At 72.3% G+C, this 56,145-nt stretch carries 53 protein-coding genes and 1 pseudogene (2 of these 54 only partly in view); 33 read left to right on the top strand and 21 right to left on the bottom strand.

Going from position 1 to position 56,145, the window contains the following annotated elements:
* The 3 genes from ACFYMM_RS04950 to ACFYMM_RS04940 all read left to right on the top strand — a co-directional run.
* Positions 1 to 44 carry the 3' end of an RluA family pseudouridine synthase gene (locus tag ACFYMM_RS04950; RefSeq protein ID WP_388383905.1) on the top strand. Its footprint begins 901 nt before the window's first position, so only the last 44 of its 945 coding nucleotides appear in the window; its start codon lies off the left edge, out of view; its stop codon occupies positions 42 to 44.
* Positions 41 to 508: a GNAT family N-acetyltransferase gene (locus tag ACFYMM_RS04945; RefSeq protein ID WP_388383903.1), complete on the top strand. Its 468-nt coding sequence runs from the start codon at positions 41 to 43 to the stop codon at positions 506 to 508. The genes ACFYMM_RS04950 and ACFYMM_RS04945 overlap by 4 nt, the downstream gene beginning before the upstream one ends.
* A 91-nt stretch (positions 509 to 599) precedes the next feature.
* Entirely contained in the window at positions 600 to 2,186 is a 1,587-nt protein-coding gene (locus tag ACFYMM_RS04940) for a Na+/H+ antiporter (RefSeq protein WP_388383902.1), read from the top strand.
* A gap of 9 nt (positions 2,187 to 2,195) precedes the next feature.
* Here ACFYMM_RS04940 and ACFYMM_RS04935 read toward each other — a convergent pair whose 3' ends face one another.
* Entirely contained in the window at positions 2,196 to 3,302 is a 1,107-nt protein-coding gene (locus tag ACFYMM_RS04935; protein ID WP_388383899.1) for a mechanosensitive ion channel family protein, read from the bottom strand.
* A 106-nt stretch (positions 3,303 to 3,408) separates the two neighbouring features.
* Between ACFYMM_RS04935 and ACFYMM_RS04930 the strand changes: the two genes are divergently transcribed.
* Positions 3,409 to 3,978, top strand: coding sequence for a dienelactone hydrolase family protein (locus ACFYMM_RS04930; protein WP_388383897.1), 570 nt, complete (start codon positions 3,409 to 3,411; stop codon positions 3,976 to 3,978).
* Between the two features lie 7 nt (positions 3,979 to 3,985).
* Here the strand turns inward: ACFYMM_RS04930 and ACFYMM_RS04925 are convergent, their stop codons facing one another.
* The 4 genes from ACFYMM_RS04925 to ACFYMM_RS04910 all read right to left on the bottom strand — a co-directional run bounded on the left by ACFYMM_RS04925 (position 3,986) and on the right by ACFYMM_RS04910 (position 8,766).
* The gene (locus ACFYMM_RS04925; RefSeq protein WP_388383895.1) at positions 3,986 to 5,656 is read right to left on the bottom strand and encodes an alkaline phosphatase D family protein; all 1,671 of its coding nucleotides are present in this window, start codon (positions 5,654 to 5,656) and stop codon (positions 3,986 to 3,988) included.
* A 106-nt stretch (positions 5,657 to 5,762) separates the two neighbouring features.
* The gene (locus tag ACFYMM_RS04920) at positions 5,763 to 6,587 is read right to left on the bottom strand and encodes a thioredoxin domain-containing protein (protein WP_388383893.1); all 825 of its coding nucleotides are present in this window, start codon (positions 6,585 to 6,587) and stop codon (positions 5,763 to 5,765) included.
* A gap of 78 nt (positions 6,588 to 6,665) precedes the next feature.
* On the bottom strand, positions 6,666 to 7,358 hold the full coding sequence (locus ACFYMM_RS04915; protein WP_388383891.1) for a hypothetical protein: 693 nt from the start codon (positions 7,356 to 7,358) through the stop codon (positions 6,666 to 6,668).
* A gap of 67 nt (positions 7,359 to 7,425) precedes the next feature.
* Positions 7,426 to 8,766 carry a DUF2252 domain-containing protein gene (locus ACFYMM_RS04910; protein WP_388383888.1) on the bottom strand — a complete coding sequence of 447 codons (1,341 nt, stop codon included), beginning with the start codon at positions 8,764 to 8,766 and terminating at the stop codon, positions 7,426 to 7,428.
* 223 nt (positions 8,767 to 8,989) lie between these two features.
* On the opposite strand from ACFYMM_RS04910, the gene dnaE reads away from it, so the two are divergent.
* Positions 8,990 to 12,529, top strand: a complete 3,540-nt coding sequence (dnaE, locus tag ACFYMM_RS04905; RefSeq protein WP_388383887.1) for a DNA polymerase III subunit alpha — start codon at positions 8,990 to 8,992, stop codon at positions 12,527 to 12,529.
* A gap of 89 nt (positions 12,530 to 12,618) precedes the next feature.
* Here the strand turns inward: dnaE and ACFYMM_RS04900 are convergent, their stop codons facing one another.
* The gene (locus ACFYMM_RS04900; protein WP_388383884.1) at positions 12,619 to 12,798 is read right to left on the bottom strand and encodes a hypothetical protein; all 180 of its coding nucleotides are present in this window, start codon (positions 12,796 to 12,798) and stop codon (positions 12,619 to 12,621) included.
* Between the two features lie 225 nt (positions 12,799 to 13,023).
* Here ACFYMM_RS04900 and ACFYMM_RS04895 point away from each other — a divergent pair, with 225 nt between their 5' ends.
* The 4 genes from ACFYMM_RS04895 (at position 13,024) to ACFYMM_RS04880 (ending at position 16,948) form a co-directional block, all read left to right on the top strand.
* Positions 13,024 to 14,256 (top strand): NYN domain-containing protein, encoded by a 1,233-nt coding sequence (locus ACFYMM_RS04895; protein ID WP_388383882.1) that lies wholly within the window; start codon positions 13,024 to 13,026, stop codon positions 14,254 to 14,256.
* A 116-nt stretch (positions 14,257 to 14,372) separates the two neighbouring features.
* Complete coding sequence (locus tag ACFYMM_RS04890; RefSeq protein WP_388383880.1) at positions 14,373 to 15,347, top strand: ABC transporter ATP-binding protein; 975 nt, start codon at positions 14,373 to 14,375, stop codon at positions 15,345 to 15,347.
* 76 nt (positions 15,348 to 15,423) lie between these two features.
* A complete protein-coding gene (locus ACFYMM_RS04885; protein WP_388383878.1) occupies positions 15,424 to 16,245 on the top strand; it encodes an ABC transporter permease in 822 nt (273 codons plus the stop codon).
* 34 nt (positions 16,246 to 16,279) lie between these two features.
* Entirely contained in the window at positions 16,280 to 16,948 is a 669-nt protein-coding gene (locus ACFYMM_RS04880) for an AAA family ATPase (protein WP_388383877.1), read from the top strand.
* A 51-nt stretch (positions 16,949 to 16,999) separates the two neighbouring features.
* Here ACFYMM_RS04880 and ybaK read toward each other — a convergent pair whose 3' ends face one another.
* From ybaK to ACFYMM_RS04860, 4 genes are all read right to left on the bottom strand, one after another.
* Positions 17,000 to 17,515, bottom strand: coding sequence for a Cys-tRNA(Pro) deacylase (gene ybaK, locus ACFYMM_RS04875; protein WP_388383875.1), 516 nt, complete (start codon positions 17,513 to 17,515; stop codon positions 17,000 to 17,002).
* A 15-nt stretch (positions 17,516 to 17,530) separates the two neighbouring features.
* Positions 17,531 to 18,271, bottom strand: coding sequence for an LON peptidase substrate-binding domain-containing protein (locus tag ACFYMM_RS04870; protein WP_388383873.1), 741 nt, complete (start codon positions 18,269 to 18,271; stop codon positions 17,531 to 17,533).
* A gap of 11 nt (positions 18,272 to 18,282) precedes the next feature.
* Positions 18,283 to 19,353 carry a hypothetical protein gene (locus tag ACFYMM_RS04865; protein WP_388383871.1) on the bottom strand — a complete coding sequence of 357 codons (1,071 nt, stop codon included), beginning with the start codon at positions 19,351 to 19,353 and terminating at the stop codon, positions 18,283 to 18,285.
* A 155-nt stretch (positions 19,354 to 19,508) separates the two neighbouring features.
* Positions 19,509 to 21,086, bottom strand: a complete 1,578-nt coding sequence (locus ACFYMM_RS04860; protein WP_388383869.1) for an oxidoreductase — start codon at positions 21,084 to 21,086, stop codon at positions 19,509 to 19,511.
* A 213-nt stretch (positions 21,087 to 21,299) separates the two neighbouring features.
* On the opposite strand from ACFYMM_RS04860, the gene hisD reads away from it, so the two are divergent.
* From hisD to hisF, 8 genes are read left to right on the top strand one after another with little or no spacing between them, the layout of a single operon-like run.
* Positions 21,300 to 22,640: a histidinol dehydrogenase gene (gene hisD / locus ACFYMM_RS04855; RefSeq protein WP_388383867.1), complete on the top strand. Its 1,341-nt coding sequence runs from the start codon at positions 21,300 to 21,302 to the stop codon at positions 22,638 to 22,640.
* Positions 22,637 to 23,746 carry a histidinol-phosphate transaminase gene (locus tag ACFYMM_RS04850; protein WP_388383864.1) on the top strand — a complete coding sequence of 370 codons (1,110 nt, stop codon included), beginning with the start codon at positions 22,637 to 22,639 and terminating at the stop codon, positions 23,744 to 23,746. Before hisD ends, ACFYMM_RS04850 begins: the two co-directional genes overlap by 4 nt.
* Positions 23,743 to 24,345: an imidazoleglycerol-phosphate dehydratase HisB gene (hisB, locus tag ACFYMM_RS04845; protein ID WP_388383862.1), complete on the top strand. Its 603-nt coding sequence runs from the start codon at positions 23,743 to 23,745 to the stop codon at positions 24,343 to 24,345. The genes ACFYMM_RS04850 and hisB overlap by 4 nt, the downstream gene beginning before the upstream one ends.
* Positions 24,346 to 24,349: 4 nt before the next feature.
* Complete coding sequence (locus tag ACFYMM_RS04840) at positions 24,350 to 24,514, top strand: hypothetical protein (protein ID WP_388383860.1); 165 nt, start codon at positions 24,350 to 24,352, stop codon at positions 24,512 to 24,514.
* Positions 24,511 to 25,152, top strand: coding sequence for an imidazole glycerol phosphate synthase subunit HisH (hisH, locus tag ACFYMM_RS04835; RefSeq protein ID WP_388383857.1), 642 nt, complete (start codon positions 24,511 to 24,513; stop codon positions 25,150 to 25,152). Before ACFYMM_RS04840 ends, hisH begins: the two co-directional genes overlap by 4 nt.
* Positions 25,153 to 25,155: 3 nt before the next feature.
* Positions 25,156 to 25,881, top strand: a complete 726-nt coding sequence (gene priA, locus ACFYMM_RS04830) for a bifunctional 1-(5-phosphoribosyl)-5-((5-phosphoribosylamino)methylideneamino)imidazole-4-carboxamide isomerase/phosphoribosylanthranilate isomerase PriA (protein ID WP_388383855.1) — start codon at positions 25,156 to 25,158, stop codon at positions 25,879 to 25,881.
* The gene (locus ACFYMM_RS04825; RefSeq protein ID WP_388383853.1) at positions 25,878 to 26,273 is read left to right on the top strand and encodes a RidA family protein; all 396 of its coding nucleotides are present in this window, start codon (positions 25,878 to 25,880) and stop codon (positions 26,271 to 26,273) included. Before priA ends, ACFYMM_RS04825 begins: the two co-directional genes overlap by 4 nt.
* Positions 26,270 to 27,025: an imidazole glycerol phosphate synthase subunit HisF gene (gene hisF / locus ACFYMM_RS04820; RefSeq protein ID WP_388383852.1), complete on the top strand. Its 756-nt coding sequence runs from the start codon at positions 26,270 to 26,272 to the stop codon at positions 27,023 to 27,025. The genes ACFYMM_RS04825 and hisF overlap by 4 nt, the downstream gene beginning before the upstream one ends.
* A 24-nt stretch (positions 27,026 to 27,049) precedes the next feature.
* Here hisF and ACFYMM_RS04815 read toward each other — a convergent pair whose 3' ends face one another.
* Positions 27,050 to 27,448, bottom strand: coding sequence for a VOC family protein (locus ACFYMM_RS04815; RefSeq protein ID WP_388383850.1), 399 nt, complete (start codon positions 27,446 to 27,448; stop codon positions 27,050 to 27,052).
* 32 nt (positions 27,449 to 27,480) lie between these two features.
* On the bottom strand, positions 27,481 to 28,116 hold the full coding sequence (locus tag ACFYMM_RS04810) for a TIGR03085 family metal-binding protein (protein WP_388383848.1): 636 nt from the start codon (positions 28,114 to 28,116) through the stop codon (positions 27,481 to 27,483).
* Between the two features lie 83 nt (positions 28,117 to 28,199).
* Here ACFYMM_RS04810 and hisI point away from each other — a divergent pair, with 83 nt between their 5' ends.
* The 11 genes from hisI (at position 28,200) to lgt (ending at position 37,085) form a co-directional block, all read left to right on the top strand.
* Positions 28,200 to 28,604 (top strand): phosphoribosyl-AMP cyclohydrolase, encoded by a 405-nt coding sequence (hisI, locus tag ACFYMM_RS04805; protein WP_388383846.1) that lies wholly within the window; start codon positions 28,200 to 28,202, stop codon positions 28,602 to 28,604.
* Positions 28,605 to 28,615: 11 nt separating this feature from the next.
* Positions 28,616 to 30,094: an anthranilate synthase component I gene (locus ACFYMM_RS04800; RefSeq protein WP_388383844.1), complete on the top strand. Its 1,479-nt coding sequence runs from the start codon at positions 28,616 to 28,618 to the stop codon at positions 30,092 to 30,094.
* Between the two features lie 71 nt (positions 30,095 to 30,165).
* Positions 30,166 to 30,804 (top strand): TIGR02234 family membrane protein, encoded by a 639-nt coding sequence (locus tag ACFYMM_RS04795; RefSeq protein WP_388383842.1) that lies wholly within the window; start codon positions 30,166 to 30,168, stop codon positions 30,802 to 30,804.
* A 130-nt stretch (positions 30,805 to 30,934) separates the two neighbouring features.
* A complete protein-coding gene (locus ACFYMM_RS04790; protein WP_388383841.1) occupies positions 30,935 to 31,192 on the top strand; it encodes an HGxxPAAW family protein in 258 nt (85 codons plus the stop codon).
* A 78-nt stretch (positions 31,193 to 31,270) separates the two neighbouring features.
* Positions 31,271 to 31,717 carry a DUF2752 domain-containing protein gene (locus ACFYMM_RS04785; protein WP_388383839.1) on the top strand — a complete coding sequence of 149 codons (447 nt, stop codon included), beginning with the start codon at positions 31,271 to 31,273 and terminating at the stop codon, positions 31,715 to 31,717.
* 136 nt (positions 31,718 to 31,853) lie between these two features.
* Entirely contained in the window at positions 31,854 to 32,663 is an 810-nt protein-coding gene (gene trpC, locus ACFYMM_RS04780) for an indole-3-glycerol phosphate synthase TrpC (RefSeq protein WP_388383837.1), read from the top strand.
* Between the two features lie 21 nt (positions 32,664 to 32,684).
* Positions 32,685 to 32,918, top strand: a complete 234-nt coding sequence (gene trpM, locus ACFYMM_RS04775; protein WP_388383835.1) for a tryptophan biosynthesis modulator TrpM — start codon at positions 32,685 to 32,687, stop codon at positions 32,916 to 32,918.
* Positions 32,919 to 32,988: 70 nt separating this feature from the next.
* Positions 32,989 to 34,272, top strand: coding sequence for a tryptophan synthase subunit beta (gene trpB / locus ACFYMM_RS04770; RefSeq protein ID WP_388383834.1), 1,284 nt, complete (start codon positions 32,989 to 32,991; stop codon positions 34,270 to 34,272).
* Entirely contained in the window at positions 34,269 to 35,105 is an 837-nt protein-coding gene (gene trpA / locus ACFYMM_RS04765) for a tryptophan synthase subunit alpha (RefSeq protein ID WP_388383833.1), read from the top strand. The genes trpB and trpA overlap by 4 nt, the downstream gene beginning before the upstream one ends.
* An 87-nt stretch (positions 35,106 to 35,192) precedes the next feature.
* On the top strand, positions 35,193 to 35,960 hold the full coding sequence (locus ACFYMM_RS04760) for a DsbA family protein (protein WP_388383831.1): 768 nt from the start codon (positions 35,193 to 35,195) through the stop codon (positions 35,958 to 35,960).
* Between the two features lie 96 nt (positions 35,961 to 36,056).
* Positions 36,057 to 37,085, top strand: coding sequence for a prolipoprotein diacylglyceryl transferase (gene lgt, locus ACFYMM_RS04755; protein ID WP_388383829.1), 1,029 nt, complete (start codon positions 36,057 to 36,059; stop codon positions 37,083 to 37,085).
* Positions 37,086 to 37,142: 57 nt separating this feature from the next.
* On the opposite strand, the gene ACFYMM_RS04750 is transcribed toward lgt, so the two are convergent.
* The 7 genes and pseudogenes from ACFYMM_RS04750 to ACFYMM_RS04720 all read right to left on the bottom strand — a co-directional run.
* On the bottom strand, positions 37,143 to 37,955 hold the full coding sequence (locus ACFYMM_RS04750; RefSeq protein WP_388383827.1) for an HpcH/HpaI aldolase/citrate lyase family protein: 813 nt from the start codon (positions 37,953 to 37,955) through the stop codon (positions 37,143 to 37,145).
* A complete protein-coding gene (locus ACFYMM_RS04745; RefSeq protein WP_388383825.1) occupies positions 37,952 to 39,166 on the bottom strand; it encodes a CaiB/BaiF CoA transferase family protein in 1,215 nt (404 codons plus the stop codon). Before ACFYMM_RS04745 ends, ACFYMM_RS04750 begins: the two co-directional genes overlap by 4 nt.
* Positions 39,163 to 40,056, bottom strand: coding sequence for a ribokinase (gene rbsK / locus ACFYMM_RS04740; protein WP_388383824.1), 894 nt, complete (start codon positions 40,054 to 40,056; stop codon positions 39,163 to 39,165). Before rbsK ends, ACFYMM_RS04745 begins: the two co-directional genes overlap by 4 nt.
* Positions 40,053 to 41,435: an ADP-ribosylglycohydrolase family protein gene (locus ACFYMM_RS04735; RefSeq protein ID WP_388383822.1), complete on the bottom strand. Its 1,383-nt coding sequence runs from the start codon at positions 41,433 to 41,435 to the stop codon at positions 40,053 to 40,055. The genes rbsK and ACFYMM_RS04735 overlap by 4 nt, the downstream gene beginning before the upstream one ends.
* Positions 41,423 to 42,622 carry an ADP-ribosylglycohydrolase family protein gene (locus tag ACFYMM_RS04730; RefSeq protein ID WP_388383820.1) on the bottom strand — a complete coding sequence of 400 codons (1,200 nt, stop codon included), beginning with the start codon at positions 42,620 to 42,622 and terminating at the stop codon, positions 41,423 to 41,425. Before ACFYMM_RS04730 ends, ACFYMM_RS04735 begins: the two co-directional genes overlap by 13 nt.
* Before the next feature lie 7 nt (positions 42,623 to 42,629).
* Positions 42,630 to 43,754, bottom strand: a complete 1,125-nt coding sequence (locus ACFYMM_RS04725) for an ADP-ribosylglycohydrolase family protein (protein ID WP_388383818.1) — start codon at positions 43,752 to 43,754, stop codon at positions 42,630 to 42,632.
* A 416-nt stretch (positions 43,755 to 44,170) separates the two neighbouring features.
* Positions 44,171 to 45,121, bottom strand: a pseudogene (locus ACFYMM_RS04720) (ADP-ribosylglycohydrolase family protein); the annotation flags it as partial.
* A gap of 239 nt (positions 45,122 to 45,360) precedes the next feature.
* On the opposite strand from ACFYMM_RS04720, the gene ACFYMM_RS04715 reads away from it, so the two are divergent.
* The 3 genes from ACFYMM_RS04715 to ACFYMM_RS04705 all read left to right on the top strand — a co-directional run bounded on the left by ACFYMM_RS04715 (position 45,361) and on the right by ACFYMM_RS04705 (position 52,555).
* On the top strand, positions 45,361 to 46,092 hold the full coding sequence (locus ACFYMM_RS04715) for a VIT1/CCC1 transporter family protein (protein ID WP_388383816.1): 732 nt from the start codon (positions 45,361 to 45,363) through the stop codon (positions 46,090 to 46,092).
* A 411-nt stretch (positions 46,093 to 46,503) separates the two neighbouring features.
* The gene (gene gltB / locus ACFYMM_RS04710) at positions 46,504 to 51,099 is read left to right on the top strand and encodes a glutamate synthase large subunit (RefSeq protein WP_388383814.1); all 4,596 of its coding nucleotides are present in this window, start codon (positions 46,504 to 46,506) and stop codon (positions 51,097 to 51,099) included.
* On the top strand, positions 51,092 to 52,555 hold the full coding sequence (locus ACFYMM_RS04705; protein WP_388383812.1) for a glutamate synthase subunit beta: 1,464 nt from the start codon (positions 51,092 to 51,094) through the stop codon (positions 52,553 to 52,555). Before gltB ends, ACFYMM_RS04705 begins: the two co-directional genes overlap by 8 nt.
* A gap of 148 nt (positions 52,556 to 52,703) precedes the next feature.
* Here ACFYMM_RS04705 and ACFYMM_RS04700 read toward each other — a convergent pair whose 3' ends face one another.
* Both ACFYMM_RS04700 and ACFYMM_RS04695 read right to left on the bottom strand, forming a co-directional pair.
* Positions 52,704 to 53,696: an acyl-CoA dehydrogenase family protein gene (locus ACFYMM_RS04700; protein ID WP_388383810.1), complete on the bottom strand. Its 993-nt coding sequence runs from the start codon at positions 53,694 to 53,696 to the stop codon at positions 52,704 to 52,706.
* The gene (locus ACFYMM_RS04695; RefSeq protein WP_388383808.1) at positions 53,696 to 54,835 is read right to left on the bottom strand and encodes an acyl-CoA dehydrogenase family protein; all 1,140 of its coding nucleotides are present in this window, start codon (positions 54,833 to 54,835) and stop codon (positions 53,696 to 53,698) included. Before ACFYMM_RS04695 ends, ACFYMM_RS04700 begins: the two co-directional genes overlap by 1 nt.
* Positions 54,836 to 54,884: 49 nt before the next feature.
* On the opposite strand from ACFYMM_RS04695, the gene ACFYMM_RS04690 reads away from it, so the two are divergent.
* Both ACFYMM_RS04690 and ACFYMM_RS04685 read left to right on the top strand, forming a co-directional pair.
* On the top strand, positions 54,885 to 55,673 hold the full coding sequence (locus ACFYMM_RS04690; RefSeq protein WP_388383806.1) for an SDR family oxidoreductase: 789 nt from the start codon (positions 54,885 to 54,887) through the stop codon (positions 55,671 to 55,673).
* Between the two features lie 15 nt (positions 55,674 to 55,688).
* A protein-coding gene (locus tag ACFYMM_RS04685; RefSeq protein ID WP_388383805.1) for a TetR/AcrR family transcriptional regulator crosses the window boundary here: on the top strand, positions 55,689 to 56,145 show its 5' portion. The gene runs 155 nt beyond the window's last position; the window shows 457 of its 612 coding nt (coding positions 1–457); it begins with the start codon at positions 55,689 to 55,691; its stop codon lies off the right edge, out of view.

The raw sequence follows: 56,145 nt of genomic DNA, 5'->3' as shown, positions 1-56,145 counted from the left end.
TCCAGCTGGCGCTCGACCAGGTCCGCGAGGAGACCTACGGGTGAGCGCGGCCTACCGCGTGCGCGTCGCCGAGGACCCCGCCGACCGCGAGGCCTGCTTCGCCGTGCGCAAGCGGGTGTTCGTCGTCGAGCAGGGCGTCCCGCAGGACATCGAGTACGACGCGTACGACGCCGTGGCCGTGCACCTGCTGGCCGTCCGGGAGGACGGGGTGGCACTCGGCACCGGCCGTCTGCTGTACGGCGAGGCGGCCGCCGACAAGACCGGCGGTGACGCGTCCGTCGGCTCCCTGGGGCGGCTCGCGGTGACCCAGGAGGCGCGCGGTCTCGGTGTCGGCGTGGCCCTCGTGCGGGCCGTCGAGGAGGCCGCACGCGCGCGTGGACTCACGGCCGTGGACCTGCACGCGCAGACCCACGCCCTGGGCTTCTACGAGCGGCTCGGGTACGCGGCCTACGGCCCGGAGTTCGCGGACGCCGGGATCTCGCACCGGGCGATGCGCCGCGCCCTATGAGGTAGCCGCGCCCCCGCCCGGGCCGGTGGCCGGCACGGCATGGCAGGCTTGAGGCCTGCGGTGTGATCGTCGACTCCCGGGAGCGTGGGCCGTGGACCAGTTGGCCCTGTTGTTCGTGCTGCTCCTCGGGGCCTTGGTGAGCGTCCCGGTCGGAGACCGGCTCGGGCTTCCCGCGCCGGTGCTGATGACCCTCCTCGGGATAGCGCTCGCGGTGGCCGATTTCGTACCGAACGTGGACATCCCACCCGAGCTGATCCTGCCCGCGCTGCTGCCACCGCTGCTGTACGCCGCCGTACGCCGCACCTCCTGGCGGCAGTTCACGGCCAACAAACGGCCGATCTTCCTGCTCGCCGTCGCCCTGGTGTTCATCACCACGGTGTGCGTGGCCGCCGTCGCCTCGGCGATCGTGCCCGGACTGCCGATCGCCGGCGCCGTCGCGCTGGGCGCGCTGGTGGCCCCGCCCGACCCGGTCGCCGCGACCGCCGTCGCCGGACAGCTCGGGCTGCCGCGCCGGCTGGTGTCGATCCTGGAGGGCGAGGGGCTGTTCAACGACGTGACGGCCATCGTGCTCTACCACGTGGCGATCGCCGCCGTCGTCAGCGGCGCCTTCTCGCCCTGGCGCGCCGGGCTCGACCTCGTCCTGTCGGCCGTGGTCGCGGTCGCGGTGGGGCTGGCGCTGGGCTGGGGCGCCAACAAGCTGCTGGACCTGCTGGGCGACGCGACCCTGCAGATCGGCCTGACCCTCCTGGTGCCGTACGCCTCCTACGTGCTCGCCGAGGAGCTGCACGGCTCGGGGGTGCTGGCCGTGCTGACCACCGCGCTGTTCCTCGCCGAGTACGCCATCGGCGCCGACGACGTGCTGACCCGGCTGGCCGGGCACACCTTCTGGGACATCATCGACACCCTCGTCACCGGGGTCGCCTTCGGGCTGATCGGTCTGGAGCTGCACAACGCGATCCGCACGGCGTCCGGGCGATGGGGCGAACTGCTCGGCTGGGCGGCGGCGATCGTGGGCGTGGTGGTGCTGGTACGGCTGCTGTACCTGCTGCCGGCGACCTGGCTGACCAAACGGCTGCACGCCAACCGGGACTACGACGAGGAGATCCCGACCGGCTGGCGGGAGACCATCGTGATGTGGTGGTCCGGGATGCGCGGGGTGGCCTCGGTGGCGCTGGCGCTCGCCATCCCGCTCAGGACCGACGACGGCTCCCCCTTCCCCGACCGGGACGAGATCGTCTTCATCGCCTTCGGGGTGATCATCGTGACGCTGGTGCTCCAGGGGCTGACGCTGCCCTGGCTGGTGAAGCGGCTCGGGGTGCGGGCCGACTCCGAGCGGGAGAAGGAATTCGAGAAACAGCTGGCCGTGCGGGCGGCGAAGGCGGCCAAGCGCCGGCTCCGGGAGATCGAGGACGTCGAGGATCTGCCCGAGGACCTGTCCGAGCTGATGCTGCGCCGCGCCTTCGAGATCGGCGTGCGGATCAGTCCGGACATCGGGGAGGAGGAGCGGCGCGAGGCCCATGAGCAGCGGGTGCGGCGGCTGAGGCGGGTACGGCGGATCCAGGGGGAGATGCTGAGCGCCGCCCGGCACGAGGTGCTGGCGGCGCGCAGCGAGCCCGGCGCCGACCCGGAGATCGTGGACCGGGTGCTGCGCCACCTCGATGTGCGCAGCCTGCGCTGACCGCCGGCGTCAGCCCCGGCCGGTGCGGGGGAACTCGTAGGCGTTGCGGAGCGCGGCCCCGTCGGGGGACGGGACGCGGGTCGGCGGGAGCACCGCGTCCGAGGTGTTGACCCGGGGGAGCGCGTAGGGGTGCTCCGCCGACAGCCAGGTGATCATCTTCTCCCGGACCGTGACCCGTACCGTCCATATGTCGTCCGAGTCCTTGGCGGTCACCAGGGCCCGCACCTGGATGGTGTTCGGGCTGGTGTCCGTCACCTGCAGCCCGTAGGCGCGGCCGTCCCAGGCCGGACACTGGCGCAGGATGTCGCGCAGCTTCTCGCGCATGGCCTCGATCGGCGCCCCGTGGTCGAGGTGCCAGTAGACGATGCCCGTCATCTGCGGAGTGCCTCGCGACCAGTTCTCGAACGGGTTGGAGGTGAAGTACGACACCGGCATGGTGATCCGGCGCTCGTCCCAGGTCCGCACGGTCAGGAAGGTCAGGGTGATCTCCTCGACCGTTCCCCACTCGCCGTCCACGACCACCGTGTCGCCTATGCGCACCATGTCGCCGAAGGCGATCTGCAGCCCCGCGAACATGTTCGCCAGGGTGGACTGGGCGGCGACACCGGCGACGATGCCCAGGATGCCGGCCGAGGCCAGCAGCGAGGCACCGGCCGCGCGCATCTCCGGGAACGTCAGCAGCATCGAGGCGATCGCCACCACGATGACGACCGCGGAGACCACCCGCATGATCAGCTCGACCTGGGTCCGCACCCGGCGCACCCGCGCCGCGTCGCGGTGCACGCGCGCGTACCGGCTGTAGGTCGTCTCGACGACCGCCGCCGCGATCCGGATGACCAGCCAGGCGGCCGACCCGATCAGCACCAGCGTCAGCGTCCGGCCGATCCCCGCCTGGTGCCCCTGCAGCAGCCCGGCCTGGTCGTAGGAGCCTCTGAGCAGGGCGGCGCACAGCACGAGCTGGTAGGGGATGCGCGCGCGGCGCAGCTGCCCCCACAGCGGTGTGTCGCGCTGTCGGTCGTCGGCCTTGCGCAGCAGTCGGTCCGTGGCCCAGCCGATGGCCAGGGTGAGCAGGACGGAGCTGCCGAGCACCAGTAGGGGTCGGAGCACGTTCTCCATGCCTGCGCTCCTAACCGGAGGGCGGGGCGGATGAACATGTGACTTCCGCCGCTTCCTGGGTACGGGCGCCGCGCGGCCCCTCTTCCCCGGCTGGCACCATGGCCTCATGAACATCATGCTCTTTCACTCGGCCTACGGCCTCAGGCCCGCGGTGCGCCAGGCCGCGGACCGGCTGCGCGCCGCCGGGCACGAGGTGGGGACGCCGGACCTCTTCGAGGGACGCACGTTCGACACGGTCGAGGAGGGCATGGCCTTCCACGAGGGCATCGGCAAGGACGAACTGCTCAAGCGGGCCGTGCTGGCCGCGGCGCCCTACTCGGGGCGGGGGCTGGTGTACGCCGGGTTCTCGCTGGGCGCCTCCGTCGCGCAGACCCTGGCGCTCGGCGACGAGAAGGCCCGCGGACTGCTGCTCCTGCACGGTACGTCGGACATCGCCGCGACCGCGCGGGTGGACGAGCTGCCGGTGCAGCTGCACGTGGCCGAGCCGGACCCGTTCGAGACGGACGACTGGCTGAGCGCCTGGTACCTGCAGATGGGCCGGGCGGGCGCGGACGTGGAGGTGTACCGGTACGCCGGGGCCGGACACCTCTACACCGACCCCGGCCTGCCCGACTACGACGAGGAGGCCGCCGAGGCCACCTGGCGGGTGGCGCTCGGCTTCCTGGAGAGCCTGTAGGTCACGGCTACACCGGGTCGTAGGTGCGTTCCACCTTCTGTGTGCCGCTGCGGGTGCGGTACGAGCGCTCCCAGGACGAGGCCGCGTTCGCGTCGGTGCGGTCGGACAGGACGTAGTAGTCCATCTGCGCGCGCTCGGCGGTGAGGTCGAGGACGCCGTAGCCGTGGCGGTCGGTGTCGACCCAGTGCACATGCCGGTTGGCGGCCCTGATGATCGGGGCGGCCACCGCGGAGACCGTGCCCTCGGGGACCTTCACGATGTCGTCGAGGTTGTCGGAGGTCACCGAGGTGATCACGAACTCGGTGGCGGCCGAGGCCGACAGCGGGTAGGTGCCGGCGTCCACCGGCACGTCGTTGGCCCACGACATGTGGATGTCACCCGTCAGGAAGACGGTGTTGCCGATGGCGTTCGTGTGCAGGTGGTCGAGCAGTTCGCGGCGGTCGTGGGTGTAGCCGTCCCACTGGTCGGTGTTGAGGGCGAGTCCCTCCTGGGGCAGGCTGAGCAGCTTGGCGAGCGGCTTGAGCAGGTCGGCGGAGAGCGAGCCGATGACGAACGGCGCGATCATCACCGAGTTGCCGACCAGCCGCCACTTGGTGTCGGACGCCGTCAACCCGGCCTTGAGCCAGTCGAGTTGGGCGCGCCCGGTGATCGTACGGTTCGGGTCGTCGACCGAGCCGCTGCCGGAGGAGGACTGCTGGGAGCGGAAGGAGCGCAGGTCCAGCAGGGAGAGGTCGGCGAGCTTGCCGAAGCGCAGCCGGCGGTAGGTGGTGCCGGCGATCGCGGGACGGACCGGCATCCACTCGAAGTAGGCCTGCTTGGCGGCCGCCTTGCGGTCGGTCCAGGTGCCCTCGGCGCCCTCGGTGTGGTTGACCGCGCCGCCCGACCAGGCGTTGTCGGCGAACTCGTGGTCGTCCCAGATCGCCACGACCGGTGCCTTCAGATGCAGGGCCTGCAGGTCGGGGTCGGTCTTGTACCTGCCGTGCCGGGTGCGGTAGTCGGCGAGGGTGATGATCTCGTTCGCCGGCTCGTGCGGACGGACCACCGTGCCCCGGGCCGCGTACTCGCCGCTCTTGTACTCGTAGATGTAGTCGCCGAGGTGCAGCCAGGCGTCCAGGTCGTTGCGGGCGGCGAGGTGCCGGTAGGCGGCGAAGTAACCGGCCTCCCAGTTGGCGCAGGTCACCACGCCGAAGCGCAGGCCCGCCACGCTCGCGTCCGCCGCCGGCGCGGTGCGGGTGCGCGCCACCGGGGACTCGGCCGCACCGGCCGAGAAGCGGAACCAGTAGTCGGTGGCCGGGTCCAGGCCGCGGATGTCGGCCTTGACGGTGTGGTCGGAGGCGGCACTCGCCGTCACCGACCCCTTGGCGACGACGTTCGTCAGCGCCTTGTCCCTGGCGACGACCCAGCTCACCTCGGTGTCCGGGCCGAGCCCGGAGCCGGGCGTCGCCTCGGCCGTGGGCGTCACCCGGGTCCACAGCAGGACGCCGTCGGGCAGCGGATCGCCGGAGGCGACGCCGTGCAGGAAGGCGGGCACGTCGGCGGCGGCCCGGGCGGGCAGGGCGGCGGCGAGCGGGCCGGCCAGAACAGCGGTGGCCGCCGCGGCCTTGACGACCGTACGGCGGCGGGGCGAGAGGGAGTTGGCGCCCTCGAAGGCCTCGGATGATCTGTATCGACTGGTCACGACCGATCAGGTTACTGATCGGTACGAAGGAAGGGCGGGCGAACTCCGTAAGTTCGCCCGCCCTTCATGCCGTGGCTGTGCCCGGCTGGGTCCTGTCAGCCAGGGCCTAGGCCTTCAGGGCCGCGTCCACCAGGCGGTTGAAGTCCGCAACCGACATGGGCGGGTTGCCGGTGGGCTGGCCGTTGGTGGTGAGCAGCTTGCCGTTCATCACGAAGCTCGGCGTGCCGGAGACGCCGTCCTTGTTGTTGTCGAAGGTCGCCGACATGGCCATGGCCCAGGCGTCGTAGGTGCCCTTCTTCACCGCGTTCTGGAACTGGGTGTTGTTCTTCAGCGCGGGAACGGTGTCGGCGACCTTGATGAGGTAGGCGTCGTCCTTGAACTTGTCGGTCGTCTCGTCCGGGTGCCACGTCGTCGAGTACAGCGCGCTCTTGTACTCCAGGAACGCCTCCGGGCTGACGTTCAGCGCGGCGCCCAGCGCGCTCAGCGCGTTCTTGGAGCCCTGCCCGTTGTCCTTGTTGTCGATGAACGTGCCACCGATGTACTGGATCTTGTACTTGCCGTCGTCGACGTCCTTCTTCACCGTCGCGCCGACGGTCTGCTCGAACGAGGCGCAGATCGGGCAGCGCGGGTCCTCGTAGACCTTCAGGGTCTTCTTGGCGGTGCTCTTGCCGATGACGACGGTGGTGCCCTTGGCGCCGGTGGTGTTGGCGGGGGCGACGACCTTGGCGTCCTTCAGGCCCGCCCAGTAGGCGGGCTTGTTGGCCTGGACGACGGCGTAACCTATGCCGCCGGCCGCCGCCAGCACGGCCACGACCGAGCCGGCCACGATGGCCTGCCGCTTGGCCTTGGCCCGCCTGGCCTGCCGCTCGCGCTCCTCGCGCAGCCGCTCCCGGGCCGCCGTCTTCGCCGTCTGGCTGTTCCGCTTGCTCATGCTGGTGTTCTCCCTGGGGGACGCGCACAGGTCGTACGCGGGATACGGGTGGGGGACTGGGTCGTACTCAGCCGTGCTTCAGGCGAACGCGACCGGATACGGCGGTCCACGCCGTCCCAGGGAGTGCACGAGGATCCGCTCGAGCGCGGGGGCCGCGAGGCGGCCGGTGTGCCGTACCCGCCGGACCGCCGCGGCCGGCCGGACGGCCACCGCGGCGGCCGCCAGCAGCAGCGGCCGGAAGGTGGTGGCGGCCACCGCGCGGACCAGCTGGGTCAGCGCGCGCTCGCCGCGCCGCAGCCAGGCGGCGGCGAGCAGGCCGACGGCGACGTGCGCGGCGAGCAGCAGCCAGGCGGTCGCCGGGCCGGCGTGCGCGAGCAGGGCGGCCAGCCGGTCGGTGCCGGTGGCCGTCACCCGCGTCAGCGGGGTGCCGACCGGGTTCCCGCCGCCGCACAGCACGTCCCAGCCGACCGAGCGCAGCGGGCCGGCGACGGGGCCGCCCGCGCGGCCGTAGCAGACGTGCTGGCCGGTGGTGAAGACGGTGTCCGCGGCCAGCTCCAGCGGCACCAGCAGGGCGGCGATCCGGCCGAAGCCGCGCTCGCGGCCCGCCAGCGCGTACGCCAGCCCGAACACGGCGAGGGCGACCACGGCCACCGTGTTCGCCGGCAGCGCGACCCGGGACAGCAGGACGTGCGACGCGGTGCTGAGCGTCACGACCAGTGCCGTGAACAGTGCCGCGCGTACGGCTCTGAGCTGGGTCCCGGATATGTCCATAGCGTGGAGAGTGTGTCATGGGCCGCTGTAAGGGACCCCTAAAAGGTCCCTTCGAGCGGCCGGTCGGTCACAGGCCGGGGATCCGCCCGTTGCGGAACAGGTCGACGAAGATCTGGTGGTCGGCACGCGCGCGTGCGCCGTAGCCGTGCGCGAAGTCGGTCAGCAGGTCCGCGAAGCCCTCCTCGTCGGCCGCGATCGCCGCGTCGATCGCCCGCTCCGTGGAGAACGGCACCAGGGACTCGCCGGACTGGTCGTCCGCCGCCGCGTGCATCGTGGCCGTGGCCCGGCCGAGGTCCGCGACGACGGCCGCGATCTCCTCCGGGTCGTCGATGTCGTCCCAGTCCAGGTCGACCGCGTACGGCGACACCTCGGCGACCAGCTGGCCCGCGCCGTCCAGCTCGGTCCAGCCCAGCCACGGGTCGGCGTGCGCCTGCAGGGCGCGCTGGGAGATCACCGTGCGGTGGCCCTCGTGCTGGAAGTAGCCGCTGATCGCGGGGTCGGTGACGTGCCGGGAGACGGCCGGGGTCTGGGCCTGCTTGATGTAGATCACGACGTCGTTCTCCAGGGCGTCGCTGTGCCCCTCCAGGAGGATGTTGTACGACGGCAGCCCGGCCGAGCCGATGCCGATGCCGCGCCGCCCCACCACGTCCTTGACCCGGTAGGAGTCCGGGCGGGCCAGGGAGGCGTCAGGCAGCGTCTCCAGGTAGCCGTCGAAGGCCGCCAGCACCTTGTAGCGGGTGGCCGCGTCCAGCTCGATCGAGCCGCCGCCCGGCGCGAAGCGGCGCTCGAAGTCGCGGATCTCGGTCATCGACTCCAGCAGTCCGAAGCGGGTCAGCGAGCGCGCGTCACGCAGCGCGTCCAGCAGCGGGCCCTGCGCGGTGTCCAGGGTGAACGGCGGCACCTCGTCGCTCTTGGCGCCGGTCGCGAGCGCGTGCACCCGCTCGCGGTAGGCCGCCGCGTAGACCGTCACCAGCTCGGTGATCTGGTCGTCACCGAGCGCCTTCGCGTACCCGATGAGGGCGACGGAGGCGGCGAAGCGCTTCAGGTCCCAGGTGAAGGGGCCGACGTACGCCTCGTCGAAGTCGTTGACGTTGAAGACCAGACGGCCGTTGGAGTCCATGTACGTGCCGAAGTTCTCGGCGTGCAGGTCGCCGTGGATCCACACGCGCGAGGTGCGCTCGTCCAGGTACGGGCCGCCCCGCCGGGAGCCGAAATCCGTGTTCGCGGTCAGGTCGTGGTAGAAGAGCGCCGCCGTGCCCCGGTAGAACGCGAAGGCCGAGGCCGCCATCTTGCGGAACTTCACCCGGAACGCGGCCGGGTCGGCGGCCAGGAGCCGGCCGAAGGCGGTGTCGAAGACGGCGAGGATCTCCTCGCCGCGCTGCTCGTCGTTGAGCTGGGGGACCGACATCGCTGGGTGCCTCCTGGTGCGGGGATGTGTTCGACGGCATGGATGTGTACGACGGCGTGTGCGTCGTCTCCAACGGGTGAGCGGTCACGGAAGTGCCCGCGACTCTCGCAGTGAAGGTACGCGGCCGAGCCGTCCGGGTGTCAGTCCCGAGGCATAGACTTCGACGCTGACCCCAGGACTGTCCGCCAGCCCGTCGCCGAGTGTTTTCCATGGAGGCCACGCCGTGTCGAAGCCGCCCTTCACGCACCTGCACGTCCACACCCAGTACTCGCTGCTGGACGGTGCCGCGCGGCTGAAGGACATGTTCAACGCCTGCAACGAAATGGGCATGACGCACATCGCCATGTCCGACCACGGAAACCTCCACGGGGCGTACGACTTCTTCCACTCCGCGAAGAAGGCCGGGGTCACCCCGATCATCGGCATCGAGGCGTATGTCGCCCCGGAGTCCCGGCGCAACAAGCGCAAGATCCAGTGGGGCCAGCCGCACCAGAAGCGGGACGACGTGTCCGGTTCGGGTGGTTACACGCACAAGACGATCTGGGCGGCGAACGCGACCGGCCTGCACAACCTCTTCCGCCTCTCCTCGGACGCGTACGCCGAGGGCTGGCTGCAGAAGTGGCCCCGGATGGACAAGGAGACCATCTCCCAGTGGTCCGAGGGCCTGATCGCCTCCACCGGCTGCCCCTCCGGCGAGTTGCAGACCCGGCTGCGCCTCGGCCAGTACGACGAGGCCCTGAAGTCGGCCGCCGAGTACCAGGACATCTTCGGCAAGGACCGCTACTTCCTGGAGCTGATGGACCACGGCATCGACATCGAGCACCGGGTCCGCGACGGCCTCCTCGACATCGGCCGCAAGCTCGGCATCCCCCCGCTGGTGACGAACGACTCGCACTACACGTACGCCCACGAGGCGGGCGCCCACGACGCGCTGCTGTGCATCCAGACCGGCAAGAACCTCTCGGACCCCGACCGCTTCAAGTTCGACGGCACCGGCTACTACCTCAAGTCCACGGACGAGATGTACGCCATCGACTCCTCGGACGCCTGGCAGGAGGGCTGCCGCAACACCCTCCTGGTCGCCGAGCAGATCGACACCACCGGCATGTTCGAGGCGAAGAACCTCATGCCGAAGTTCGACATCCCCGAGGGCTACACCGAGGTGACCTGGTTCAAGGAGGAGGTCCGCCGCGGCATGGAGCGCCGCTTCCCGGGCGGCATCCCCGAGGACCGCCAGAAGCAGGTCGAGTACGAGATGGACGTCATCATCCAGATGGGGTTCCCGGGCTACTTCCTCGTCGTCGCCGACTTCATCATGTGGGCGAAGAACAACGGCATCGCGGTCGGCCCCGGCCGAGGCTCCGCGGCCGGCTCGATCGTCGCCTACGCCATGGGCATCACCGACCTCGACCCGATCCCGCACGGCCTGATCTTCGAGCGGTTCCTCAACCCCGAACGCGTCTCCATGCCCGACGTCGACATCGACTTCGACGAGCGCCGGCGCGTCGAGGTCATCAGGTACGTGACGGAGAAGTACGGCTCCGACAAGGTCGCCATGATCGGCACCTACGGCAAGATCAAGGCGAAGAACGCCATCAAGGACTCCGCGCGCGTGCTCGGCTACCCGTACGCCATGGGAGACCGCCTCACCAAGGCCATGCCCGCCGACGTCCTGGGCAAGGGCATCGACCTCAACGGCATCACCGACCCCTCGCACCCGCGCTACAGCGAGGCGGGCGAGATCCGCGCGATGTACGAGAACGAGCCGGACGTGAAGAAGGTCATCGACACCGCCAAGGGCGTCGAGGGCCTGGTCCGGCAGATGGGTGTGCACGCGGCCGGCGTGATCATGTCCAGCGAGACCATCACCGAGCACGTCCCGGTCTGGGTCAGGCACACCGACGGTGTGACCATCACCCAGTGGGACTACCCGAGCTGCGAGTCGCTCGGCCTGCTGAAGATGGACTTCCTCGGCCTGCGCAACCTGACGATCATGGACGACGCCGTCAAGATGGTGAAGTCCAACAAGGGCATCGACATCGACCTGCTGTCGCTGCCGCTGGACGACCCCACGACCTTCGAACTGCTCCAGCGCGGCGACACCCTCGGCGTCTTCCAGTTCGACGGCGGCCCCATGCGCTCGCTGCTGCGCCTGATGAAGCCCGACAACTTCGAGGACATCTCCGCCGTCTCCGCGCTCTACCGTCCCGGCCCGATGGGCATGGACTCGCACACCAACTACGCGCTGCGCAAGAACAAGCTCCAGGAGATCACGCCGATCCACAAGGAGCTGGAGGAGCCCCTCGAAGAGGTCCTCGCGGTCACCTACGGCCTGATCGTCTACCAGGAGCAGGTGCAGAAGGCCGCCCAGATCATCGCGGGCTACTCGCTCGGCGAGGCCGACATCCTGCGCCGCGTGATGGGCAAGAAGAAGCCCGACGAACTGGCGAAGAACTTCACCATCTTCCAGGCCGGCGCCCAGAAGAACGGCTACAGCGACGAGGCCATCCAGGCCCTGTGGGACGTGCTGGTCCCGTTCGCCGGCTACGCCTTCAACAAGGCGCACTCGGCCGCGTACGGCCTGGTGTCGTACTGGACGGCCTACCTCAAGGCGAACCACCCCGCCGAGTACATGGCCGCGCTCCTCACGTCCGTCAAGGACGACAAGGACAAGTCGGCGGTCTACCTCAACGAGTGCCGGCGCATGGGCATCAAGGTGCTCCCGCCCAACGTCAACGAGTCGGTGCACAACTTCGCCGCGCAGGGTGACGACGTGATCCTGTTCGGCCTCGAAGCCGTGCGCAACGTCGGCACGAACGTGGTCGAGTCGATCATCAAGAGCCGCAAGGCGAAGGGGAAGTACGCCTCCTTCCCCGACTACCTCGACAAGGTCGAGGCGGTCGCCTGCAACAAGCGCACCACGGAATCCCTGATCAAGGCGGGCGCCTTCGACACCCTGGGACACACCCGCAAGGGCCTCACCGCCCAGTTCGAGCCGATGATCGACAACGTGGTCGCGGTCAAGCGCAAGGAGGCCGAGGGCCAGTTCGACCTCTTCGGCGGGATGGGCGAGGAGGAGAGCAGCGAGCCCGGCTTCGGACTGGACGTGGAGTTCACCACCGAGGAGTGGGACAAGGCCTATCTGCTGGCCCAGGAGCGGGAGATGCTCGGTCTGTACGTCTCCGACCACCCGCTCTTCGGCCTGGAGCACGTGCTGTCCGACAAGGCCGACGCGGGCATCGCCCAGCTCACCGGAGGTGAGCACGCGGACGGCGCGGTCGTCACCATCGGCGGCATCATCTCGGGTCTGCAGCGCAAGATGACCAAGCAGGGCAACGCCTGGGCCATCGCCACCGTGGAGGACCTCGCGGGCTCCATCGAGTGCATGTTCTTCCCGGCGACCTACCAGCTGGTGTCGACCCAACTGGTCGAGGACGCGGTGGTGTTCGTCAAGGGCCGTCTCGACAAGCGCGAGGACATCCCCCGGCTCGTGGCCATGGAGCTGCAGGTCCCCGACCTGTCGAACGCGGGGACCAACGCGCCCGTGATCCTCACCATCCCGGCCACCCGGGTCACCCCGCCGATGGTCAGCCGCCTCGGCGAGATCCTCAGCCACCACAAGGGCGAGAGCGAGGTCCGCATCAAGCTGCAGGGGCCGCGCAAGACGACGGTGCTGCGCCTCGACCGGCACCGGGTCAAGCCCGACCCGGCCCTCTTCGGCGACCTGAAGGTGCTGCTCGGGCCGTCCTGCCTGGCGGGCTGAGGGGCCTTCGCACCGGCAGCGTGCGAGGGGCGCACCCGCTGCGGGTGCGCCCCTCGTGTATGCCCGGGCTTCAACTCGGCCGTGCGGCCTCAGTTGTGGCCGAAGCGCTTGTGCTGTTTACGAGCGACATCCGCGGGGTTGCCCTGGATGTGCGACACCGGGGACTCGTGCGCCTCCGACGTCGCCCGCTGTGCGTGCTCCTGAGCCTGCTCGGCCTGCGAAGCGCGGTTCTGCGGGCCACCCTGCTTGCGGTTCTTGTTCTTGGCCATGGTGATCTGCCTCCTGTGGGGGATCTAGGGGCCAGGGCCGGCTTCAGATTCACATAGGCTGACATCAGGCGCATTTCGGATAATTACCGTGTGTGACATGGTTGGTCGCGGACGCCTGGCGCACAAACGCCACGCCGAAGATCGAGTTCGGGCCGTTAACCCCCGCGCGGTCGGGCAGACTCGAAGAAAGCCGCAAGCAAACCTCCCGGGAAGAGGGTGAGTCGCGTGGACCGCTGCATCGTCCTGGTGGACGCCGGGTATCTGCTGGGTGCCGCCGCCAGCCTCCTCGCCGGTGAGCCTTCGCGGTCCCGGATCACCGTCGATCACACGGCACTGATCCAGGCCCTGCGCGAACGCGCCGAGTACGACACCGAGCGTCCGCTGCTGCGCATCTACTGGTTCGACGGCGCACCCGACCGTGTCCCCCAGCCGGAGCACCGCAGACTGCGGGTGATGCCCCGGGTCACCGTCCGGCTCGGCGCCCTGACCCGCAGCGACGGACGCTGGGCGCAGAAGGGCGTGGACGCCGCCATGCACGCCGAGCTGACCGAGCTGGCCCGCAACCGCGCCTGCTCCGACATCGTCCTGGTCACCGGTGACGGTGACCTGCTGCCGGGCATGATGGCCGCCAAGGAGCACGGCGTCGCCGTCCACCTGTGGGCCGTGCAGGCCGCCGACGGCGACTACAACCAGTCCGAGGACCTGGTCGCCGAGGCCGACGAACGGCGGGTGCTGGACCGCGCGTGGATCACCAAGGCCGTACGGGCCAAGGAGCTGACCGGTGTCTGCGCGCCGCAGCCGGTGCCCCGGCCGGAGATCGCGGCGATCCTCTCCGCGCCCCTGCCGGACTCCGCGCTCGCCGCCGAACGGACTCCCGAGGAGGACGAGCGGGCCCAGGCCGCCACGGTCTCGGAGAACGGCAGGCAGGAACGGGTGCCCGCGCCCAAGGGCGTACCCACCCCCAAGGACCTCGCCGCGCTGCGCGCGCCCGGCGCCCAGGCCGTCCAGCACCCGGCGACCGCGACCCTGCGGTGGTCCTCCGACAAGGGCTGGGTCGACCGGCCGGGCGCGGTGTCGGAACCGCCCGACATCGCCTCCATGCCGACGCTGGCCCAGCTGACCACGGCCGAGCAGCGCTGGGCCGACCGGGAGGAGGACATCACCACGGTCGGCGGGGATCCCTACGAGGTGGGGCAGGTCTTCGCCCGGCGCTGGATCTCCCGGCTCGGCGACCAGGGCAATCTGCAGAAGCTGTCCGGGATGTACCCGCGCATCCCGCACCGCATCGACGGCGAGCTGCTGCGCTACGCCGCCCGCTTCGGGCTGCTGGCCCACAAGGACGACCAGATCGACGAACACGACCGGTACGCCATCCGGGCGGGCTTCTGGCGGGAGATCGACGTGCCCGCGGCGGCCGAGCAGGCGGCGGCCGGCGCGGACGGCCCCAAGGGGGACTGACCGCGCCGGAGGCCGCCGGGTGACGGCCCCAAAGGCGAGTAAAGGGCCCGGACCCCGTACCCTCGTCCTTTGTGAGTACGCGCGCGGCACCGGCACTTCGGCATCAGGATGACGTCGTGTGCGCGGTGCGCGGGCTGACCAAGACCTACCCCGCGGTCAGGCCGCGGCGCGGGGCGCCCGGATCGCCCGAGGTGCGGGCCACCGACGAGGTGACGCTGGAGGTCCGGCGCGGGGAGATCTTCGGCCTGCTCGGGCCGAACGGCGCCGGCAAGTCCACCCTCGTGCGGCAGCTCACCGGGCTGCTGCGGCCGGACGCCGGCGGGGTCGAGATCCTCGGCCACGACATCGTGCGGCACCCGGAGCGGGCCGCGCGCCTCCTCGCCTACCTCGGCCAGGAGTCCTCCGCGCTGGACGAGCTGACCGTCTCCCTCGCCGCCGAGACCACCGGACGCCTGCGCGGCCTGGACCTGCGGCGGGCCCGCGCCGAGCGGGACGCCGTACTCGACGAACTGGGCCTCACCCCGATCGCCGGGCGGGCGCTGAAGAAGCTGTCCGGCGGACAGCGGCGGCTCGCCTGCTTCGCCGCCGCCCTCGTCGGCGAACGCCCGCTGCTCGTGCTGGACGAGCCGACCACCGGCATGGACCCGGTGGCCCGGCGCGCGGTGTGGGCGGCCGTGGACCGGCGCCGCTCCGAGCGCGGGGCGACCGTGCTGCTGGTCACCCACAACGTCATCGAGGCGGAGACCGTCCTCGACCGGGTCGCCGTGCTCGACGAGGGCCGGGTCATCGCCTGCGACACCCCGGCCGGGCTCAAGGAACGGGTGGCCGGCGAGGTGCGGGTCGAGCTGGTGTGGCGGGAGCGGGCGCCGCTGGAGGTGCCCGAGGTCGCCGCGCTGCGCGAGCGGGCCGTGGAGACCGGGCGGCGCTGGACGCTCAGGCTCGCGCCCGAGGAGGCCCGGGCCGCCGTCGCCACGGTGACCGGCGGGGCCGCCTTCGCCGCCCTGGACGACTTCACCCTCGCCACCCCCAGCCTGGAGGACGTCTACCTGGCCCTGGGCGGCGCCGCCCGGCAGGGACTGGTGAAGGCATGAGCGCGGGGGGCGTCGCGGACGTATGGTCCCTGTGGGACGGCGGCCCGACCGCCGTCGGAAAGAGGAGCGGCTCGACGTGAGTGTGGTACCCGCGGAGATCCTGCCGGGCGGTGCCCTGGCCGTGCCGGGCCCGGCACGTGGCGCGGCCGAGCTGGGGCCGTCCGCGCGGCTGTGGCCGTCGCTGGCGGCCGTCTACCGCGCGCAGCTGTCCCGTGCCCGGGTGGCGCGCATCCCGCTGCTGTTCGTGGCGACCTTCCAGTCCGTCGGCATCATGGTCATGATGCGCGGGGTGGTGGACACCCGGGGCGAGGCCCAGTGGGTGGTCGCCGGGTCGTCCGTCGTGGTCGTCGCCTACGTCGCGCTCAACCTGCTCGCCCAGTACTTCGGGCAGCTGCGGGCCAGCGGCGGGCTCGACCACTACGCGACGCTGCCGGTGCCGCCCGCGGCGGTGGTGCTCGGTGCGGCGGGCGCGTACGCCTCCTTCACCGTGCCCGGCACCCTGGTCACCGCCGTGTTCGGGTGCGTGCTGTTCGGGCTGCCGCTGGGCAACCTGTGGATCCTGCTCGCCGTGATCCCGCTGGCCGGGGCCGCGCTCTCCGGCCTCGGCGCCGCCTGCGGGCTGCTCGCGCCCCGGCCCGAGCTGGCCACGCTCCTCGGCCAGCTGGGCATGTCGGCGGCGCTGCTGCTCGGTGTGCTGCCGGCCGACCGGATGCCGCAGATCGTGCGGCTGGCCCGGGATCTGCTGCCCTCGACCTATGGCGTGGAGGCCTACGCGCGGACCTTCGGGGCCCGCCCCGACTGGGCGCTCGTCCTCGCTGACCTGGGCGTGTGCGCGGGTGTCGGGGTGGTCTCGCTGGCCGTGGCGACCCGGGCGTACCGCCGGGCCGCCGTCCGGTGACGCGCCGCACAGCTCCACCTGGCACGATGTCAGAGTGACCGCACCGCTGACTCCGCCTCCGCCGCCGCACGACCAGTCCTCGCAGCAGGCCTGGCAGACGCCGTCTGCCGGGTCGGCGGGGGGCATGTACGAACAGGACGGCCCCGGGATGAAGACCGAAGTGCGGGAAGCCGCGGTGATCACGGTGGGCGTCGCCCTGGGCGGGGTGCTGCTCGGGCTGCTGTGGTGCTGGCTGGCCCCGCGGGTGCCGCTGGTCGGTGACGAGGTGGGCAAGAGCTGGGTGGTCTACCTCAAGGACACCGAGGGTGAGCAGGCGGTGGGTGCGGACGGCACGTTCACGCTGCTGGCGCTGGCCTTCGGAGCGGTGACCGCGGCCGTGGTGTTCCTGCTGCGCCGGCGCGGGGGCGTGCCGCTGGTGGTGGCCCTCGGCGTCGGCGGGCTGCTCGGCTCGCTGCTGGCGTGGCGGCTCGGGATATGGCTGGGCCCCCAGTCGGACGTCCTCGCGCACGCCAAGGCGGTGGGCAAGGGGGTGACCTTCGCGGCTCCGCTGAAGCTCGGGGCGAAGGGGACGCTGCTGGCCTGGCCGTTCGCCGCGGTGCTGGTGCACCTCGGACTCACGGCGCTGTTCGGGCCCCGGGACCCTGACCCGTACCTGGAGGGCCAGTACCCGCAGGAGGGGCCGTACGGGGCTCCGCCGGCCTAGCCGACCGTACGGCGCGGCGGGGGCACGCCCCGGGCAGACCCCCGCACGCCGTCAGGCGCGTCCGATCGGAGCCACCACCGCCTCCGTCAGCTTCGCCAGGTCCTCGGGGGACAGCTCCACCTCCAGCCCCCGGCGTCCCGCCGACACGCAGACCGTGCCGTGGGCGCCCGCCGAGGCGTCCAGGACCGTGGGCAGCTTCTTGCGCTGTCCCAGCGGGGAGATGCCGCCGCGCACATAGCCGGTGGTGCGTTCGGCGAGGGCCGGGTCGGCCATGGCGGCCCGCTTGCCGCCCACCGCCGACGCCAGGGCCTTCAGGTCCAGCGAGCCCGCCACCGGTACCACCGCCACCGTCAGTGTGCCGTCGACGTCCGCCACCAGCGTCTTGAAGACGCGCTCGGGCGCCACCCCTATGGCCTCGGCCGCCTCCTCGCCGTAGGAGGGATGGGAGGGGTCGTGGTCGTAGGAGTGGATCGTGAAGGACACGCCCGCCGCGGCCAGGGCCGCCGTCGCGGGCGTCCCGCCGGACTGCTGCTTCCTCGACTGCTGGTTCTTCGGCTTCTTCGCCATGGGGAGGTGGTGGCCTCAGTTCATGCTCGTGGGGCCGCGGGTCAGGTCCGCCGCGGGCAGGGACGGCAGGTTGCGGATGATCGCCGTCTCGGCGCGCAGGAGTCTCAGCTCGTCCCGCAGGCGCGAGGCCGTGTCGGGGGCCTGGAGCAGCCGTTGCTTGGTCGGTGTGTCGAGCATCATCGCGGCCGCCACCAGGTAGGACACGACGGAGGGCTCGTCGGGCAGTTCCGCGCCCGTGGAGAGCGAGCGCTCGCGCGCTCCCGCCAGACGCTTCTGGTACTGGCGGAAGGCCCGCAGCACGCCCTCGGCCAGCGCCCCGGCGCCGTCCCCGGGCTCCTCCGCCAGCTCCTCCAGCTCCGCCGTCAAGAACGGCCCGGACGTGTCCACGGACAGCAGCCGCACCCGGGTCGTACCGGTCGCCAGCACCTCGAAGGTGCCGTCGGACCGTTCCCGGACGGTCGCCGCGTCCGCCACACAGCCCACCCCGTGGAAGGACTTGAGCGGGTCGGGCCCGAAGCCCGCGGTGGGGCCGCGGTCGGGCTCGGCGGTGGGGTCCGGCATGCCCGGGGCGGTCGGTGCCACCTCGTGGCCGTCACGGATGGCGACGACGGCGAACCGGCGCGGTTCGTCCTCGGGGGTCTTCAGCAGATCGCGCATCATGGCGCGATAGCGCTCCTCGAAGACGTTCAGAGGCAGCACCAGCCCCGGGAACAGCGCCGAGTTCAGCGGGAAGAGGGGGAGACGGACGGTGGTCACGGCGCCACAGCCTAATGGTCATCGGCGGGCGCGTGTCGGCCGTGCTCGGTCCGTGGGCGTCCGAGGGCGGGCAGAAGTCCGGTCCCGGGGCGCTCCAGCAGGTCCGCGCGCAGCCGCAGGAACTCGCCCAGCGGGTCGTCGGAGATCCGGTCCCAGGGGAAGGAGGTGGCGTACGGGCCGATGAGGCGCAGCTGCGTACGGGCGTCGGCCCAGCGTTCCAGCCGTACGAGGACGTAGGTCAGCTTGTTGCGGACCTCGGCCGGCCAGGGGTCGGCGGCCGGGAAGCGGGCGGAGAGCGCGATCGCCCGGTCGGCCGCCGCGTGCAGGCGCTCGCGGGGCACCTCGGTACCGCAGTCGTCGGTCAGGCAGCCGTAGGCCGCCCGCGCGGGCAGCGCCTGGACGAGGGAGGTGGCCGGCGCGTCCTGCGCGGCCCGGTCGGCGAAGTCGAGGCACTGGCGGTGCGAGGCGCGCGCGGTGTGCGGGGTGTCGCCCCACACGACGCAGCAGGAGGCGGCGAGGTAGCGCAGGGCCGCCACATGACAGCCGTAGTGGTGCGGGGCGCGGCGGACGGCCGCCTCCCACAGCTCCTCGAAGTACTTGTGCCCGGCGTGCGTGCCGCGCGCGTGGTCCAGCGCGACCCGCCACGGCACCGGATCGCGGTTGTCGCCGCGCGCGGCGGCCGTGATCAGCGGGCTCACCTCGCGCAGCAGCTCGGCCCGGGCCGGCGAGGGCCAGGCGCGCTCGACCGCCAGCTGCGCCTCGAGCAGCAGCCGGTCGGGGTCGTGCGGGGCGGCCGTACGCCACAGGTCGAACCACTCGGGGCGGGAGCGGGCGAAGGCGGCCAGCCGCCGGGTGTAGCGGTCGCGGTTCTCCCACTGCGCGGCCGCGCGGGTGGCGGCCAGCAGCTCGGCGGCGGGCCCGTGCTCACCGCGGCCGGCCGCCACGAGGGCGGGGCCGAGGCGGTCGTCGGGCGCGTCGAGCAGCACCTCGTCGGCGGCCGGCACTCCGGCCGGATGCGAGGGGATCCTTTTCATCCGAGTGGGGCGGATGAACGGGGGCAGCAGAGCCATGGTGCCGACCATTGAAAGTCCGCAGGTGGGCGCTGCGCCAGCCCCAACGCCAAGGCCGAGGAAAGTTGTACGCACATCGGTCAAGGGCGGGTAAAAGGTGACTGTTCGCCCACGGGTGATCCCGGTCGGTCCGATCGGTCCGGCCGGCCCGGTTCAGCCGGCCCGGTTCAGCCGCGCCGCAGCAGGCGCGTCGCCCCGGCCGCCACCGTGGTCGCCAGGATCCAGCCCAGCAGGATCATCACCGCGGACAGCCACTGCCAGCCGCCGCTCAGCTGCCACTGCCCCACCTGGCCCAGATCGATCACCGGCAGCAGCAGGTCCAGCACGAACAGGGCGGGGCTCCAGGCCGGATGGCCGCCGGAGTTCATCGGCGGATGGCGGGCGTGCGCGAAGGCGAGCGTGCCGGCCGCCCACAGCACCGCCATCCACACGGCGGCCCGGCCCGGCCGGTAGCCGTAGGCGACCGTCCAGTCCTGGAGGTAGCCCCAGCACTTGGCGGCCAGCGGCAGCGTCTCGCGGCGCCGGCGCTGCTTGGCGAGCAGCACCTCGCGCGCGTCCTCGTCCTCGCCGGCCCCGCGCAGCACCGAGGCGAGCCGCTCGTACGGCTCCGGGTTGTACTCGGCGGTCGCCGCGGCCACCCAGTCCAGCCGCTCGGCCAGCGGGAAGGGGCCCTGCGGCACCAGGCTCTCGTAGGTGAAGCCGCCCATGTGCAGGTTGCCCGGGCCCGGCCAGCTGGCCGCCCGGTCCACCAGGTTGACCACCCGTGCCCCCGACAGCACCACCTTGCCGCGCTGCGGCCGCTCCCCGAGGAAGCGCAGCTCGGGCGTCTGCACCCGGCGCAGCGACAGCTCCTGGTCGTCGGTGAAGGCGAACCGGGCCCGCTCCAGGTCGACGGCGTCCCCGAACCGCCCGTCGTCCAGCCGCACCCCGCCCTGGCACTCGAAGCGCTGGATCCGGGTCCCGCGCGCGGGGGTCGTGCCGCTCAGCAGCGGGCTGCCCACACCGGCCGGGGTCAGGTACAGGGTGCGCCCGACGGTCAGCTGGGGCGCGTTCAGCGCGAGCCGCGCGTAGCGGTTGGCCAGCCGGGCGCCGCGCAGGCTCAGCGAGACGCCGACCTTGGCGCTGCGCAGGCTCAGCTCGCCGTGCGACTCCAGCAGCTCCGCCTGGAGGTCCTGGCCGACGGTCATGCCGTCCGCGGCGATCGAACGGCCGCTGCGGTCCCGGTACACGATCGACTCGTTGAGCAGCAGGTCCGTACCGATGTGCGCGTCGGTCAGCCGGACCCCGCCCAGGAAGCGGCAGCGCGGCAGGTGCAGGTCGCCCTCGGTGTGCACGCGGGCCGCCTCCAGACGCGGCACCGAGCAGTCCACCATGCGCAGGGTCGAGAAACGGGCCTCGGGCAGCAGTACCTGCTGGTCGAAGCGGCAGCCGCGCAGCTCCACGTACGGCGCGACCGTGCCGCCCGCCAGGTCCAGCGTGCCGGTGATGCGCACGCCGGCGAGTTTCAGGGAGGCCACCCGGCCCGCCAGCGCGGGCGGCCCGTCCAGCAGCAGCCAGCAGACGATGCGCGCCCGCACGCTCCGCTCGGGTCCCCAGGGATGCCCGCCGTGCGGGTCGTCCACGACGGCGTCCCCGCTGCTCAGGTCGTACACGCTGCCGTTGCGGAAGGCCTGCCACATGCCGGCCTCGGCCGCGGTCAGGTCCTCCGGCAGGTCTCCGGCGCTGAAGCCGGCCCCCTCGGTCACTGCTCTTCCTTCTTCCTCAACTACTCGTCGGTCACGTGTTCGTACAGCCCGTTCATGCCCGTTGAGTGACACCTCGAACACCGAAAGTGAAGGCGATCTTCCGGGTCCCGGCCGGGTTCGGGCCAGGTTATGTATCAGCCGTTGGCCCACGCTCTGTATCAGCCATTGATACGCGCGAACGGCGCCGGACCCGGGTCTGAGAGAATTGACACCGTGCTGCGAAATTCCCTCCTGGCCCGAATCGATCTGCGCGGCGACGCCCTTCCCGAGGGACCCGCCCTGCGCGACCTGCTGCCCCGAGCCGACTTCGACGTCTCGGCCGCCCTGGAGAAGGTGCGTCCGATCTGCGAGGCCGTGCATCATCGGGGTGACGCGGCACTGATCGACTTCGCCGAGAAGTTCGACGGGGTACGGCTGGAATCCGTCCGTGTCCCGGCGCAGGCGCTCACCGACGCGCTGGACGCCCTCGACCCGGCCGTCCGCGCGGCCCTGGAGGAGTCCATCCGCCGCGCCCGTCTCGTCCACCGCGCGCAGCGCCGTACGACGCACACGACCCAGGTCGTGCCCGGCGGCTCGGTGACCGAGAAGTGGGTGCCGGTCGAGCGCGTCGGCCTGTACGCGCCGGGCGGCCGGTCGGTCTACCCGTCCTCCGTGATCATGAACGCGGTGCCCGCGCAGGAGGCCGGCGTCGGGTCCATCGCGCTCGCCTCCCCGCCGCAGGCCGACTTCGGCGGTCTGCCGCACCCCACGATCCTCGCCGCCTGCGCCCTGCTGGGCGTCGACGAGGTGTACGCGGCGGGCGGCGCCACCGCCGTCGCGATGTTCGCCCACGGCACCGAGTCCTGTGCCCCCGCCAACATGGTCACGGGCCCCGGCAACATCTGGGTCGCCGCCGCCAAGCGCTACTTCACCGGCCGCATCGGCATCGACACCGAGGCCGGCCCGACCGAGATCGCCGTCCTCGCCGACGAGAGCGCCGACCCGGTGCACGTGGCCGCCGACCTGATCAGCCAGGCCGAGCACGACCCGCTCGCCGCGGCCGTGCTGGTCACGGACTCGGTCGAGCTGGCGGACGCGGTGGAGAAGGAACTGGAGCCGCAGGTCGCGGCCACCCGGCACGTCGAGGACCGGATCCGGCCGGCCCTGGCCGGCCGGCAGTCCGCGATCGTGCTGGTCGACGGCATCGAGGAGGGCCTCAAGGTGGTCGACGCGTACGGCGCCGAACACCTGGAGATCCAGACCGCCCGGGCCGCCGAGGTGGCCGGCCGGGTGCGGAACGCGGGCGCGGTCTTCATCGGCCCCTGGGCGCCCGTGTCGCTCGGCGACTACGCGGCCGGGTCCAACCACGTCCTGCCCACCGGCGGCTGCGCGTGCCACTCCTCCGGCCTGTCCGTCCAGTCCTTCCTGCGCGGCATCCACATCGTCGACTACACGAAGGAAGCGCTGGCCGAGGTCGCGCACCACGTGGTGACGCTGGCCGAGGCGGAGGACCTGCCCGCGCACGGCGCGGCGATCAAGGCGAGGTTCGGGTGGAAGGTACCGGCGAGCAAGTGAGCTTCGGAATCGACGACCTGCCCGTGCGGGACGAGCTGCGCGGCAAGTCCCCCTACGGCGCGCCCCAACTGGACGTGCCCGTACGGCTGAACACCAACGAGAACCCCTATCCGCTGCCCGAGCCGCTGGTCGAGCGGATCACGCAGCGGGTGCGCGAGGCCGCCCGCCACCTGAACCGCTACCCCGACCGGGACGCGGTCCAGCTGCGTACCGAGTTGGCCAAGTACCTGACCGACACGTCCGGCCACCAGGTCGGCCTGCCGAACGTCTGGGCCGCCAACGGATCCAACGAGGTCATCCAGCAACTGCTGCAGACCTTCGGCGGACCGGGCCGTACGGCCATCGGCTTCGAGCCGTCGTACTCGATGCACGCGCTCATCTCGCGCGGCACCGGCACCGGCTGGATCTCCGGCCCGCGGGGCGAGGACTTCACGATCGACCTCGCGGCGGCCCGCCGGGCCATCGCCGAGCACCGCCCGGACGTCGTCTTCGTCACCACCCCCAACAACCCCACCGGCAACGCGGTCCCGCCCGAGACGGTCCTCGCGCTGTACGAGGCCGCCCAGGCCGCCAAGCCGTCGATGGTGGTCGTGGACGAGGCCTACATCGAGTTCAGCCACGGCCGCTCGCTGCTGCCGCTGCTGGAGGGCCGGCCCCGTCTCGTCGTCTCGCGGACCATGTCGAAGGCCTTCGGCGCGGCCGGACTGCGCCTCGGCTACCTCGCCGCGCACCCGGCGGTGGTGGACGCCGTACAGCTGGTACGGCTGCCCTACCACCTCTCCGCGATCACCCAGGCGACCGCCCTGGCCGCCCTGGAGCACACCGACACCCTGCTCAAGTACGTCGAGCAGCTGAAGTCGGAGCGGGACCGGCTGGTCGCCGAGCTGCGCGCGACCGGCTACGCGGTCACGCAGTCCGACGCCAACTTCGTGCAGTTCGGCCGCTTCGAGGACGCCCACCGCGCCTGGCAGCGGATCCTCGACCGGGGTGTCCTGGTCCGCGACAACGGCGTACCGGGGTGGCTGCGGGTGTCCGCCGGAACCCCCGAAGAGAACGACGCGTTCCTCGACGCGGTACGAGACCTGAAGAAGGAGCTGGACGGATGACTCGCGATGTACGCGTCGGAAGGGTCGAGCGCACCACCAAGGAGACCTCGGTCCTGGTAGAGATAGACCTCGACGGCACCGGGCGGACCGACATCGCCACCGGCGTCGGCTTCTACGACCACATGCTCGACCAGCTCGGCCGGCACGGTCTGTTCGACCTGACCGTGAAGACCGACGGCGACCTGCACATCGACTCCCACCACACCATCGAGGACACCGCCCTCGCCCTCGGCGCCGCCTTCAAGCAGGCCCTCGGCGACAAGGTGGGCATCTACCGCTTCGGCAACTGCACGGTCCCGCTGGACGAGTCCCTCGCCCAGGTGACGGTGGACCTGAGCGGCCGTCCCTACCTGGTGCACACCGAGCCCGAGACCATGGCGCCGATGATCGGCGAGTACGACACCACGATGACCCGGCACATCCTGGAGTCCTTCGTCGCCCAGGCGCAGATCGCGCTGCACGTGCACGTGCCCTACGGGCGCAACGCCCACCACATCGTGGAGTGCCAGTTCAAGGCGCTCGCCCGGGCCCTGCGCTACGCCTCCGAGCGCGATCCGCGCGCGGCCGGCATCCTCCCGTCCACGAAGGGCGCGCTGTAGAGCCATGAACGGACTGTCGACCCTTCTGATCGTCGTCGGCCTCTTCCTGGTCGGCGGCATCATCTCCTTCGCCAAGCAGCAGATGCCGAAAAGCCTGATCGTGCTGCTGTCGATCGGCGCCGCGATGTGTCTGGCCGCGGGCATCCTGAGGCTGGAGGTGTGGAATTGAGCGCTCCCAGGCGAGTGGTCGTCTTCGACTACGGCTTCGGCAACGTCCGCTCCGCCGAGCGTGCCCTCGCGCGCGCGGGAGCCGACGTGGAGATCACCCGTGACTTCGACAAGGCGATGAACGCCGACGGCCTGCTGGTGCCGGGCGTCGGCGCCTTCGCCGCCTGCATGAAGGGCCTGCGCGGGGCGCGCGGTGACTGGATCATCGACCGCCGGCTGTCCGGCGGCCGGCCGGTGATGGGCATCTGCGTCGGCATGCAGATCCTGTTCGCGCGCGGCATCGAGCACGGCGTCGAGGCCGAGGGCCTGGACGAGTGGCCCGGCACCGTCGCGCCGCTGCAGGCCGACGTGGTGCCGCACATGGGCTGGAACACCGTCGAGGCGCCGGCCGGCTCCGAACTGTTCGCCGGCCTCGACGCGGACGCCCGCTTCTACTTCGTGCACTCCTACGCGGTCCACGACTGGTCCCTCGAAGTGCACAACCCGACCATGAAGGCCCCCAGGGTGACCTGGTCCACGCACGGCAAGCCGTTCGTGGCCGCCGTGGAGAACGGCGCCCTGTGGGCCACCCAGTTCCACCCCGAGAAGTCCGGCGACGCCGGAGCGCAGCTGCTCACCAACTGGATCGGAACCCTGTAGACCATGGCCAAGCTCGAACTCCTCCCCGCCGTCGACGTCCGCGACGGCCAGGCCGTCCGCCTGGTGCACGGCGAGTCCGGGACCGAGACGTCGTACGGCTCCCCCCTGGAGGCCGCCCTCGCCTGGCAGCGGTCCGGCGCCGAGTGGCTGCACCTGGTCGACCTGGACGCCGCCTTCGGCACCGGCGACAACCGTGAGCTGATCGCCGAGGTCGCCAAGGCGATGGACATCAAGGTGGAGCTGTCCGGCGGCATCCGGGACGACGCCTCCCTGGCCGCGGCCCTGGCCACCGGCTGCACCCGGGTGAACCTCGGCACCGCCGCACTGGAGACCCCCGAGTGGGTCGCCGGGGTCATCGCCGAGCACGGCGACAAGATCGCGGTGGGCCTGGACGTCCGGGGCACCACGCTGCGCGGCCGCGGCTGGACCCGCGACGGCGGCGACCTCTACGAGACGCTGGCCCGGCTCGACAAGGAGGGCTGCGCCCGCTACGTGGTCACCGACATCGCCAAGGACGGCACCCTCCAGGGCCCGAACCTGGAGCTGCTGCGGAACGTCTGCGCGGCGACGGACCGGCCGGTCGTGGCGTCCGGCGGCGTGTCGTCCCTGGACGACCTCCGGGCCATCGCCGAACTGGTACCCCTCGGTGTCGAGGGCTCCATCGTCGGGAAGGCCCTCTACGCGAAGGCGTTCACCCTGGAAGAGGCCTTGGAGGCGGTGGACCGGTGAGCGATGTGCGACGCGTGAGCAGCGGCATGCCCTGGGAGGACGAGTTCGGCTACTCCCGCGCGGTGGAGCTGCCGAACGGTCTGGTGCTGGTTTCCGGCTGCACGTCCATGGTGGACGGCCAGATCGCCGGGGGCGGACCGTACGAGCAGGCGGTCAACGCCTTCAACATCGCGCTGGCGGCGCTGGGGCAGGTGGGACTCGGTCGTGACGACGTCGTGCGCACGCGCATGTACATCACGCACGCCCGGGACGTGGAGGAGGTCGGGCGCGCCCACAAGGAGCTGTTCGACACCGTCCGGCCCGCCACATCCATGATCATCGTCTCTGGTTTCGTGGACCCCAGCCTGGTCGTCGAGATCGAGGTGGAGGCGTTCCGAGGAGTGTCCGCATGACCCTGGCGGTACGAGTCATCCCCTGCCTGGACGTGGACGCCGGCCGGGTCGTCAAGGGCGTCAACTTCCAGAACCTGCGCGACGCGGGCGACCCCGTCGAGATGGCGAAGGTCTACGACGCCGAGGGCGCCGACGAGCTGACGTTCCTGGACATCACCGCGTCCTCGGGCAACCGTGAGACGACCTACGACGTGGTCCGCCGCACGGCCGAGCAGGTGTTCATCCCGCTGACGGTGGGCGGCGGGGTCCGTACGGCCGAGGACGTGGACAAGCTGCTGCGGGCGGGCGCGGACAAGGTCGGCGTCAACACGGCGGCGATCGCCCGCCCCGACCTGATCCGGGAGATCGCCGAACGCTTCGGCCGGCAGGTGCTGGTGCTGTCGGTGGACGCGCGCCGTACCCCCGAAGGCACCTTCGAGGTGACCACCCACGGCGGCCGTCGCGGCACCGGCATCGACGCCGTGGAGTGGGCCCACCGGGCGGCCGAGCTGGGCGCCGGCGAGATCCTGCTGAACTCCATGGACGCGGACGGCACCAGGGACGGCTACGACCTGGAGATGCTCGCGGCCGTCCGCAAGCACGTCACTGTCCCGGTGATCGCGTCGGGCGGCGCCGGCCGGCTCGAGGACTTCCCGCCGGCCGTGGCGGCGGGCGCGGACGCGGTCCTGGCGGCCTCCGTCTTCCACTTCGGCGACCTGCGCATCGGCGAGGTGAAGCAGGCACTGCGGGAGGCGGGCCACCCCGTCCGGTGACACCCGCCCCGCCGGACCGTTGATTCACCCCTTCGGCTGAGTCAGCTGCACCAGGTTGCCCACCGTGTCGTCGAGCACCGCCGCGATCACCGGGCCCTGCTCCTGCGGCGGATGCGTGAAGCGGACGCCCAGGGCGCGCAGCCGCTCGTACTCCGCGTGCAGGTCGTCCACCGAGAAGACGATGCAGGGGATCCCGGCCTCGTACAGGGCCCGGCGGTACGGCTCCGCGACGGGGCCGCCGCCGGGCTCCAGCAGCAGCTGGAGGTCCCGCTGGGCCCCGTCCGGCGCGCCGACCGTGACGAACAGCGTGCCGCCGCCCAGGTCCAGGTGGGTGCGGGTCTCGAAGCCGAGCACCCCGGTGTAGAAGGCGTGCGCCGCCGCCACGTCGTCGACGTACACACCGGTCATCGCGACCTTGATCACGGCAGCCCCTCGGATGGCTCGGCCCGGACCGCTCAGATGCCCAGCTGCCTGGACTCGTGCAGCGTCTCGATCGCGTCCGCGTCCCCGTCCAGATCCACCTTGGCCGCCTGCTGCCGGCCGTACGCGAACAGCAGCAGTTCGGACGGCTCACCGGTCACCGTGACCACCGGCGTGCCCCGGTGCGCCACCGCCGTCTGGCCGTCCGGACGGCGCAGCACCAGCCCCGTCGGCACCCCCCGCCCCACCAGCCGCGCGGTGCGCTCCAGCCGGGACCACAGCGCGTCCTGGAACACCGGGTCCAGCTCGCGCGTCGCCCAGTCGGACTGGGCCCGGCGGACGTCCTCCGCGTGCACGTAGAACTCGACCGTGTTCGACATCTCGTCGATCTGCTTGAGCTGGAAGGGCGAGAAACGCGGCGGTCCCGTCCGGATCAGCTGGATCAGCTCCTCGTACGGCTTGGCCGCGAACTCCTCCATCACCTTGTCCAGCCGGCCGGCGAGCTGCTTGATCACGATGCCCCCGGCCGCGTCCGGCCGCCGCTCGCGCACCACCACGTGCGCGGCCAGGTCCCGGGTCCGCCAGCCCTCGCAGAGGGTCGGGGCGTCCGGACCGGCGGTTTCCAAGAGGTCGGCGAGCAGGAGCCGTTCACGCTTGGCGAAAGTCGACATGCGGTCAGCCTACGACCGCCCACCGGGTCCGGACAGTGGACAACACCCCGGCCCTGTCGGTGCCGCGCGGCACAATGGCACCCATGACCAGTACGACCGGCACGCCCCGGCCCAGCAGCCTCGACCCGGAGATCGCCGCCCGCCTCAGGCGCGCCGCCGACGGGCTCGTCCCCGCCATCGCCCAGCAGTACGACACCGGTGAGGTGCTGATGCTCGGCTGGATGGACGACGAGGCGCTGCACCGCACGCTGACCACCGGCCGCTGCACCTACTGGTCGCGCAGCCGCCGGGAGTACTGGGTCAAGGGCGACACCTCCGGCCACGTCCAGTGGGTGAAGTCCGTGGCGCTCGACTGCGACGCCGACACCCTGCTGGTCAAGGTCGACCAGGTCGGCGCCGCCTGCCACACCGGCGACCGCACCTGCTTCGACGCCGACGTACTCCTCGGTGACGGCGCCGGTTCCCCCGCCGCCGCCTCGGATCAGTAAGGTCGGCCGCCATGGACCTCGAGACCTTCCGCAAGCTCGCCACCGACCGCCGCGTCATCCCGGTCACCCGCAAGCTCCTCGCCGACGGCGACACCCCGGTCGCCCTCTACCGCAAGCTCGCCGCCGAGCGACCCGGCACCTTCCTGCTGGAGTCCGCGGAGAACGGCCGCTCCTGGTCCCGGTACTCGTTCGTGGGCGTCCGCAGCGCGGCCACGCTCACCGCCCGCGACGGCCAGGCGCACTGGCAGGGCACCCCGCCCGTCGGCGTCCCCACCGACGGCGACCCCCTCGCCGCGCTGCGCGCCACCATCCAGACCCTGCACACCCCCCACCAGGAGGGCCTGCCGCCGTTCACCGGCGGCATGGTCGGCTACCTGGGCTACGACATCGTCCGCCGCCTGGAGAAGATCGGCCCCGGCGAGCGGGACGACCTGCGGCTGCCCGAGCTGACCATGCTCCTCACCAGTGACCTCGCCGTCATGGACCACTGGGAGGGCTCCGTCCTGCTGATCGCCAACGCGATCAACCACAACGATCTCGACACCGGCGTCGACGAGGCCCACGCCGACGCCGTGGCCCGGCTCGACGCCATGGAGGCCGACCTGTCCCGGGCGATCGCCCAGCCCGCGACCGCCCTGCCGCCCTCCGAACTCCCCGAGTACACGGCCCGGTGGGGCGGCCCCGACTTCCAGGCGGCCGTCGAGGACGTCAAGGAGCGCATCCGGGCCGGCGAGGCCTTCCAGGTCGTCCCCTCGCAGCGCTTCGAGACGCCGTGCACCGCGAGCGCCCTGGACGTGTACCGGGTGCTGCGGGCGACCAACCCGTCCCCGTACATGTACCTGTTCCGCTTCGACGGCTTCGACGTGGTCGGCTCCTCCCCGGAGGCGCTCGTGAAGGTCGAGGACGGGCGGGCCATGGTCCACCCCATCGCCGGCACCCGGCACCGCGGGGCCACCCCGCAGGAGGACCAGGCCCTCGCGGACGAGCTGCTCGCCGACCCCAAGGAGCGCGCCGAGCACCTGATGCTCGTCGACCTCGGCCGCAACGACCTCGGACGGGTCTGCGAGCCCGGCTCCGTCGAGGTCGTCGACTTCATGTCCGTCGAGCGGTACTCGCACGTGATGCACATCGTCTCCACGGTCACCGGCCGGGTGGCCCAGGGCCGTACGGCCTTCGACGTGCTGACCGCCTGCTTCCCGGCGGGCACCCTCTCCGGCGCCCCCAAGCCCCGCGCGATGCAGATCATCGACGAACTCGAACCCTCCCGCCGCGGCCTGTACGGCGGCTGCGTCGGCTACCTCGACTTCGCCGGCGACTCCGACACCGCCATCGCCATCCGTACGGCCCTGCTGCGCGACGGCACCGCCTACGTCCAGGCGGGCGCCGGCATCGTCGCCGACTCCGACCCCCTCGCCGAGGACCAGGAGTGCCGCAACAAGGCGGCGGCGGTCCTGCGCGCGGTGCACACCGCCAACCGGCTGGGCGAGTAGGGCGCTTCCGCAGGAGTGGGGTGCTTCTCACGTGAACCCCGGGTGACGGTTCGCCCGGGGTTCGGGGGATAGTGGAGTACGTGACTGCTGTTCCCCACCCCCGTTCCGAGGCCGCCGTGGGCGCCCGCTCCGGCCGCCGGAGTCTCGCCGTGGCGCTGCTGTGCGGCGCGCTCGGCGCGGCCGTGGCGCTCCTGGCCACCCGGCAGCGTTGGTCGGAGGGCACCGCGACGGTGGCCGGCGGCGCCTTCCCGCTGACCGCCAAGGGCAGCGACGTCACGGGCGTCCCCGCGGCCCTCGCCATAGTGGGCCTCGCCGCGCTCGTCGCCGTCTTCGCCGTCCGCCGGGCCGGCCGCTTCCTGGTCGCCGGGCTGCTCGCGCTGTCCGGCGCCGGGATCGTCGCCGCGGCCCTCGTCGGCGCCTCCGACAGCTCCGCGCTCGACGACAAGGCCGCCCAGGCCACCGGCGACACCTCGGCCACGGTCGCCGCCCTCAGCCACACCGGCTGGCCCTACGTCGCGGCCGTCGGCGGCGCCCTGATCCTGCTCGCCGGCCTGCTCGCCCTGCGCTACGGCCGCCTGTGGCCCGCCATGTCCGGCCGCTACGAGCGCGGCACCCAGCGCCCCCGCCGCACGGCCCGGGCCGCCGATCCCGAGCGCCCCGAGGAGATCTGGAAGGCGCTGGACCGGGGCGAGGACCCGACCGGGGCGTAGCCGGCGGCGGCGCCCGTACCGATGTGGCGAAACAGACGCCACCCCCGCTCACGGCGGGCGCGGGCGTACGGGACAATGACGTATGACGACTCACGTCGTACGAGAAGCACACAGCAGCGAGGAGCAAGTCATGGCGGGCAGCAGCCACGGTCACACCCCGGCCGCCTGGACCGGTGTCACTATCGCGATCATCGGTTTCTGCGTGGCGGGGGCCTTCATGGTGATGGCACAGCCGGTGGGCTTCTGGGCCGGCATGGTGATCGTGGTCCTCGGCGGTGTCGTCGGCGCCGTGATGCGCTCCATGGGCCTGGGCCAGCCGAAGCGGACGCACGCCGTTCCGCACGTCGCCCCCGCCGCGACCCGCGAGCCGGCCGGCGCCGAGAGCTGACACCGCCTCCGCGAGGGGCGGCCGGCACCGAGGGTGCCGGCCGCCCCTCGCGCGCGTGTTCCCGCGGTACAGGGCACAATGCGAGGCGTGAACGCCGACAGCCACAGCGCCGCCGAGGCGACGCCCACCGCCCTGTGGGGCAGGCTCGCCGTCCCGGCCGGGATCCTCACCGCCGTCGCCGGGGCCTTCGCCTACGTCGGCACCGTCGACCCGAACCAGCCCGGCCACTACCCCGTCTGCCCCCTGTACCGGCTCACCGGCCTGTACTGCCCCGGCTGCGGCGGCCTGCGCAGCGCGCACGCCTTCATCCACGGGGACTTCCTCGGCGCGCTCCGGGACAACGCGGCGGGTGTGGCCGCCTACCTGGGCTTCGCCGTGCTGTGGACCGTCTGGGTGGTCCGCGCGGTACGCGGACGACCGGTGCCCACCGAGCTGGGGCGGACCCAGATGTGGACCGTGGGCGCGTTGCTGCTGGTCTTCACGCTTGTCCGGAACCTGCCCTTCGGTGGCTGGCTGCATCCTTGATCAATCCATGAACGTCCAGGTAGTGGGACCGCCGTCGGCCGGATGTGAGGCCTTCCCGCTCCTGCGGATACCATCGCAGTGACCACGGGTTTTCAGAACCTGAAGGAAAACGACCGTCTGGAAGGGGGCCGCTCGCGTGAGTGTGCTCGACGAGATCATCGACGGAGTCCGTGCCGACCTTGCGGAGCGGCAGGCGCGCGTCAGCCTCGACGAGCTCAAGGAGCGCGCGGCGAACGCCCGTGCCGCCAAGGACGGCGTGGCCGCCCTGCGCGGCGACGGGGTCAAGGTCATCTGTGAGGTCAAGCGGTCCAGCCCGTCCAAGGGCGCGCTGGCCGCGATCGCCGACCCGGCGGGCCTCGCGGCGGACTACGAGGCGGGCGGCGCGGCCGTCATCTCGGTCCTGACCGAGCAGCGCCGCTTCGGCGGCTCACTGGCCGACCTGGAGGCCGTGCGCGCCCGGGTCGACATCCCGGTCCTGCGCAAGGACTTCATCGTCACGTCGTACCAGCTGTGGGAGGCCCGCGCGTACGGCGCCGACCTCGCGCTGCTGATCGTGGCCGCCCTCGACCAGCCGGCCCTGGAGTCGCTGATCGAGCGCGCCGTCTCCATCGGCCTCACCCCGCTCGTCGAGGTCCACGACGAGGACGAGGTGGAGCGGGCGGTGGACGCGGGAGCCAGGATCATCGGCGTCAACGCGCGCAACCTGAAGACGCTGGAGGTCGACCGCACCACGTTCGAGCGGATCGCCCCCGAGATCCCGGACCACATCGTCAAGGTCGCCGAGTCCGGCGTCCGCGGCCCGCACGACCTCATCGCCTACGCCAACGCCGGCGCCGACGCGGTCCTGGTCGGCGAGTCCCTGGTGACGGGCAAGGATCCCAAGACGGCGGTGTCGGACCTGGTGGCGGCCGGCGAGCATCCCGCTCTGCGGCACGGACGCGGTTGATCACCCGGTAGGCTGACCCCGATGACTCCCACCACGACGACCCTGGACCGGTACGCCCGCCTCGCGCGCGGCTGCCGTCCTCGCGGCTGCCGCGCCCCGGCACGCCGGGTGCACGGTCGCAGGGTGCGTTACGTCATCGGAGACGAACCCGGCCAGGTGAACGGCCGTCGATGGCAGCGCGCCCCACAGGGGCGCGGGGCAGTGTCGAACGTGCGGCTTCCGCCGCGCGAGCGCGACGAGCCACACACGGCCTGAGGTCGCACGACGGACTCCGCCCCCACGGCGAAACAGTGTCTTTTCCACGCACTCACCGTGAGGTTTCCGCATGCCCAGCGACTTCTTCATCCCCGACCCGGAGGGTCAAGTCCCCACAGCCGAAGGCTACTTCGGCAGCTTCGGCGGCAAGTTCATCCCGGAGGCCCTCGTCGCCGCCGTGGACGAGGTGGCCGTCGAGTACGACAAGGCCAAGCACGACCCGGAGTTCGCCCGCGAACTGGACGACCTGCTGGTCCACTACACCGGCCGGCCCAGCTCCCTCACCGAGGTCCCCCGCTTCGCCGCCGAGGCGGGTGGCGCCCGGATCTTCCTCAAGCGGGAAGACCTCAACCACACCGGCTCCCACAAGATCAACAACGTGCTCGGCCAGGCCCTGCTCACCCGGCGCATGGGCAAGACCCGTGTCATCGCGGAGACCGGCGCCGGACAGCACGGCGTCGCGACCGCGACCGCGTGCGCCCTGTTCGGCCTCGAGTGCACCATCTACATGGGTGAGATCGACACTCGGCGCCAGGCCCTCAACGTGGCCCGCATGCGCATGCTCGGCGCCGAGGTCATCGCGGTGAAGTCCGGCAGCCGCACGCTGAAGGACGCGATCAACGAGGCCTTCCGCGACTGGGTCGCCAACGTCGACCACACCCACTACCTCTTCGGTACGGTCGCCGGCCCGCACCCCTTCCCCGCGATGGTCCGCGACTTCCACCGGGTCATCGGCGTCGAGGCCCGCCGCCAGATCCTGGAGCGGGCCGGACGTCTCCCCGACGCGGCCGTCGCCTGCGTCGGCGGCGGCTCCAACGCCATCGGCCTCTTCCACGCGTTCATCCCCGACGAGGGCGTACGCCTCATCGGCTGCGAGCCGGCCGGCCACGGTGTCGAGACCGGCGAGCACGCGGCCACCCTCACCGCCGGCGAGCCCGGCATCCTGCACGGCTCGCGTTCCTACGTCCTGCAGGACGAGGAGGGCCAGATCACCGAGCCGTACTCGATCTCGGCCGGTCTGGACTACCCGGGCATCGGTCCCGAGCACTCCTACCTGAAGGACAGCGGCCGGGGCGAGTACCGCGCGGTCACCGACGACGCGGCGATGCAGGCCCTGCGCCTGCTGTCGCGCACCGAGGGCATCATCCCGGCGATCGAGAGCGCGCACGCACTCGCGGGCGCGCTGGAGGTCGGCAGGGAACTCGGCGAGGACGGGCTGATCATCGTCAACCTGTCCGGCCGCGGCGACAAGGACATGGACACCGCCGCCCGCTACTTCGGCCTGTACGACACCGACGCCGAGGTCGCCGCCAACGCGGCCGACACCGCCGAGATCGAGGGGGACGCCAAGTGAGCGGCGCTGCGTTCAACAGTAAGAGGGGCCAGCTGTTGACGGACACCCTCGCCGGCGCCAGGGCCGAGGGCCGCTCCGCGCTCATCGCCTACCTCCCGGCCGGGTTCCCGACCGTGGACGGCGGCATCGAGGCGATCAAGGCCGTCTTCGCCGGCGGTGCCGACGTCGTCGAGGTCGGTCTGCCGCACAGCGACCCCGTCCTGGACGGCCCGGTCATCCAGACCGCCGACGACATCGCCCTGCGCGGCGGCGTCAAGATCGCCGATGTGATGCGCACGGTCCGCGAGGCCCACGGTGCCACCGGGAAGCCGGTCCTCGTCATGACGTACTGGAACCCGATCGACCGCTACGGCGTGGAGCGGTTCACCGCCGAACTGGCCGAGGCGGGCGGGGCGGGCTGCATCCTGCCCGACCTGCCGGTGCAGGAGTCGGCTCTGTGGCGGGAGCACGCCGACAAGCACGGCCTCGCGACCGTCTTCGTCGTCGCCCCCAGCAGCAAGGACGCCCGGCTCGCCCAGATCACGGCGGCGGGCAGCGGCTTCGTCTACGCCGCCTCCCTGATGGGCGTCACCGGTACCCGCGCGTCGGTCGGCGCGCAGGCCCAGGACCTGGTGGAACGCACCCGGGCCACCGGCACCGACCTGCCCGTCTGCGTCGGGCTCGGCGTCTCCGACGCGGCCCAGGCCGCCGAGGTCGCCGGCTTCGCCGACGGCGTGATCGTCGGCTCCGCGTTCGTCAAGCGGATGCTGGACGCGCCGGACCACGCGGCCGGCCTCGATGCGGTCCGGGAGCTGGCCGGTGACCTGGCCAGGGGCGTGCGCGGACAGGTGTAGGCGCGCGCAACGGAACATTCGCTCACCCGAACGGGTGGACCTGGGACCGGGGAGGCGCGCTGCGCCTCCCCGGTTCGTTCTGGGGGTGTGAGCGAGAAGAACCATGACGGAAAGCGCACCGCCCGGGAGCGGCTGGCGGTCGAGCGTGAGAAGCAGAAGTCCGTGGAGCGGCGGCGGCGCACGCTGATCGTCGGCGCGAGCATCGTCTGCGTCCTGGGCCTGGCGGCGGTGATCGGCGTGGTCGCCGCCAAGGCGGGCAAGAGCAAGGGCAGCGCGGGCCCGGTCGTGGCGCCGTCCGGCGCGCAGGGCAAGGACAGCCTGGCGATCCCGGTCGGCAAGGACGGCGCCAGGTCGACGCTCACCGTGTGGGAGGACTTCCGCTGCCCGGCCTGCATGGCCTTCGAGACGGCGTACCGGCCCACGCTCCACGAGCTGACCGACTCCGGCAAGCTCAGAATCGAGTACCACCTGGTCCGGCTGATCGACGGCAACCTCGGCGGCACCGGCTCCCGGGACGCGGCCAACGCGGCGGCCTGCGCCCAGGACGCCGGAAAGTTCCGTGACTACCACGACGTGCTCTACGCGAACCAGCCCAGGGAGACCGAGGACGCGTTCTCCGACGACGCGAAGCTGATCGGGCTGGCGGGCAAGGTGAACGGCCTGGACACGCCCGCGTTCCAGAAGTGCGTCAAGGACGGCACCCACAACAGCTGGGTGAACAAGTCCCACAAGGCCTTCCAGTCCGGCGGCTTCACCGGCACCCCGACCGTGCTGCTGGGCGGCAGGAACATCTACCAGGACCAGACGATGACCCCGGCGAAGCTCAAGCAGATGGTGGAGGCCGCCCAGAAGTGAGGACCCGGCCGTAAACGTTTCTCACGTCCCCGTTATGGACCCGTAGCCGGGCTGCCTGCCGTCGGCCCGGCCCGGCACGGTAGCGTCGACCCTGCCATGGAACTTGCCTACATTCCCAGCCCGTCGCGCGGGGTGCTGTACCTCGGCCCCATCCCGCTGCGCGGCTACGCGTTCTGCATCATCATCGGTGTCTTCGTAGCCGTCTGGCTCGGCAACAAGCGCTGGATCGCCCGCGGCGGCCGGGCCGGCACGGTGGCCGACATCGCGGTCTGGGCCGTGCCCTTCGGCCTGGTCGGCGGCCGGCTCTACCACGTGATCACGGACTACGAGCTGTACTTCAGCGAGGGCCGTGACTGGGTCGACGCCTTCAAGGTGTGGCAGGGCGGTCTCGGCATCTGGGGCGCGATCGCGCTCGGCGCGGTCGGCGCGTGGATCGGCGCCCGCCGCCGTGGCATCCCGCTGCCCGCGTACGCCGACGCCATCGCGCCCGGCATCGCCTTCGCGCAGGCGATCGGCCGCTGGGGCAACTGGTTCAACCAGGAGCTGTACGGGCGCGAGACGCACCTTCCGTGGGCGCTGCACATCACCTCCTCCGAGGGCGGCCGGGTCCCGGGCTACTACCACCCGACGTTCCTCTACGAGTCGCTGTGGTGCGTCGGCGTCGGCTTCCTGGTCATCTGGGCCGACCGCCGCTTCACGCTGGGCCACGGCCGGGCGTTCGCCCTGTACGTCGCCGCGTACTGCGTGGGCCGGGGCTGGATCGAGTACATGCGCGTCGACGACGCCCACCACATCCTGGGCCTGCGCCTCAACGACTGGACCGCGATGATCGTGTTCCTGCTCGCGGTGCTGTACATCGTGGTGTCCTCCAAGAAGCGGCCGGGCCGGGAAGCGGTGGTGGAACCCGGCGCCCTGGAGGCGGAGCCCGGCACCGGGGCCGAGACGGAGAGCGGTTCCGACGGGGTCGACAAGACCGAGGTGAAGGCCGGGGACAAGGCCGAGGCGAAGACCGGCGACAAGACCGAGGACACGGCGGGGCCCGCCGACGCCCGGGCCGGCGAGCCGGGCGATTCCGAGGACTCCGACGCCAAGGACGAGGCCGGCTCGGCGACGAAGAAGAGCTGACCGGCGGCCGTACGGCACCGAGGGCGCCCGGAGTACTCCGGGCGCCCTCGCCGTGTGTCAGGACCGCCCGACCAGGGACAGCGTGCGCCGCGCCGCCGCCACCACCGCCGCGTCCACGAAGCGCCCGTCCGGCAGGGCCTGCGCGCCCGGGTTCGCGGACGCAGCCTTGACGACCGTCTCGGCCTGTTCGACCTCCGCCTCCGTGGGCAGGTACGCCCGCTCGATCACCGGCAGCTGACGGGGGTGGATCGCCGCCCGGCCCAGGAAGCCCAGCGCGCGCCCGTGGGCACAGCTCGCGGCGAGTCCCCGCAGGTCCCGGATGTCGGGGTGGACCGACTGGGGCGGCGGGGGGAGACCGGCCGCGCGGGCGGCGACGACCACACGGGAGCGGATCCAGTCCAGCCCGGCCTCGTCCCGCAGACCCAGGTCGGCCCTGAGATCGGCCTCACCGAGGGAGATGCCCCGCAGCGAGGGGTGCGCGGCGGCGACGGCGTACGCGTGCTCGATGCCCAGGGCCGTCTCCAGGAGGGCGTAGAGGGGCAGGGTGGTGGCGCCGGCGACCCGCCGCACCTGTTCCGGCGACGTCACCTTCGGCAGCCGCAGCCCCGACACGCCCGCCAGCGGGGCCACCGCGGCGAGGTCCGCCGCCGCCCAGGGACCGTCCAGCGCGTTGACGCGCACCTGGACCGGGACCGGGAGGTGCTCGCGGAGCAGGTCGGCGGTGGCCGCTCGGGCGTACTCCTTGCGGTCGGGGGCGACCGCGTCCTCCAAGTCGATCACCACCACGTCCGCGCCCGACACCAGCGCCTTGGCCACCACGTGCGGGCGGTCCCCCGGGACGTACAGCCAGGTCAGCGGGAACGGCGTCACAGGACGCCCTCCTCGCGCAGGGCGTGGCGCTCGGCCGCGGTCAGGCCCAGTTCGGCGAGGACCGCGTCCGTGTCGGCGCCGTGCGGGCGGCCCGCCCAGCGGATCGCGCCGGGCGTGGCGGACAGCCGGAACAGGACGTTCTGCATGCGCAGCGGTCCCAGCTCCGGGTCGTCCACCGTGGTGACGGTGTCCAGGGCCTGGTACTGCGGGTCCGCCAGCACGTCCCGGACGTCCTGGACCGGGGCCGCCGCCGCCTCCGCCTTCTCGAAGGCCGCGAGGACCTCGGCGCGGCCGCGGGCGGCGATCCAGGAGCCGACCGCCTCGTCCAGGACCGCGGCGTGCGCGGCCCGGCCGGCGCCGGTCGCGAACCATGGCTCGTCGATCAGCTCCGCACGCCCCACCAGGCGCAGCACCCGCTCCGCCACCGACTGGGCGGAGGTGGAGACCGCGATCCAGGCGCCGTCGGCCGTGCGGTAGGTGTTGCGGGGGGCGTTGTTGGCGGACCGGTTGCCGGTGCGCGGCTGCACCAGACCGAGCTGGTCGTACCAGGTCGGCTGCGGGCCGAGGACGGTCAGGATCGGCTCGATGATCGCCATGTCCACCACCTGGCCCTCGCCGGTGCGCTCCCGCGCGGCCAGCGCGGTCAGCACGGCGTACGCCGTCGCCAGGCCCGCGATGGAGTCGGCGAGGCCGAACGGCGGGAGGGTCGGGGGCGCGTCCGGCTCCCCGGTGACGGCGGCGAAGCCGCTCATCGCCTCGGCGAGCGTGCCGAAGCCCGGCCGGTGCGCGTACGGGCCGAACTGTCCGAAGGCGGTGACCCGGGTCAGCACCAGCCGCGGATTGACGGCGGCCAGCTCCTCCCAGCCCAGGTCCCACTTCTCCAGGGTTCCCGGGCGGAAGTTCTCGATGACGACGTCCGCGGTGGCGGCCAGCCGCAGCAGGGTGGTCCGGCCGCCGGGCTTGGACAGGTCGAGGGTGATGGTGCGCTTGTTGCGCCCGAGCACCTTCCACCACAGACCGATCCCGTGCTTGGCGGGGCCGTGGCCCCGGGACGGGTCGGGCCGTTCGGGGTGCTCGACCTTGACGACCTCGGCGCCGAAGTCGCCGAGCAGGGTGGCGGCGAGGGGGCCGGCGAAGAGGGTCGCCAGATCGAGGACCCGCAGACCGCTCAGCGGCGGGGCCGAAGCGCCCGAAGCGGTGGGGGCGCTCATGCGGTGTACTGCGCCTCGATCTCCGGGCGGTACGGCATCGACGCCGACGCCCCCGGCCGCTGCACGGAGATCGAGGCCGCCGCTGCCGCCCAGGTCAGCGCCTCCCGGACCGGTTTCTCCTCGGCGAGGGCCACCGCGAGCGCGCCGGCGAAGGTGTCGCCCGCGCCGGTCGAGTCCACCGCCGTCACCCGGGGCGCGGGGACCACGAGCGGCTCCGCGTGCCGGGACACGTACAGGCTGCCCGCCGCGCCCAGGGTGACGACCACCTCCGGCACCAGTTCGAGCAGCGCGATGGCGGCGTCGCGCGGGTCGGTGCGGCCGGTGAGGGTGACCGCCTCGTACTCGTTGGGCACCAACAGGTCGACGGCTTCGAGGAGTTCGGGGGGCAGCGGCTGGGCGGGGGCGGGGGTGAGGACGGTACGGACGCCGTGCCGGCGGGCGGCCTGCGCGCCGGCCAGGACCGCGTCCAGCGGGATCTCCAGTTGCAGCAGGAGCGAGTCGGCGGAGGCGATGACGCCCTCGTCGCCGACGGAGAGGTGGTCGACGGTGCCGTTCGCGCCGGGGATCACCACGATGGCGTTGGCGCCCTCGTCGTCCACCACGATGTGCGCGGTGCCGGACGGCCCCTCGACCGTGCGCAGCGAGTCGGTGTCCACACCGGAGTGTTCGAGGGTGTCGCGCAGCCGGACGCCGAAGGCGTCGTTGCCGACCGCGCCGATCATCGAGACGGTGGCGCCGGCCCGGGCCGCGGCGATCGCCTGGTTGGCGCCCTTGCCGCCGGGGACCGTGTGGAACTCCCGTCCCGTCACGGTCTCCCCGCGTTGCGGCGCCTTCTCGACGTACGCGACGAGGTCCATGTTCGTGCTGCCGAGCACGGCGATGTGGGTCATGGGCGGTTCGCCTCCGGGTGAGTGAGCGCGTGGGTGAGATGGGCGAGGGTGTCGAAGCCGGTGCCGTCGAAGTCGGCGACGGAGGTGGCGAGCCGGTTCTTCAGGGGGGCCGTCCAGCGGTGGGGGAGCGCGGTCGGGCTGCCCGCGAGGAGGCCGGCGATGCTGCCGGCGGTCGCGCCGTTGGAGTCGGTGTCCCAGCCGCCGGACACCGCACGGCAGACCGAGCCGGTGAAGTCGCCGTCGGCGTGGGTGAGGGCGGCGGCGAGCAGGGCGGTGTTGGGGATCGCGTGGACCCAGTGGTGGACGGGGGAGTGGAGGGCGTGCAGTTCGTCCACGACCGTGTCGAAGTCCTCGTGCCGCTCGGCCAGTCGGACGGCGTGGCCGACGGCGTGGGCCAGCCGGGAGCGGGGCGGGATCACCGAGCGGCCGGCCCGCAGACAGGCGTGCACGTCATGGGTGCCGGTGGCCGCGGTGGCGATGGCGGCGGCCGTGAACATGGCCGCGTAGACGCCGTTGGCGGTGTGGGTGAGGGTGGCGTCGCGGTGGGCCTGTTCGGCAGCGGCGGCCGGGTCGCCGGGGTTGGTCCAGCCGTGCACGTCCGCGCGGATCAGGGCGCCGATCCATTCGCGGAAGGGGTTGCGGTGGCGGGCCGTGTGCGGGGGCTCGACACCGGTGAGGAGGTTGCGGTAGGCGACGCGTTCGGCGGTGAAGGTGCGGCCGGCCGGGAGTTCGTCGAGCCAGAGCCCCGCCACGTCCGTGGTGGTGAAGGCCTTGCCGTGGCGTTCGAGCAGCAGGAGGTTGAGGAGCGGGTAGTTGAGGTCGTCGTCCTCGGGCATGCCGTCGATGTTCTCGGCGAGGCTGGTCGCGGCGGAGCGATGGTTCCACGGATAGGTCTCCAGGAGGTCCCCGGGGACGCCCCGCGCGGTGAACCAGGTGGTCAGGGGCCAGTTGCCGGTGGACCTGGCGAGTCGGCGGATGCCGTCCAGGGGGAGCTTCTCCACCGGTTTGCCCAGGAGGCAGCCGACCGCTCTGCCGAGCCAGGCCGCCTCCAGGCCGAGCGGGCCGGGGTCCGGGCCGCCGGGGCCGGCGGGCCGGGCCGGCCAGTGCGGACACAGCTTCCTGATCTTCTCCAGTTCCGTCGGCTCGTCCTCCGTCAGTCTGCTGGGCAGGTCCGCCAGTTCGTCCAGCAGGTCGTCCGCCAGCAACCGCAGATAGCGCGAGGCCCGCGGCCCCGAGGCCCCGGCCCGCCGCGGCGCCCGGCCGCCGCCCGCCGCCCGCCACCTCGCCTCGATCGCCCTGGGCTCACGGCCGTCCTGCCTGGCCTGGTCGAGTTCATGACCCAGCAGGTCCTCGGGCTGGACCCAGGTCAGTCGGAGCATCCGGAGCCCCCGAGTTCTGCGAACGCCCGTTCGTGAGACCGTCGGCGTCGTACGTCCCGTTCGTACACCTCCCGGGCCACCTCCGTGAGGACACGGCCCGGTTCCCACAGGTCCAGGCGGCTCGCCTCGGCCACCGTCTTGGACCACTCCTCGGGCACGGGGGAGCCGAGGGCGCCGGCCAGGGCACCGGCCATCGTCGCGATCGAGTCGCAGTCGCGGCCGTAGTTGACCGAACCGAGGACCGCCGCGCGGTAGTCGCCGCCGGAGACCAGCAGCATGCCGAGGGCGACGGGGAGTTCCTCGACGGCGTGCAGCCGGGACGGGCGGCGGGCGGCCAGCGAGGGGTTGCGGTAGTCCGGGCCCACCGTGTCGTACGGGGCGACCGCCTCCCGCAGCGGGACCAGTGCCGACTCGAAGTCGCCGTGGCGGGCGGCCACTTCGCACACCGCGTCGATGGCCTTGCGGGTGCCGTCCTTCGCCAGCTCCAGGCAGGCCGCCACCACCGACCCGGGGGTCGCGCCGGGCGTCACCGCCGCCGCCACGGCCGCCGCGAACACGCCGGCCGCCTCCCTGCCGTACGACGACTGGTGGGCGCCGGCGATGTCCAGCGCCTCGGCGTACGCCGCCTCCGGACGGGCCGCGTTGACCAGGCCGACGGGCGCCATGTACATCGCCGCACCGCAGTTGACGATGTTGCCCACGCCCGCTTCCCTGGGGTCGGCGTGACCGTAGGCCAGTCGTGCCACCAGCCACTTCTCCGCGAGGAAGATCCGGTGCAGGGGAAGCGCCTCGGCCTCCAGCTCCGGGATCCAGCGCGGGTTCGTCATCAGGTCGGGGACCAGGTGGTCGGCGACGGCGTAGGCGTCGAGGTGGTCGCGGACCTGGTCGTACACCCGTACCAGCGCGTGCGTCATCAACGTGTCGTCGGTGACATGGCCGTCGCCCTTGTGGTACGGCGCGAGCGGGCGGGCGGTGCGCCAGGCGGCACCGTTCCAGGGGCCGACGACGCCGGTGACACGGCCGCTGTGCCGTTCCATGATCTGGTCGGGGGAGTAGCCCTCGACGGGGCCGCCGAGGGCGTCGCCGACGGCGGCTCCGACGAGGGCCCCGGTGATCCGTTCGTCCAGCCGCGACAGACGCGGCCCGCCGTCCGCTGCCCGTTTGATTTCTTCTCCTTTGGGCGTCATGCCCGAATCATCCCCCCGGAGGGGGCGGTTGCGCGGCTTCCAGGAGTCCGGCGAGTTCCACCAGGTCGGTGCCGGTGAGGCGGGGCAGGGTGCAGCCGGGCAGGACGCGGCAGGCCTCCCGCCAGGCGGACGGAACGGCGTCGCCGCCGCCGAGGGCTCCGGTGAGGGCGCCCGCGAGGGCGGGGGCGGAGTCGGCGACCCGGGACAGACAGGCCGCCGCGGGGACGGCCTCGGCGATGCGGCCCCGTGCGGCGGTGGCCAGGGCGAGGGCGACGGGGACCGTCTCGGCGGCGGCGATGCCGTAGCTGTAGACATGGTCCACGATCTGGTGTTCGAGGAGGGGGACGAGGGCGAAGGCGCCGACGGCGGGGCCGGCGTCCCGGGCCAGCGCCAGGGCGTGGCGGGCGTTGCGGCCGATCTCCGTCCCGGCCGGCAGCTCGGCGAGCGCCGCCGTGACGCACGCGTCGACGTCGGCTCCGGCGAGGGCCAGCGCGAGGGCGGCGGCCATCGCCCGGGCGCCGTGCACACCGTCGCCGTCCTGGGTGTAACGGGCGTCGAACTCGGCCAGGTCGGCGGCGGCTCCCGGGTCGCCGGGGTGGGCCACCGCGAGCACACAGGCGCGGACGCAGGCCGCGTCGTCGAAGTAGTGAGGGTTGTCGTGGCCGCTGGCGGGCGGACGCAGGCCGGCGGCGAGGTTGCCGAGTCCGGCGCGCACGGAGATACGGGCGCGCAGGGGCAGCACGGCCGACTCGATCTCCGGGGCGCGTTCCGCCGCCGCGGCGACCTCGCAGGCCACGGCGCTCCAGGTGAGGTCGATGGCGGCGCGCGTCCGGCGTTCCCTGCTGAGGTCGCCGAGCGCGCTGTCGTCGCCTGCGCGCAGCACCGCCTCGGCCGCGAACGCCGCCCACTCGGCGTCGTCGGAGGGGCCGAGGCGCAGCGGCTCCGGGGGCTGGTTGAGCGCGATCGGCACCGGGAGGGTGGTCGTGGCGTTCTGCTCGGCGAAGGTGTCCAGCTCGCGCGTCAGCCGCCGGGTCCACTCGGGCATCCGCGCGGCCCGGTGCCGAGCGGCGGGCCAGCCGGCGGCGTCGCCTGCGGCGAGGCCGAGCAGGAGCCCTTCGATACGCCGCGTCATGACCGGGACTCGCCGGTGGGGGTGCCTGCGACGGCGGGGTGGGGGGAAGCGGCGGTGAGGGTGGCGACAGTGGTGCCGGTGGGCGTGGTGGCCGCTACAGCGGCGGTGGCCGGGGTGGCGGCAGTGATGGCCGCTACAGCGGCGGTGGCCGGGGTGGCGGCAGTGGTGCCGGTGGGTGCTGTGGTGGGCGCGACTGAGGTGGTGGGCGCGACTGGGGTGGTCGGGGTGTCCGGGGTGGCCGAGGTGGCCGAGGTGGCGGTGACGGCGGCGGTCGCAGCGGCGAGGGCGGCGGCAGTGGCGGCAGTGGAGGGGGCGGCGGTGGCCGCAGTGGTGGGGGCGGCGGTGGCGGCCGTGGTGGTGGGGGCCGGGAGGGGGCTTCGCCCTGGGAGTCTCAGGGGCTTCACGGGGGCCGGGGCCTCTTGGGGTACCAGCAGGTCGGCCACCTCCAGGACGTGGCGGCCGGCCATCGACGGCAGGCAGCTGCCCCGGGCCGGGCCGATCGCCGCGGACCACTCGGCCGGGATCGCCGCGCTGCCCTGGGTTGCGCCCGCGAGGGCGCCCGCCACCGCGGCCGTGGTGTCCGCGTCGCGGCCCATGTTCACGGCCGTCAGGACCGCCTCCCGGAAGTCGCCGTCGGCCGCCGCGTACGCGCCGAAGGCGAGGGCGACCGCCTCGGGGGCCAGGTCGGTCCAGGGGTAGCCGCCGATGACGACCGCGGAGCGCACCGCGCGTTCGCCCCGGTGGGCGACCGCGACGGCACGGCGCAGGGAGCGGGCCGTCCAGGAGTCGTCGGGGACCACCGCGAGCGCGGAGGCGACGACCACGGCGGCCGGGGCGCCCGCCATCGCCGCCGCCACCCCGGCGGCGACCGCCTGGCCGCCGTAGATGCCCTCGCCCTCATGGCTGACCGAGCCGTCGATCGCCACCAGCCGTGCCGCCTCACCCGGGCGCCCCGCCGCGAACACCCCGAACGGCGCCGCCCGCATCGCCAGCCCGTCGCTCCAGGCGTGCCGGTGCTGGGCGGAGATGGGTGCCGCCAGCCCCCGGCGCAGGTTCTCCAGCGTGCCGCGCTCGCTGAAGCCCGCCCCCCGGAAGCGGCCCTCCGCGCGGTCGGCGATCCACTCGTGCCAGGCCGCCTCCGCGTGCGCCGGGGTGAGCGCCGAGCCGTGCCGGGCCAGCAGCAGGCCGGAGAAGATCGCGTACTCGGTGTCGTCGGTGCCGGACGGCTTCTCGGCCACGTACCCGGTGATGCGGCCCCAGCGGGCCCGGATCTCGGAGGGCTTCAGGTTCTCCGCCGGCGCCCCGAGCGCGTCGCCGACGGCCAGCCCGAGCAGCGCGCCGCACGCCCGTTCGCGGATCGATGCCATAGGGCCACACCTCCGGGGCGGCTCCGCCAGGGCGCGGAGCCCTTTGGGGAGATGTCCCCCCACCGGGGTGCGGGGGAGCCTCGGACAGGGTGCTGTCACCCGGTCGCATCGCCAAAACCGCAGGTTAGCCCAGCCTTTCCTTGCTGGCGGGGACGGAATGCCGGGCGTAGATTCGGTGTTGTCGAAAAGTAGAACCGATCCAAAGTTAGCTTTGGCTAAGCTTCCTGGGGGACCCCTTCATGGCCATCATCGAAACCGAGGCGGCGCTGCACGAGGCGCACCGCGACAACCACACGCACCGGGACGTCAACGGTGGCTGGCTGCGCCCCGCCGTCTTCGGCGCCATGGACGGCCTGGTCTCCAACCTCGCCCTGATGACCGGCGTCGCGGGCGGCTCGGTGGGCCATCAGACCATCGTCATCACGGGTCTCGCCGGACTGGCGGCCGGCGCCTTCTCCATGGCGGCCGGAGAATACACCTCCGTCGCCTCCCAGCGTGAGCTGGTCGAGGCCGAGCTCGACGTCGAGCGGAGCGAACTGCGCAAGCACCCGCAGGACGAGGAGCGCGAGCTGGCCGCGCTCTACGAGAGCCGGGGCGTCGAACCCGAGCTGGCCCGGGAAGTCGCCCGGCAGCTGTCCCGGGACCCCGAGCAGGCCCTGGAGATACACGCCCGCGAGGAACTGGGCATCGACCCCGGCGATCTGCCGTCGCCGCTGGTCGCGGCCGTGTCCTCGTTCGGCTCCTTCGCGCTGGGCGCGCTGCTGCCCGTCCTGCCCTTCCTGCTGGGCGCGACCGCGCTGTGGCCGGCCCTGCTGCTCGCGCTCGTCGGGCTGTTCGGCTGCGGCGCCGTGGTGGCAAGGGTGACCGCGCGCAGCTGGTGGTACAGCGGGCTGCGGCAGCTCGTGCTGGGCGGGGCGGCGGCCGGTGTGACGTACGCCCTGGGCAGCCTGTTCGGTACGGCCGTAGGATAGCCGTACCGCTACTTATGCGTTGGGCCGCATAGATAGCCATTACTCGCTGGTTTCGACCGCGTGACCACCGGGCATGAGCCGTAAGCGCTGTGGGCAATGACGCCTGCCGTACACCTGCGGGGTGGGCGACGACGCTCCCCCCGCCCCGTGGGCCGACCGGCACCGATCTGATCGATCTTGTCCGGATCGGTTCCCCCATACTTCTGCCGCCCGTGCGTGGTACCCCGCCGCCACAGCGGCGTCCGCATGCTGGAACGGAGTATCCGGTTCCCGAGAACCGCTCCATCATGTAACCTGCACGAAATTTTGCACTCCGCAGAGGGCCAACGTCGTCCCTCGGCAATCTGCTCCCCCAGAGCCTCAAGAGCCTGGGAGGGGTTCCAGCCACTTGAGACGACGACGGGAGAGCCGATGCGTACGCCGCGCCAGCCGTCCCAGCATTCCGCGAATGGCCAGAACTGGTCCTTCATGGATGCTCGCCCTGCTGCGCAGGGTATGTACGACCCCCGCAACGAGCACGACGCCTGTGGCGTCGGCTTCGTGGCCACCCTCACCGGCGAGGCGAGCCACGCGCTGGTCGAGCAGGCGCTCACGGTTCTGCGCAACCTGGAGCACCGCGGCGCCACCGGCTCCGAGCCCGACTCCGGGGACGGCGCGGGCATTCTCTCGCAGGTGCCCGACGCCTTCTTCCGCGAGGTGGCCGGATTCGACCTCCCCGCGGCAGGCTCGTACGCCGTCGGCATCGCCTTCCTCCCGGAGGACGGCATCGAGGACGCCGTCTCGCGGATCGAGACGATCGCTGCCGAGGAGGGCCTGACGGTCCTCGGCTGGCGCGCGGTCCCGGTCGCCCCCGAACTGCTGGGCGCCACCGCCCGCTCGACCATGCCGGCCTTCCGGCAGGTCTTCGTCACCGACGGCGCCAGCGAGGGCATCGCGCTGGACCGCAAGGCGTTCGTGCTGCGCAAGCGCGCCGAGCGCGAGGTCGGCGTCTACTTCCCCTCGCTCTCCGCCCGGACGATCGTCTACAAGGGCATGCTCACCACCGGTCAGCTGGAGCCCTTCTTCCCGGACCTGTCCGACCGCCGCTTCGCCTCCGCGATCGCGCTCGTGCACTCCCGGTTCTCCACCAACACCTTCCCGAGCTGGCCGCTCGCGCACCCCTACCGCTTCGTCGCCCACAACGGTGAGATCAACACCGTCAAGGGCAACCGCAACTGGATGGTCGCCCGCGAGTCCCAGCTGGTCTCCGAGCTGTTCGGACAGCAGGAGAAGCTGGACCGCATCTTCCCGGTGTGTACGCCCGACGCCTCCGACTCGGCGTCCTTCGACGAGGTGCTCGAACTCCTGCACCTGGGCGGCCGCTCGCTGCCGCACTCCGTGCTGATGATGATCCCCGAGGCGTGGGAGAACCACGACTCCATGGACCCGGACCGGCGCGCCTTCTACCAGTTCCACTCCACGATGATGGAGCCCTGGGACGGCCCGGCCTGCGTCACCTTCACCGACGGCACCCAGGTCGGCGCCGTACTCGACCGCAACGGCCTGCGCCCCGGCCGCTACTGGGTCACCGACGACGGCCTCGTCGTCCTCGGCTCCGAGGTCGGCGTCCTCGACATCGACCCGGCCAAGGTCGTCCGCAAGGGCCGGCTGCAGCCCGGCCGCATGTTCCTCGTCGACACCGCCGAGCACCGCATCATCGAGGACGACGAGATCAAGGCGCGGCTCGCCGCCGAGGCCCCCTACGCCGAGTGGCTGGAGGCCGGCGAGATCGAGCTGGGCGACCTGCCCGAGCGCGAGCACATCGTGCACACCCACGCCTCGGTCACCCGCCGCCAGCAGACCTTCGGCTACACCGAGGAGGAGCTGCGCGTCATCCTGGCCCCGATGGCCAAGGCCGGCGCGGAGCCGATCGGCTCGATGGGCACGGACAGCCCGATCGCGGCCCTGTCCGAGCGCCCGCGGCTGCTGTTCGACTACTTCACCCAGCTGTTCGCGCAGGTCACCAACCCGCCGCTGGACGCGATCCGCGAGGAGCTGGTCACCTCGCTGCGCTCGTCGCTGGGTCCGGAGGGCAACATCCTGGAGCCGACGGCCGCCTCCTGCCGCAGCGTCACGCTCCCCTTCCCGGTCATCGACAACGACGAGCTGGCCAAGCTCATCCACATCAACGCCGACGGCGACATGCCCGGCTTCAAGGCCGCGACGCTCTCCGGCCTGTACCGGGTCTCCGGCGGCGGTGACGCCCTCGCCGCGCGCATCGAGGAGATCTGCGCCGAGGCGGACGCCGCCATCGACAACGGCGCCCGGCTGATCGTCCTGTCGGACCGCCACTCGGACGCCGAGCACGCCCCGATCCCGTCGCTGCTGCTCACCTCGGCCGTCCACCACCACCTCATCCGCACCAAGCAGCGCACCCAGGTGGGCCTGCTGGTCGAGGCCGGTGACGTCCGCGAGGTCCACCACGTCGCCCTGCTCATCGGCTTCGGCGCCGCCGCCGTCAACCCGTACCTGGCCATGGAGTCCGTCGAGGACCTGGTCCGCGCGGGCACCTTCCTGCCCGGCATCGAGGCCGAGAAGGCCATCCGCAACCTGATCTACGCCCTCGGCAAGGGCGTCCTGAAGGTCATGTCCAAGATGGGCATCTCGACCGTCGCGTCCTACCGCGGCGCCCAGGTCTTCGAGGCCGTCGGTCTCGACGAGGCCTTCGTCGCGAAGTACTTCAACGGCACCGCCACCAAGATCGGCGGCGTCGGCATCGACGTCGTCGCCCGGGAGGTCGCCGCCCGGCACGCGAAGGCGTACCCGGCCAGCGGGATCGCCCCGGCCCACCGCGCCCTGGAGATAGGGGGCGAGTACCAGTGGCGCCGCGAGGGCGAGCCGCACCTGTTCGACCCGGAGACGGTCTTCCGCCTCCAGCACTCCACGCGCTCCGGCCGCTTCGACATCTTCAAGAAGTACACGTCCCGGGTGAACGAGCAGTCCGAGCGCCTGATGACGCTGCGCGGCCTGTTCGGCTTCAAGTCGGACCGGCAGCCGATCTCCGTCGACGAGGTCGAGCCCGTCTCCGAGATCGTCAAGCGCTTCTCCACCGGCGCCATGTCGTACGGCTCCATCTCCAAGGAGGCGCACGAAACCCTCGCCATCGCCATGAACCAGCTGGGCGGCAAGTCCAACACCGGTGAGGGCGGCGAGGACCCGGACCGTCTGTACGACCCGGCCCGGCGCAGCGCCATCAAGCAGGTGGCCTCCGGCCGCTTCGGCGTGACGAGCGAGTACCTCGTCAACGCGGACGACATCCAGATCAAGATGGCCCAGGGCGCCAAGCCCGGCGAGGGCGGCCAGCTGCCCGGCCACAAGGTCTACCCCTGGGTCGCCAGGACCCGGCACAGCACCCCGGGCGTGGGCCTCATCTCCCCGCCGCCGCACCACGACATCTACTCCATCGAGGACCTGGCCCAGCTGATCCACGACCTGAAGAACGCGAACCCTCGGGCGCGGATTCACGTCAAGCTGGTCTCCGAGGTCGGTGTCGGCACGGTCGCCGCGGGTGTGTCCAAGGCGCACGCGGACGTCGTGCTCATCTCGGGTCACGACGGTGGTACGGGCGCCTCGCCGCTGACCTCGCTCAAGCACGCCGGCGGTCCCTGGGAGCTGGGCCTCGCCGAGACCCAGCAGACCCTGCTGCTCAACGGCCTGCGCGACCGCATCGTGGTGCAGACCGACGGACAGCTGAAGACCGGCCGTGACGTGATCATCGCCGCGCTGCTCGGCGCCGAGGAGTTCGGTTTCGCGACCGCGCCGCTGGTCGTCTCCGGCTGCGTCATGATGCGCGTCTGCCACCTGGACACCTGCCCCGTCGGCATCGCCACCCAGAACCCGACCCTGCGGGACCGGTTCTCCGGCAAGGCCGAGTACGTCGTGAACTTCTTCCGGTTCATCGCCGAGGAGGTCCGCGAGCTGCTCGCCGAGCTGGGCTTCCGCTCCATCGAGGAGGCCGTCGGCCACGCCGAGGTCCTCGACGTCCAGCGGGCCGTCGACCACTGGAAGGCACAGGGCCTGAACCTGGAGCCGCTCTTCCACGTGCCCGAGCTGCCCGACGGCGCGGTGCTCCACCAGGCCGTCGCCCAGGACCACGGCCTGGAGAAGGCGCTGGACAACGAGCTGATCAAGCTCGCCGCCGACGCCCTGGCCGCCTCCGGCGCGACCGACGCCCAGCCGGTGCGCGCCCAGGTCGCCATCCGCAACATCAACCGCACGGTCGGCACCATGCTCGGCCACGAGGTGACGAAGAAGTTCGGCGGTGCGGGCCTGCCCGACGACACCATCGACATCACCTTCACCGGATCGGCCGGCCAGTCCTTCGGCGCCTTCCTGCCGCGCGGCGTCACGCTGCGCCTGGAGGGCGACGCCAACGACTACGTCGGCAAGGGCCTGTCCGGCGGCCGGGTGATCGTCCGTCCCGACCGGGGCGCCGACCACCTCGCCGAGTTCTCCACGATCGCGGGCAACACGATCGCCTACGGCGCGACCGGCGGCGAACTGTTCCTGCGCGGCCGTACCGGTGAGCGGTTCTGCGTGCGCAACTCCGGCGCGACGGTCGTCTCCGAGGGCGTGGGCGACCACGGCTGCGAGTACATGACCGGCGGTCACGCCGTGGTCCTCGGCGAGACGGGCCGCAACTTCGCGGCCGGCATGTCCGGCGGTATCGCGTACGTGATCGACCTGGACCGCGACAACGTCAACGCCGGCAACGTGGACTCCGTCGAGGCGCTGGACGACACGGACAAGCAGTGGCTGCACGACGTGGTGCGCCGCCACGCCGAGGAGACCGGCTCGACGGTCGCCGGGAAGCTGCTCGCCGACTGGGACGTGGCCGTGCAGCGGTTCAGCAAGATCATTCCCAGCACGTACAAGGCAGTGCTCGCCGCCAAGGACGCCGCCGAGCGAGCCGGTCTCTCCGAGACCGAGATCACCGAGAAGATGATGGAGGCGGCGATCAATGGCTGACCCGAAGGGCTTCCTGAACCACGGCCGTGAGGTCGCCAAGACCCGCCCCGTCGAAGAGCGCGTCAAGGACTGGAACGAGGTCTACGTCCCCGGCTCCCTGCTGCCGATCATCAGCAAGCAGGCCAGCCGGTGCATGGACTGCGGCATCCCGTTCTGCCACAACGGCTGTCCGCTGGGGAACCTGATCCCCGAGTGGAACGACTACGCCTACCGTGAGGACTGGGCGGCCGCCTCAGAGCGCCTGCACGCGACCAACAACTTCCCGGAGTTCACCGGTCGCCTCTGCCCGGCTCCCTGCGAGTCGGCCTGTGTGCTGGGCATCAACCAGCCGCCGGTCACCATCAAGAACGTCGAGGTCTCGATCATCGACAAGGCGTGGGACACCGGCGACGTCAGGCCGCAGGCCCCCGAGCGCCTGTCCGGCAAGACGGTCGCGGTCATCGGCTCCGGCCCGGCGGGACTCGCCGCCGCCCAGCAGCTGACCCGGGCCGGCCACACCGTCGCCGTCTACGAGCGCGCGGACCGCATCGGAGGCCTCCTCCGCTACGGCATCCCCGAGTTCAAGATGGAGAAGCGGCACATCAACCGCCGTATCGAGCAGATGCGCGCGGAGGGCACCCGCTTCCGCACCGGCATCGAGATCGGCCGCGACCTCAAGGCGACCGACCTGAAGAAGCGGTACGACGCGATCGTCGTCGCGGCCGGTGCCACCACCGCCCGTGACCTCCCGGTCCCGGGCCGGGAACTGACGGGCATCTACCAGGCGATGGAGTACCTGCCCCTGGCCAACAAGGTCCAGGAGGGCGACTATGTGGCGCCGCCGATCTCGGCCGAGGGCAAGCACGTCGTCGTCATCGGCGGCGGTGACACCGGCGCGGACTGCGTGGGCACCGCCCACCGGCAGGGCGCGGCCTCCGTCACCCAGCTGGAGATCATGCCCCGCCCGAACGACGAGCGGCACCCGGTCGCCCAGCCCTGGCCGACCTTCCCCATGCTGTACAAGGTCACCTCGGCGCACGAGGAGGGCGGCGAGCGGGTCTACTCGGTCTCGACGACCCACTTCGAGGGCGACGAGGACGGCAACGTCCAGTGGCTGCACCTGACCGAGGTGGAGTTCGTCGAGGGCAAGCTGACCCAGAAGCCGGGCACCGAGCGCAAGATCCCCGCCCAGCTGGTCACCCTCGCCATGGGCTTCACCGGTACCGACCGGGAGAACGGCCTGGTGGACCAGTTCGGGCTGGACCTCGACGAGCGCGGCAACATCGCCCGCGACGCCGAATTCCAGACCAGCGTCCCCGGTGTCTTCGTCGCCGGTGACGCGGGCCGCGGCCAGTCCCTCATCGTGTGGGCCATCGCGGAGGGCCGCTCGGCCGCCCGTGGCGTGGACCGCTTCCTCACGGGTGCCAGCGAACTGCCGGCCCCGATCCGGCCGACGGACCGCTCGCTGATGGTCTGAGCCACGCCCGAGAGAACGTCCCGTACAACGGCGTACGGGCTGGTGTCCGGGGGCTTGCCCCCGGACCCCCCGAAGACGGCGCCTGCCCCCCAGTCCCCGACCGGACGAACGGGCAGGCGCCGCCGCTTTGCCCGCGCCCACCGGGAACTCACCGGCGGCGTCCCCCGTCGGCGGCACCACGGGCGGTACCGCCGGCCGCGCCCGCCAGGACCAGGTCCCGGCACTCGTCGGGGCCGCCCCAGGCCGTGCGCAGGGCGCGGGCCTTGGTCAGCCACAGGGACAGGTCGTACTCCGCCGTGTAGCCGATCGCGCCGTGCAACTGGAGCGCGGTGCGCGCGGTGCTGTAGGCCGCCTCGCACGCGCTCAGTCGGGCGGCGGCCACATCGGCCGCGTCGAGGGTCAGCGCGGCCCCGAAGAGGAGGGGCCGGGCGAACTCCAGGGCGATCTTCGCGTCCGCCAGCCGGTGCTTGACCGCCTGGAAGGAGCCGACGGGGACGCCGAACTGGGTCCGCTGCCCGACATACGCGACCGTCCGGTCGAGCAGGGCGAGCCCGACACCGAGGGCCTGGGCGGCGGTGGCCAGCCGGGCCCAGGCCAGGGCGCGGTCGACCGGTGGGCGGGGGCTGAGGAGTTCACCGCCGGGGGCGAGGGGGGTGAGCCGGCGGGCGGGGTCCAGGGAGCGGCGCACCGGGCCGGGGCCGGGGGACAGGCGCAGGCCCTCGGGGGTCAGGGCGAGGTGGAGGTCCGCCGCGTCGCCGTCGAGGGCGTGGGTCCCGAGGGCCACCGTCGCCATCGTCGCGCCCTTCGCCAGCCCGGGCAGGAACCGTTCGGCCGACGGGCCCGGCCCGGCGAGCAGCACGGCCGCCGCGACCGTCTCCACCAGCGGTCCGGGCACCGCGTGTCTGCCCAGCTCGAGGAAGGCCACGGCCAGTTCGACGGGGTGGGCGCCCAGCCCGTCGTACGTCTCGGGCACCGCGAGCGCGAACACCCCCGCCTCGGCGAGGCGGGACCACAGCGCCCGCCCGCCGGTGTGGTCGCCGCGGTTCCAGTCCCGCACCACCGACGGCGTGTCCGCGGCCGTCAGCATCGCGTGCAGGGAGTCGGCGAAGGCGCGCTGCTCGGTGTCGAGGAGGAAGCGCATCAGCGGCGTCCCTTCGGCAGGCCGAGCAGGCGCTCGGCGATGATGTCGCGCTGGATCTCGTTGGTGCCCGCGTAGATGGGGCCGGCCAGGGAGAAGACGTAGCCCTCCGCCCATGCCGTGTCCGCCCGCTCGCCGTCCTCGCCGAGCAGATCGAGCGCCGTCTCGTGCAGTGCGAGGTCGTACTCGGACCAGAAGACCTTGTTCAGGCTGGACTCGGGGCCGAGTTCGGCGCCGTCCAGGAAACGGCAGGCGGCGGCATAGGTGAACAGCTGGTAGGCGCGGGCGCCGACGAGGGCGTCCGCCACCCGCGCGCGTTCGGATGCCGGGCAGCCGCGGGCGCGCCACAGCTCGAACAGGCGGTCGGCACCGGCGAGGAAGCGGCCGGGTGAGCGCAGGGTCAGTCCGCGTTCGTTGCCCGCCGTCGACATCGCGATGCGCCAGCCCTGCCCGGGCTCGCCGATCACGTCCTCGTCCGGTACGAACACCTCGTCCAGGAACAGCTCCGCGAAGGCCGGCCTGCCGTCGAGGCGGCCGATCGGGCGGACCGTGACCCCCGGCGCGCGCAGGTCGAACATGAGGTACGTCAGGCCTTGATGGGGTTTCGGCGCCCCGGGGTCGCTGCGGAACAGGCCGAAGGCCCGGTCGGCGAAGGCGGCCCGCGAGGACCAGGTCTTCTGCCCGCCGATCAGCCAGCCGCCGTCGGTGCGGACCGCCCTGGAGGTGAGCGCGGCCAGGTCGGAGCCCGCCTCCGGCTCGGACCAGGCCTGCGCCCAGATCACCTCGCCACGGGCCATGGGCGGCAGCACCCGGGCGCGCTGCTCCTCGCTGCCGTGGTCGAAGAGGGTGGGGGCGAGCAGGCTGATCCCGTTCTGGCCCACGCGCCCGGGCGCGCCCGCCGCGTAGTACTCCTCCTCGAACACCAGCCAGCGCAGCAGCCCGGCGTCCCGGCCGCCGTAGGCCCGCGGCCAGGACACCACCGACCAGCGGTCCGCGGCCAGTTCGGCCTCCCAGGCGCGGTGTGCCGCGAAGCCCTCCGCCGTCTCCAGGGAGGGCAGCGGGGTACGCGGCACGTGCGCGTCCAGCCAGGCGCGGGCCTCGGCGCGGAACTCCTCGTCGGCCGGAGCGTGGGTGAGGTCCACGACGGCACCATCCTTCCCTAACAAGTGTTTGGTAGGTTAGCGTGGGCCCATGACAGGCGTCGAGAGCCCGGCGTACGTCCCCGGGCACGGGTTGCTGAAGGACCGCACCGCCGTCATCACCGCGGCGGCCGGAGCGGGGATCGGCGGGGCGACCGCGCGCCGCTTCCTGGAGGAGGGCGCACGGGTGCTGATCAGCGACGCCCACCCGCGCCGCCTGAAGGAACACGAGGCCGAACTGGCCCGGGAGTTCCCCGGGGCCGTCACGGCGACGCCCTGCGACGTCACCGACGACGCCCAGGTGCGCGCGCTGTTCGACACGGCGCTGCGGGAGCACGGCCGGCTGGACGTCGTCGTCAACAACGCGGGCCTGGGCGGCACATCGGCCCTCGTCGACATGACGGACGAGCAGTGGTCGACCGTGCTCGACGTGACGCTGAACGGCACCTTCCGGTGCACCCGGGCCGCGCTCCGGCTGTTCGGGGAGCACGGGAGCGGCGGGGTGATCGTCAACAACGCCTCGGTCGTCGGCTGGCGCGCCCAGGCCGGGCAGGCCCACTACGCCGCCGCGAAGGCCGGGGTGATGGCGCTGACCCGGTGCGCGGCGATGGAGGCGGCCGGGTACGGGGTGCGGGTCAACGCCGTCTCGCCCAGCCTCGCCATGCACCCGCACCTGGTGAAGGTGACGACCCCTGAGCTGCTGGCGGAACTGACCGCCCGCGAGGCCTTCGGGCGGTACGCCGAACCCTGGGAGGTGGCCAACGTCATCGTGTTCCTGGCCTCCGGCTACTCCTCGTACATGACGGGCGAAGTCGTCTCCGTCAGCAGCCGGCATCCGTAGGACCACAATGGACCCGTGCCGACCAAGAAGAAGCCCCAGGTGACCGCCGCGCCCGCGCGCCGCCGCGAACTCCTCGAAACCGCCGCCGAGGTCTTCGCCGAGCAGGGCTACAACGCCACCACCGTACGCAAGATCGCGGACCGGGCGGGCATGCTCGCGGGCAGCCTCTACTACCACTTCGACTCCAAGGAGTCGATGCTGGAGGAGATCCTGCGGACCTTCCTCGACGAACTGGGGGACGGCTACGACACCGTCCTGGCCGCCGGGTTCGAACCGCGCCGGACGCTGGAGGCGCTGGTCACCGAGTCCTTCCGGGAGATCGACCGGCACCGCGCCGCCGTCGCGATCTACCAGAAGGAGAGCAGACAGCTCGTGGCGCAGGACCGGTTCACCTTCCTCGCCGACTCGCAGCGCAGGTTCGAGAAGGCCTGGCTGTCCACCCTGGAGCGGGGGGTCGCCGAGCGGGCGTTCC

The sequence above is a fragment of the Streptomyces sp. NPDC006739 genome, from assembly GCF_042869815.1.
Lineage (GTDB): Bacteria > Actinomycetota > Actinomycetes > Streptomycetales > Streptomycetaceae > Streptomyces.
The sequence above is the reverse complement of the archived record's forward strand: the minus strand, read 5'-3'. Positions and strand labels throughout refer to the sequence as shown.

Bases quoted from the DNA above. Each gene is read 5' to 3' on its own strand.
- ACFYMM_RS04935 (WP_388383899.1), bottom strand. From the start codon at position 3,302: ATGGAGAACGTGCTCCGACCCCTACTGGTGCTCGGCAGCTCCGTCCTG.
- ACFYMM_RS04930 (WP_388383897.1), top strand. From the start codon at position 3,409: ATGAACATCATGCTCTTTCACTCGGCCTACGGCCTCAGGCCCGCGGTG.
- ACFYMM_RS04920 (WP_388383893.1), bottom strand. From the start codon at position 6,587: ATGAGCAAGCGGAACAGCCAGACGGCGAAGACGGCGGCCCGGGAGCGG.
- ACFYMM_RS04915 (WP_388383891.1), bottom strand. From the start codon at position 7,358: ATGGACATATCCGGGACCCAGCTCAGAGCCGTACGCGCGGCACTGTTC.
- ACFYMM_RS04910 (WP_388383888.1), bottom strand. From the start codon at position 8,766: ATGTCGGTCCCCCAGCTCAACGACGAGCAGCGCGGCGAGGAGATCCTC.
- ACFYMM_RS04900 (WP_388383884.1), bottom strand. From the start codon at position 12,798: ATGGCCAAGAACAAGAACCGCAAGCAGGGTGGCCCGCAGAACCGCGCT.
- ybaK (WP_388383875.1), bottom strand. From the start codon at position 17,515: ATGGCGAAGAAGCCGAAGAACCAGCAGTCGAGGAAGCAGCAGTCCGGC.
- ACFYMM_RS04865 (WP_388383871.1), bottom strand. From the start codon at position 19,353: ATGGTCGGCACCATGGCTCTGCTGCCCCCGTTCATCCGCCCCACTCGG.
- hisB (WP_388383862.1), top strand. From the start codon at position 23,743: ATGACTCGCGATGTACGCGTCGGAAGGGTCGAGCGCACCACCAAGGAG.
- ACFYMM_RS04840 (WP_388383860.1), top strand. From the start codon at position 24,350: ATGAACGGACTGTCGACCCTTCTGATCGTCGTCGGCCTCTTCCTGGTC.
- priA (WP_388383855.1), top strand. From the start codon at position 25,156: ATGGCCAAGCTCGAACTCCTCCCCGCCGTCGACGTCCGCGACGGCCAG.
- hisF (WP_388383852.1), top strand. From the start codon at position 26,270: ATGACCCTGGCGGTACGAGTCATCCCCTGCCTGGACGTGGACGCCGGC.
- ACFYMM_RS04810 (WP_388383848.1), bottom strand. From the start codon at position 28,116: ATGTCGACTTTCGCCAAGCGTGAACGGCTCCTGCTCGCCGACCTCTTG.
- hisI (WP_388383846.1), top strand. From the start codon at position 28,200: ATGACCAGTACGACCGGCACGCCCCGGCCCAGCAGCCTCGACCCGGAG.
- ACFYMM_RS04800 (WP_388383844.1), top strand. From the start codon at position 28,616: ATGGACCTCGAGACCTTCCGCAAGCTCGCCACCGACCGCCGCGTCATC.
- ACFYMM_RS04790 (WP_388383841.1), top strand. From the start codon at position 30,935: ATGGCGGGCAGCAGCCACGGTCACACCCCGGCCGCCTGGACCGGTGTC.
- ACFYMM_RS04785 (WP_388383839.1), top strand. From the start codon at position 31,271: ATGCGAGGCGTGAACGCCGACAGCCACAGCGCCGCCGAGGCGACGCCC.
- trpM (WP_388383835.1), top strand. From the start codon at position 32,685: ATGACTCCCACCACGACGACCCTGGACCGGTACGCCCGCCTCGCGCGC.
- trpB (WP_388383834.1), top strand. From the start codon at position 32,989: ATGCCCAGCGACTTCTTCATCCCCGACCCGGAGGGTCAAGTCCCCACA.
- lgt (WP_388383829.1), top strand. From the start codon at position 36,057: ATGGAACTTGCCTACATTCCCAGCCCGTCGCGCGGGGTGCTGTACCTC.
- ACFYMM_RS04745 (WP_388383825.1), bottom strand. From the start codon at position 39,166: ATGAGCGCCCCCACCGCTTCGGGCGCTTCGGCCCCGCCGCTGAGCGGT.
- rbsK (WP_388383824.1), bottom strand. From the start codon at position 40,056: ATGACCCACATCGCCGTGCTCGGCAGCACGAACATGGACCTCGTCGCG.
- ACFYMM_RS04735 (WP_388383822.1), bottom strand. From the start codon at position 41,435: ATGCTCCGACTGACCTGGGTCCAGCCCGAGGACCTGCTGGGTCATGAA.
- ACFYMM_RS04730 (WP_388383820.1), bottom strand. From the start codon at position 42,622: ATGACGCCCAAAGGAGAAGAAATCAAACGGGCAGCGGACGGCGGGCCG.
- ACFYMM_RS04725 (WP_388383818.1), bottom strand. From the start codon at position 43,754: ATGACGCGGCGTATCGAAGGGCTCCTGCTCGGCCTCGCCGCAGGCGAC.
- ACFYMM_RS04715 (WP_388383816.1), top strand. From the start codon at position 45,361: ATGGCCATCATCGAAACCGAGGCGGCGCTGCACGAGGCGCACCGCGAC.
- gltB (WP_388383814.1), top strand. From the start codon at position 46,504: ATGCGTACGCCGCGCCAGCCGTCCCAGCATTCCGCGAATGGCCAGAAC.
- ACFYMM_RS04705 (WP_388383812.1), top strand. From the start codon at position 51,092: ATGGCTGACCCGAAGGGCTTCCTGAACCACGGCCGTGAGGTCGCCAAG.
- ACFYMM_RS04700 (WP_388383810.1), bottom strand. From the start codon at position 53,696: ATGCGCTTCCTCCTCGACACCGAGCAGCGCGCCTTCGCCGACTCCCTG.
- ACFYMM_RS04690 (WP_388383806.1), top strand. From the start codon at position 54,885: ATGACAGGCGTCGAGAGCCCGGCGTACGTCCCCGGGCACGGGTTGCTG.